Source organism: Streptomyces sp. NPDC002490 (assembly GCF_040296045.1).
Taxonomy (GTDB): Bacteria; Actinomycetota; Actinomycetes; order Streptomycetales; family Streptomycetaceae; genus Streptomyces.
In genome coordinates this window covers 1-53296 of sequence record NZ_JBEOWM010000045.1, presented here as the reverse complement: position 1 = coordinate 53296, position 53296 = coordinate 1, and the positions used below count along the sequence as shown (strand labels likewise).

The 53296-nt window shown below is 73.8% G+C and carries 43 protein-coding genes and 1 pseudogene; 27 read left to right on the top strand and 17 right to left on the bottom strand.

Annotation, left to right across the window (positions count from 1 at the left end):
* Window positions 1-1189 (bottom strand): MFS transporter (locus ABT092_RS24705; protein ID WP_351247450.1); only part of this gene is annotated, 1189 nt, incomplete at its 3' end.
* Between the two features lie 457 nt (window positions 1190-1646).
* On the opposite strand from ABT092_RS24705, the gene ABT092_RS24700 reads away from it, so the two are divergent.
* The 3 genes from ABT092_RS24700 to ABT092_RS24690 are packed head-to-tail and all read left to right on the top strand — an operon-like array spanning window position 1647 to window position 4189.
* Window positions 1647-3224 (top strand): tryptophan halogenase family protein, encoded by a 1578-nt coding sequence (locus tag ABT092_RS24700; RefSeq protein ID WP_351247446.1) that lies wholly within the window; start codon window positions 1647-1649, stop codon window positions 3222-3224.
* 24 nt (window positions 3225-3248) lie between these two features.
* On the top strand, window positions 3249-3659 hold the full coding sequence (locus ABT092_RS24695; RefSeq protein ID WP_351247444.1) for a hypothetical protein: 411 nt from the start codon (window positions 3249-3251) through the stop codon (window positions 3657-3659).
* On the top strand, window positions 3659-4189 hold the full coding sequence (locus tag ABT092_RS24690; protein WP_351247442.1) for a flavin reductase family protein: 531 nt from the start codon (window positions 3659-3661) through the stop codon (window positions 4187-4189). The genes ABT092_RS24695 and ABT092_RS24690 overlap by 1 nt, the downstream gene beginning before the upstream one ends.
* 6 nt (window positions 4190-4195) lie before the next feature.
* Here the strand turns inward: ABT092_RS24690 and ABT092_RS24685 are convergent, their stop codons facing one another.
* A complete protein-coding gene (locus ABT092_RS24685; RefSeq protein WP_351247440.1) occupies window positions 4196-5041 on the bottom strand; it encodes an alpha/beta hydrolase in 846 nt (281 codons plus the stop codon).
* A gap of 338 nt (window positions 5042-5379) precedes the next feature.
* On the opposite strand from ABT092_RS24685, the gene ABT092_RS24680 reads away from it, so the two are divergent.
* The 3 genes from ABT092_RS24680 to ABT092_RS24670 are packed head-to-tail and all read left to right on the top strand — an operon-like array spanning window position 5380 to window position 9931.
* Complete coding sequence (locus ABT092_RS24680; protein WP_351247438.1) at window positions 5380-6927, top strand: flavin monoamine oxidase family protein; 1548 nt, start codon at window positions 5380-5382, stop codon at window positions 6925-6927.
* Entirely contained in the window at window positions 6924-8618 is a 1695-nt protein-coding gene (locus tag ABT092_RS24675) for an FAD-dependent monooxygenase (protein WP_351247436.1), read from the top strand. The genes ABT092_RS24680 and ABT092_RS24675 overlap by 4 nt, the downstream gene beginning before the upstream one ends.
* Entirely contained in the window at window positions 8615-9931 is a 1317-nt protein-coding gene (locus ABT092_RS24670) for a cytochrome P450 (RefSeq protein WP_351247434.1), read from the top strand. Before ABT092_RS24675 ends, ABT092_RS24670 begins: the two co-directional genes overlap by 4 nt.
* On the opposite strand, the gene ABT092_RS24665 is transcribed toward ABT092_RS24670, so the two are convergent.
* The gene (locus tag ABT092_RS24665) at window positions 9870-11534 is read right to left on the bottom strand and encodes an FAD-dependent monooxygenase (RefSeq protein WP_351247432.1); all 1665 of its coding nucleotides are present in this window, start codon (window positions 11532-11534) and stop codon (window positions 9870-9872) included. The two genes, ABT092_RS24670 and ABT092_RS24665, sit on opposite strands and share 62 nt — an antisense overlap.
* A 337-nt stretch (window positions 11535-11871) precedes the next feature.
* On the opposite strand from ABT092_RS24665, the gene ABT092_RS24660 reads away from it, so the two are divergent.
* Genes ABT092_RS24660 through ABT092_RS24650 form a run of 3 tightly spaced genes read left to right on the top strand, consistent with a single transcriptional unit; the run spans window position 11872 to window position 14926 of the window.
* The gene (locus ABT092_RS24660) at window positions 11872-12600 is read left to right on the top strand and encodes a class I SAM-dependent methyltransferase (RefSeq protein WP_351247430.1); all 729 of its coding nucleotides are present in this window, start codon (window positions 11872-11874) and stop codon (window positions 12598-12600) included.
* Window positions 12597-13910, top strand: coding sequence for an FAD-dependent oxidoreductase (locus tag ABT092_RS24655; RefSeq protein WP_351247428.1), 1314 nt, complete (start codon window positions 12597-12599; stop codon window positions 13908-13910). Before ABT092_RS24660 ends, ABT092_RS24655 begins: the two co-directional genes overlap by 4 nt.
* Window positions 13907-14926, top strand: a complete 1020-nt coding sequence (locus tag ABT092_RS24650; RefSeq protein ID WP_351247426.1) for a methyltransferase — start codon at window positions 13907-13909, stop codon at window positions 14924-14926. Before ABT092_RS24655 ends, ABT092_RS24650 begins: the two co-directional genes overlap by 4 nt.
* A gap of 78 nt (window positions 14927-15004) precedes the next feature.
* On the opposite strand, the gene ABT092_RS24645 is transcribed toward ABT092_RS24650, so the two are convergent.
* Window positions 15005-17974, bottom strand: coding sequence for a LuxR C-terminal-related transcriptional regulator (locus tag ABT092_RS24645; RefSeq protein WP_351247424.1), 2970 nt, complete (start codon window positions 17972-17974; stop codon window positions 15005-15007).
* 1282 nt (window positions 17975-19256) lie between these two features.
* Between ABT092_RS24645 and ABT092_RS24640 the strand changes: the two genes are divergently transcribed.
* From ABT092_RS24640 to ABT092_RS24630, 3 genes are read left to right on the top strand one after another with little or no spacing between them, the layout of a single operon-like run.
* A complete protein-coding gene (locus ABT092_RS24640) occupies window positions 19257-26312 on the top strand; it encodes an SDR family NAD(P)-dependent oxidoreductase (protein WP_351247422.1) in 7056 nt (2351 codons plus the stop codon).
* Window positions 26309-27703 carry a cytochrome P450 gene (locus tag ABT092_RS24635; RefSeq protein ID WP_351247420.1) on the top strand — a complete coding sequence of 465 codons (1395 nt, stop codon included), beginning with the start codon at window positions 26309-26311 and terminating at the stop codon, window positions 27701-27703. Before ABT092_RS24640 ends, ABT092_RS24635 begins: the two co-directional genes overlap by 4 nt.
* A gap of 16 nt (window positions 27704-27719) precedes the next feature.
* Complete coding sequence (locus tag ABT092_RS24630) at window positions 27720-27989, top strand: hypothetical protein (protein ID WP_351247418.1); 270 nt, start codon at window positions 27720-27722, stop codon at window positions 27987-27989.
* A 15-nt stretch (window positions 27990-28004) separates the two neighbouring features.
* Here ABT092_RS24630 and ABT092_RS24625 read toward each other — a convergent pair whose 3' ends face one another.
* A complete protein-coding gene (locus ABT092_RS24625) occupies window positions 28005-28772 on the bottom strand; it encodes a FadR/GntR family transcriptional regulator (RefSeq protein WP_351247416.1) in 768 nt (255 codons plus the stop codon).
* 130 nt (window positions 28773-28902) lie between these two features.
* On the opposite strand from ABT092_RS24625, the gene ABT092_RS24620 reads away from it, so the two are divergent.
* On the top strand, window positions 28903-29268 hold the full coding sequence (locus tag ABT092_RS24620; RefSeq protein ID WP_351247414.1) for a hypothetical protein: 366 nt from the start codon (window positions 28903-28905) through the stop codon (window positions 29266-29268).
* A 45-nt stretch (window positions 29269-29313) separates the two neighbouring features.
* On the opposite strand, the gene ABT092_RS24615 is transcribed toward ABT092_RS24620, so the two are convergent.
* Both ABT092_RS24615 and ABT092_RS24610 read right to left on the bottom strand, forming a co-directional pair.
* On the bottom strand, window positions 29314-31251 hold the full coding sequence (locus tag ABT092_RS24615; protein ID WP_351247412.1) for an HtaA domain-containing protein: 1938 nt from the start codon (window positions 31249-31251) through the stop codon (window positions 29314-29316).
* A gap of 188 nt (window positions 31252-31439) precedes the next feature.
* Entirely contained in the window at window positions 31440-32198 is a 759-nt protein-coding gene (locus ABT092_RS24610) for an SMI1/KNR4 family protein (RefSeq protein ID WP_351247410.1), read from the bottom strand.
* Window positions 32199-32349: 151 nt separating this feature from the next.
* On the opposite strand from ABT092_RS24610, the gene ABT092_RS24605 reads away from it, so the two are divergent.
* Entirely contained in the window at window positions 32350-33630 is a 1281-nt protein-coding gene (locus ABT092_RS24605) for an SGNH/GDSL hydrolase family protein (RefSeq protein WP_351247408.1), read from the top strand.
* A gap of 19 nt (window positions 33631-33649) precedes the next feature.
* On the opposite strand, the gene ABT092_RS24600 is transcribed toward ABT092_RS24605, so the two are convergent.
* A complete protein-coding gene (locus ABT092_RS24600) occupies window positions 33650-34042 on the bottom strand; it encodes a DUF5997 family protein (RefSeq protein WP_351247406.1) in 393 nt (130 codons plus the stop codon).
* 57 nt (window positions 34043-34099) lie between these two features.
* Here ABT092_RS24600 and ABT092_RS24595 point away from each other — a divergent pair, with 57 nt between their 5' ends.
* Both ABT092_RS24595 and ABT092_RS24590 read left to right on the top strand, forming a co-directional pair.
* On the top strand, window positions 34100-34888 hold the full coding sequence (locus ABT092_RS24595; RefSeq protein ID WP_351247404.1) for a LysR family substrate-binding domain-containing protein: 789 nt from the start codon (window positions 34100-34102) through the stop codon (window positions 34886-34888).
* 67 nt (window positions 34889-34955) lie between these two features.
* On the top strand, window positions 34956-35624 hold the full coding sequence (locus ABT092_RS24590; protein WP_351247402.1) for an HAD-IA family hydrolase: 669 nt from the start codon (window positions 34956-34958) through the stop codon (window positions 35622-35624).
* A gap of 26 nt (window positions 35625-35650) precedes the next feature.
* On the opposite strand, the gene ABT092_RS24585 is transcribed toward ABT092_RS24590, so the two are convergent.
* From ABT092_RS24585 to ABT092_RS24575, 3 genes are read right to left on the bottom strand one after another with little or no spacing between them, the layout of a single operon-like run.
* Window positions 35651-36253 carry a GNAT family N-acetyltransferase gene (locus ABT092_RS24585; protein WP_351247400.1) on the bottom strand — a complete coding sequence of 201 codons (603 nt, stop codon included), beginning with the start codon at window positions 36251-36253 and terminating at the stop codon, window positions 35651-35653.
* Window positions 36246-36872 (bottom strand): hypothetical protein, encoded by a 627-nt coding sequence (locus tag ABT092_RS24580; protein ID WP_351247398.1) that lies wholly within the window; start codon window positions 36870-36872, stop codon window positions 36246-36248. Before ABT092_RS24580 ends, ABT092_RS24585 begins: the two co-directional genes overlap by 8 nt.
* Complete coding sequence (locus ABT092_RS24575; RefSeq protein ID WP_351247396.1) at window positions 36862-37461, bottom strand: TetR/AcrR family transcriptional regulator; 600 nt, start codon at window positions 37459-37461, stop codon at window positions 36862-36864. Before ABT092_RS24575 ends, ABT092_RS24580 begins: the two co-directional genes overlap by 11 nt.
* Window positions 37462-37691: 230 nt before the next feature.
* Here ABT092_RS24575 and htpG point away from each other — a divergent pair, with 230 nt between their 5' ends.
* Both htpG and ABT092_RS24565 read left to right on the top strand, forming a co-directional pair.
* Window positions 37692-39611: a molecular chaperone HtpG gene (gene htpG / locus ABT092_RS24570; RefSeq protein WP_351247394.1), complete on the top strand. Its 1920-nt coding sequence runs from the start codon at window positions 37692-37694 to the stop codon at window positions 39609-39611.
* A gap of 82 nt (window positions 39612-39693) precedes the next feature.
* Window positions 39694-41115, top strand: coding sequence for an NAD(P)/FAD-dependent oxidoreductase (locus ABT092_RS24565; RefSeq protein WP_351247392.1), 1422 nt, complete (start codon window positions 39694-39696; stop codon window positions 41113-41115).
* 54 nt (window positions 41116-41169) lie between these two features.
* Here the strand turns inward: ABT092_RS24565 and ABT092_RS24560 are convergent, their stop codons facing one another.
* Entirely contained in the window at window positions 41170-41733 is a 564-nt protein-coding gene (locus ABT092_RS24560) for an AMIN-like domain-containing (lipo)protein (protein ID WP_351247390.1), read from the bottom strand.
* Window positions 41734-42029: 296 nt separating this feature from the next.
* Between ABT092_RS24560 and ABT092_RS24555 the strand changes: the two genes are divergently transcribed.
* Together ABT092_RS24555 and ABT092_RS24550 are read left to right on the top strand one after the other, a co-directional pair.
* Window positions 42030-42248, top strand: a complete 219-nt coding sequence (locus ABT092_RS24555) for a hypothetical protein (protein ID WP_351247388.1) — start codon at window positions 42030-42032, stop codon at window positions 42246-42248.
* Between the two features lie 90 nt (window positions 42249-42338).
* A complete protein-coding gene (locus ABT092_RS24550; protein ID WP_351247386.1) occupies window positions 42339-42917 on the top strand; it encodes a hypothetical protein in 579 nt (192 codons plus the stop codon).
* A gap of 6 nt (window positions 42918-42923) precedes the next feature.
* On the opposite strand, the gene ABT092_RS24545 is transcribed toward ABT092_RS24550, so the two are convergent.
* Window positions 42924-43232 (bottom strand): hypothetical protein, encoded by a 309-nt coding sequence (locus tag ABT092_RS24545; protein ID WP_351247384.1) that lies wholly within the window; start codon window positions 43230-43232, stop codon window positions 42924-42926.
* A gap of 234 nt (window positions 43233-43466) precedes the next feature.
* Between ABT092_RS24545 and ABT092_RS24540 the strand changes: the two genes are divergently transcribed.
* Together ABT092_RS24540 and ABT092_RS24535 are read left to right on the top strand one after the other, a co-directional pair.
* On the top strand, window positions 43467-44003 hold the full coding sequence (locus tag ABT092_RS24540; RefSeq protein ID WP_351247382.1) for a hypothetical protein: 537 nt from the start codon (window positions 43467-43469) through the stop codon (window positions 44001-44003).
* Between the two features lie 265 nt (window positions 44004-44268).
* Window positions 44269-45714: an FG-GAP-like repeat-containing protein gene (locus ABT092_RS24535; RefSeq protein WP_351247380.1), complete on the top strand. Its 1446-nt coding sequence runs from the start codon at window positions 44269-44271 to the stop codon at window positions 45712-45714.
* A gap of 120 nt (window positions 45715-45834) precedes the next feature.
* On the opposite strand, the gene ABT092_RS24530 is transcribed toward ABT092_RS24535, so the two are convergent.
* Complete coding sequence (locus ABT092_RS24530) at window positions 45835-46392, bottom strand: SMI1/KNR4 family protein (protein ID WP_351247378.1); 558 nt, start codon at window positions 46390-46392, stop codon at window positions 45835-45837.
* A gap of 372 nt (window positions 46393-46764) precedes the next feature.
* On the opposite strand from ABT092_RS24530, the gene ABT092_RS24525 reads away from it, so the two are divergent.
* From ABT092_RS24525 to tpg, 4 genes are all read left to right on the top strand, one after another.
* Window positions 46765-47910 (top strand): serine hydrolase domain-containing protein, encoded by a 1146-nt coding sequence (locus tag ABT092_RS24525; RefSeq protein WP_351247376.1) that lies wholly within the window; start codon window positions 46765-46767, stop codon window positions 47908-47910.
* Window positions 47911-48251: 341 nt separating this feature from the next.
* A complete protein-coding gene (gene tap / locus ABT092_RS24520; protein ID WP_351247374.1) occupies window positions 48252-50357 on the top strand; it encodes a telomere-associated protein Tap in 2106 nt (701 codons plus the stop codon).
* An 83-nt stretch (window positions 50358-50440) separates the two neighbouring features.
* Window positions 50441-50833, top strand: a complete 393-nt coding sequence (locus ABT092_RS24515; protein WP_351247372.1) for a ubiquitin family protein — start codon at window positions 50441-50443, stop codon at window positions 50831-50833.
* Between the two features lie 3 nt (window positions 50834-50836).
* The gene (gene tpg, locus ABT092_RS24510) at window positions 50837-51391 is read left to right on the top strand and encodes a telomere-protecting terminal protein Tpg (protein ID WP_351247370.1); all 555 of its coding nucleotides are present in this window, start codon (window positions 50837-50839) and stop codon (window positions 51389-51391) included.
* 116 nt (window positions 51392-51507) lie between these two features.
* Here tpg and ABT092_RS24505 read toward each other — a convergent pair whose 3' ends face one another.
* The 3 genes from ABT092_RS24505 to ABT092_RS24495 all read right to left on the bottom strand — a co-directional run bounded on the left by ABT092_RS24505 (window position 51508) and on the right by ABT092_RS24495 (window position 52872).
* Window positions 51508-51912, bottom strand: a complete 405-nt coding sequence (locus ABT092_RS24505) for a transposase family protein (protein ID WP_351247448.1) — start codon at window positions 51910-51912, stop codon at window positions 51508-51510.
* On the bottom strand, window positions 51894-52340 hold the full coding sequence (locus ABT092_RS24500; protein ID WP_351247368.1) for a helix-turn-helix domain-containing protein: 447 nt from the start codon (window positions 52338-52340) through the stop codon (window positions 51894-51896). Before ABT092_RS24500 ends, ABT092_RS24505 begins: the two co-directional genes overlap by 19 nt.
* 205 nt (window positions 52341-52545) lie before the next feature.
* Complete coding sequence (locus ABT092_RS24495) at window positions 52546-52872, bottom strand: hypothetical protein (protein ID WP_351247366.1); 327 nt, start codon at window positions 52870-52872, stop codon at window positions 52546-52548.
* 242 nt (window positions 52873-53114) lie between these two features.
* On the opposite strand from ABT092_RS24495, the pseudogene ABT092_RS24490 reads away from it, so the two are divergent.
* Window positions 53115-53296: pseudogene (locus tag ABT092_RS24490) on the top strand (IS30 family transposase); the annotation flags it as partial.

The window sequence follows — 53296 nt, the reverse complement described above, 5'->3', positions numbered from 1 at the left end:
CGGCCCGCCGCCCCGTCTCGTTCAACTCGCGGAACTGGGGGGTCTCCGCCAAGGAGGAGCGCAACAACAGGCCCCCCGCCGCGAGCACCCCCGCCAGGTTGTACCCGACCGCCGCGCCCGTGCAGCGCACCCGCGGTGCGTACAGCTCGGGGAGATAGGAGGCGATCACCGCGAACACGGTGACGAACGCGATCAGCGCCACCAGGAACCCCAGGAACATCAGGACCGGTTCACCCGTGTCCAACAGGGCGACGAGCGGGAACATCCACACCACCGCGAGCGCGCTGCCCGCCAGGCACATCGGGCGCCGCCCCACCCGGTCGCTGAGCCAGGCCGCCACCGGGGTCAACGCCCCCTTGACGGCGACCGCCACCATCACGCACGCCAGCATCACCGTGGTACTCACCCCGATCCGCTCGGTGCCGTAGGCGAGGGCCCAGGTCGACACCGAGTAGAAGATCGCATAGCCCGCGGTCAGTGCACCCGCGGTGAGCAGCACCAGCCGCCAGTGGTCGCGCAGGACCTCGGCCACCGGCGCCGCGGCCCGCCGCCCCGTCTCGTTCAACTCGCGGAACTGGGGGGTCTCCGCCAAGGAGGAGCGCAACAACAGGCCCCCCGCCGCGAGCAGCCCCGCCGCCCAGAACGGCACCCGCCAGCCCCAGTCGTGGAACTGGGCCTCGGTCAGGGTGGCCGACAGCAGCAGCATCATGCCGTTGGCGAGGAGGAACCCGAGCGGCGGGCCCATCTGGGGGAAGCCGCCCCACAGCCCGCGCCGCCCGGCGGGAGCGTGCTCGGTGGCGAGCAGCACGGCGCCGCCCCACTCGCCGCCCAGGCCGATGCCCTGGAGGAACCGCAGGGCGACCAGCGACAGGGGCGCGGCGGCCCCGATGGCGTCGTACGTCGGCACGCACCCCACCGCGACGGTGGCCGCCCCGGTGAGCACCAGCGACCCGAACAGCACCGGGCGCCGCCCGTACCGGTCGCCGACGTGACCGAACAGCACCGAACCGAGCGGCCGGGCGAAGAAGCCCACGCCGAAGGTGGCGAACGCGGCCAGCGTGCCGGCCAGCGGGGAGAACGAGGGGAAGAACAACGGCCCCAGCACCAGCGCGGCGGCGGTGCCGTAGACGAAGAAGTCGTAGAACTCGATGGCGGTCCCCGCGAGCGAGGCGGTGGCGAGCCGCAGCATCGACGGGGCGCGGCCGGACGGGCGCGGCGCAGGGGTGGCAGGAGGCATACCGCACCAACGGCACGCGCCCCGCGCCGGTTACGCCTGCCGCGCCGTGCGGGCACGGTGCACGACGGGGCGCGGACGGTGCCGCACGCTCCGCCCCGTGCAACCCCCCGCCACCGCGACGGGGCGTGCGGTGCACGAGGGGGCCTGCCCGGTCCGCGACCGTTCCAGCCTGCGCGTGCACGGGGTTCGAGCCGTCCCGCCGGGCACCGGAGCCCCGCGGGGCGACGCCCGGACCTAGCCTTCCGAGCAAGCCGGGCCACCCGGCACCCGACCCACCGGTCCCACGGACCGCGGGCCGTGCCGCGCGGGCTCGGGGCCCACGGACGCCCCCCGCCCGCCCATGCACCTCGCCGTGCCGACCGTCAGCGCCCGCACGGGGCGCGGCCCACGTCCTCTCGGAGGTTTGCCCATGCTGGAGAGCATCGTTGTCGTCGGCGGAGGAACATCGGGGTGGATGACGGCGTCGTACCTCAGCGCCGCCTTCGGCGACCGGATATCCATCACGGTCGTGGAGTCCGACCGGGTCGCGACCATCGGCGTGGGCGAAGCGACCTTCAGCACCGTGCGGCACTTCTTCGCCTACCTGGGGCTGGACGAGCGGGACTGGATGCCGGCCTGCAACGCCACCTACAAACTGGGCATCAGGTTCGAGGACTGGCGAGCCCCCGGACACCACTTCTACCACCCGTTCGAACGGCAGCGGATCGTCGACGGGTTCACCCTCCCCGACTGGTGGCTGTCCCGGGCGGCCCGGACCGACGAGGGGTCCGGCGACCGGCCGGTCGGCCGCTTCGACGAGGAGTGCTTCCTCGTCGGCACCCTGTGCGACAACCACCGGTCCCCCCGCCACCTCGACGGCTCCCTCTTCGAAGGGGACCTCGGACGGCGCACCGACCCCTCGCCCGGCCGCAGCACCCTGGCCGAGCAGAACACCCAGTTCCCCTACGCCTACCACTTCGACGCCGCGCTGCTCGCCGGCTACCTGCGCGACCACGCCGTCGCCCGCGGGGTGCGCCACGTGGTGGACGACGTGCTGCACGTGGCCCAGGACGAGCGCGGCTGGATCACCCATCTGACCACCGGGTCCAGCGGGGACCTCAGCGGGGACCTCTTCGTCGACTGCACCGGCTTCCGGGGGCTGCTGATCAACCAGGCGCTCGGCGAGCCCTTCGAGTCCTACCAGCGCAACCTGCCCAACGACAGCGCCGTCGCACTGCGGGTCCCCGTCGACACCGAACGCCGCGGGCTGCGCCCCTGCACCACCGCCACCGCCCGGGCCGCGGGCTGGATCTGGACCATCCCCCTGTACGACCGGATCGGCACCGGCTACGTGTACGCGCGGGACTACAGCTCGCCCGAGGAGGCCGAACGCACCCTGCGCGCGTTCGTCGGCCCCGCCGCCGACGACCTGGAGGCCAACCACATCCGCATGCGCATCGGCCGCAGCCGCCGCTCCTGGGTCAACAACTGCGTCGCGGTGGGGCTGGCGAGCGGATTCGTCGAACCGCTGGAGTCCACCGGCATCTTCTTCATCCAGCACGGCGTGGAGCAACTGGTCAAGCACTTCCCCGACGCCCGCTGGCGGCCCGGGCTCCGCGACGCCTACAACCGCCTGGTCAACCGGTGCATGGACGGGGTGCGGGAGTTCCTGGTCCTGCACTACTACGCCGCCGCCCGCGCGGACAACGCGTACTGGAAGGACACCAAGACCCGGCCGATCCCCGACTCCCTCGCCGAGCGCGTCGAGCAGTGGCGCACCAAGCTGCCGCACGCGGAGTCCATCTACCCGCACTACCACGGGTTCGAGGCGTACTCGTATGTGTGCATGCTCCTGGGGCTGGGCGGGATACCGCTCTCCCCGTCGCCCGGCCTCGCCCTCCTCGACCCCACCGCGGCCCGACGGGAGTTCCGGCTGCTCGCCGCCCAGGCCGCGGAGCTGAAACGTTCGTTGCCCAGCCAGTACGCCTACTTCAACCAGTTCCACTGACCACGGCGCCGGCAGCCGTGCACCATGACGGAGCTGGTGGTCGCGGGTCTGCACCTGCTCGCCCTGCTGGGCCTCCTCGTCCTCGTCGCGCCGGTCGGACGGCGGGTCGCCGGACGGCTGCGACTGCCCCTGGCGATCGGGGAGATCCTGGTCAGCCTGTTGGTGGGGCCGGCGCTGCTCGCCCTCGCCGGCGGGCGGCGCTTCGGCCTCCTCCTCCCCGAGCACCTCGCCGACCCCCTCGCCACGGTCGGCGAGGTCGGCCCGGTCCTGTTCCGCGTCGGAGTCGTGCACCGTCCGGAGCACGGCTCGGCCGGCCGGTGGAACGCGACCACGGCCCGGGTGACGACCGGCACCGGCCCGACCGGACCGTTGCTCTCCACGATCGATGCGTGCGCGGCTCGCCGCGAGTCGCCCGCGCGCCAAGGCGGTGCGTAGTGAACCTGTCCGACCAGATCACCCCGACCCGGTTCCGGACCCTGATGGCTGGCTTCCCCAGCGGGGTCGCGATCCTCACCGTGGTGGACACCGCCTCCGGACGGCCGTGGGGGATGACCTGCTCCGCGGTGTGCGCGGTGTCGCTGAGTCCGCCGACCCTGTTGGTGTGCGTGCGGGTGGGCAGCCCCACCCTGGACACCATGCTGCGGGAGGGCACGTTCGCGGTGAACCTCCTGCACGACAGGGCCCGGTCGGCCGCCGAACTGTTCGCCTCCGGCGCCCCGCACCGGTTCGAACGGGTGCGCTGGGAGCACGCCGCCGACCGCGGCGGGCCCCACCTGGTCGAGGAGGCGCACACCGTCGCCGACTGCGCGGTCAGCGGTCGCCAGGTCGTCGGCAGCCACACGGTGGTCTTCGGCGAGGTGTACGGCATGCGTCAACACCGTTTCCCTCGACCCCTGTTGTACGGACTGCGCCGTTACGCCTCCTGGCCCCGCGACGCGGAGCCGCCCGGCGGGGGCGCCCCGTAGACGGGCTCACCGCTCGGCCGACCGCCCCGGGTCCGCCCCCAGGAGCCATTCCACCGCCGCCCGCGCCGCGGCGGTGGTCCGGGCCGAGCCCGTCGCCCCGGTCAGGTCCAACAGCCGGCGCGCGACGGAGAGGGCCTCGACGGCGGTCCGCGAGGAACGCAGCGGCACGCAGGAGGCCCCCGTCCCGTGCACCACCAGCGTCGGCGCGGTGATCGCACCGAGCACCCCGCGCGGCTGGAGCCAGAACACCTCGTTGAGCATCGCCCTGCCCAGGGTCAGCCCGGGGGAGTAGCGCACCCGCCCGTCGGCCACCAACTCCCGGCCGGACACCTCGTCCAGGTAGCCGTCGCGCCACGCCCCGGAACCGTCCACGAACCGTTCCTGGTAGTCGATCAGCGGGTCGAACAGCACCAACCGCTCGATCTCCGCGCCGCGCCGCGCCGCGTACCCGGCGGCCACCCCGCCGGTCAGCCCCGCGGCCAGCAGATGGATCCGGGTGGCCCCGATCCGTTCCCTCAGCAGCCGCGAACCCGCGCCGATCACGTTGAGGAGCCCCGACAGGCTCAGCTCGGCCTGACGCCCCTCGCTCACCCCGTGACCGGGCAGGTCGAAGCGCAGGCCCGTCACCCCCGCGGTCGCCAGGGCCTGCGCGACCTGTGCGTAGAGCCCGCCCTGCTCGCGGGTGGCGCCCTCGGCGTGCAGGAACAGCGCGGCGCGGGCGGTGTCGGGCGGGGAGACGACCGCGGGGGTCAGGGTGCCGGCGAGCCAGAGCCCGTCCGGGGTGCGCAGATGGGTGCGCACCCCCGCCGCGGGGGGCGCGTCCGGTCCGACCTGATCTGAGGGCTCCGCCATCGCACACTCCGTGGGGCTGGGGGGAACGGGGGAGTCAGCCTGCCCCGACCCCGTGCCCACCGGGCCCGAGCCCGTGCGAATCCGCTGGCTCGCGGGGTGTGGAGCCCCGCCCCGCACGGACACCGGCGCGCGCGGCTACCACAAACCGTCAAGGCCCGTGCCGGCAGGGGGATGTGGGTGGTGCCCACGCCCTCGCACGATAAACGGCGGGGTCGATGCCCACGACGGCACCCGGCCGGCGGTCCGCCGACCGCCTCCCGAGCGCCCGGGCCGGCCCACCGCGCCGCTCCCCAGGGAGCTCGTCGGCAACCGTCCCCCCTCCCTCCCTAAGGAGCACGGTGCGCAGGACACGCCCGGCGGCCACGGGCCGCGACCCCGCCGTTCCGTCCCCCCCACCCGATCCGTCCGCCCGCCGCCCCAAGCGGATCACCGTGCTCGGAGCCGGCGTCGCCGGACTCGCCGCCGCGCACGAACTCGAACGCCTCGGCCACCGCGTGCAGGTGCTCGAAGCCCGGCTGCGCCCCGGAGGCCGGGTCCGCACCCACGGCTTCGCCACCGGCGGCCCGCTCGTCGAACTGGGAGCCATGCGCATCCCCGCGGCCCACCACCTCACCCTGCAGTGGATCGACCGGCTGCGCCTGAGCGACCGGGTGCGGCAGTTCCGGCCCCTCTTCTCCGACGACGCCAGCTACCTGGAGACCCCCGCCGGCCACGTCCGGGTCCGGGACGCCTCGCCCGTCCTGGTGGAACAGTTCCGCCGCAGCCTGCCCGCCGGTCACCCCTACCGCCCGGAGACCGTGCTCTGCGCGGCCTGGCTCGCCGCGAGCGTCGACGCCGTCGCCCCCGGCACCTTCGGCCGCGCCCTGCTCTCCGGGCTCCACCACGAACTCCTCGACCTCCTCGCCGTCCTCGACGTGCGCCCCTACCTGGTGGACGGCCCCGTCCAACGCATCGACCTCAACCGGTTCTTCGCCCACCACCAGGGGTTCGCCGCGAACGGCCGGTTCCGCTACTTCTTCGACGACGTCGTCACCGAGACCTCCTCGGCGCTGTTCCGCCTCGACGGCGGCATGGACCAGATACCCCGGCGGCTGGCCCGCCGCCTCAAGGGCCCGGTGCGGTGGGGACAGCGGGTGCTGGGCGTGCACGTACGACCCGACGCGGTCCTCGTCGACGTGCGGCACGGACTCTCGACCCGTCGACTGGCCTGCGACCACGTCCTGTGCACCCTGCCGTTCTCGGTGCTGCGCCGGATGCCCCTCACCGGTGTCGAACCCGCCAAGACCGCCGTCGTCAACGACATGCAGTACTGGCCGGCCACCAAGGTCGCGCTGCACTGTCGCGAAGCGTTCTGGGAACGCGACGGGATCAGCGGCGGCGGCTCCTTCACCGGCGGACTGACCCGGCAGACCTACTACCCGCCGGTGGAGAACGATCCCCGGCTCGGCGCCGCCCTCCTCGCCAGCTACACCATCGGACCCGACGCGGACGCCCTGAGCGAGGTCCCCCGGGACAAGCTCGTCGCCACGGTCCTCGGCGAACTGAGCACCATGCACCCCGAACTCGCCCAACCCGGCATGGTCATCGACGCCGAGACCCAGATCTGGGGCGAGGACCCGTCCAGCCGGGGCGCCGCCTCCGTGCGCTGGAGCAAGGAGCCGGCCACCGCGGAGGAGGAACGCGCCCTGGCCGCCCACCCCCAGGGCGCCCTGTTCTTCGCCGGGGAGCACTGCTCGACGACCCCCGCATGGATCGAGGGCGCCCTGGAGTCGGGGCTGGCCGCCGCCCGCCAGATCCACGCCCACACCGCACCCCGCCGGGTGACGGCGCCCGGCCACCGCCCGCCCGCCGAGGCCGCCGCACACGCCACCAGGGAGGACCGTTGAACGCTGCGCCGGACGCAGGAACCCGACCCCCCGGCCGGGTCCGCGACACCGACGTGCTCATCGTCGGAGGAGGCCCCACCGGGCTCGCCACCGCCCTCGAACTGCGCTCGCGCGGCGTCGACTTCGTCCTCGCCGAAGCCGGCGACGGCACCGTCACCCACCCCAAGGTCAGCAGCATCGGCCCGCGCTCCATGGAGTTCTTCCGCCGCTGGGGCGTCGCCGACCGCATCCGCCGCTCGGGATGGCCCGGCGACCACAGCCTGGACGCCGTCTGGGTGACCCGGGTCGGCGGCCACGAACTGTTCCGACTGCCCCGCCACACCATGGACACCCGCCCCCCGTTCCGGCACACCCCCGAACCCGACGCCATCTGCCCCCAGCACTGGCTCGGTCCGCTGCTGCGCGCCGAACTCGGGACCGGCCCGGACGGGCCCGTGCACCTGCGGACCCGGGTGGACCGGGTCGCGGTGGACGGCGACGCGGTGCGCGCCGAACTCACCGACCAGACCACCGGCCGGTCCACCCCGGTGCACGCCCGCTACCTCATCGCCTGCGACGGCACCTCCTCGCCGATCCGCAAGCAGTGCGACATCCCGGCCCCCGCCCGCTACCGCACCCGGGTCTTCCGCAACATCCTCTTCCGCGCCCCCCGGCTGCGCGCCGAACTCGGCGCCCGCAACGCCAACTTCTACTACCTGCTGATGTCCTCCGCCCTGCGCTTCCCGCTCCGCGCCCTCGACGGCGCCGGCCTCTACCGACTCACGGTCGGCCTCCAGGGCCACCCCGACTCGCTCGTCGACGCGGACGTCCTCGTCCGCCGGGCACTCGCCCCCGACACCCCCGTCGAGGTGCTGTCGGACAACACCTGGCACCTGGTGCACCGGGTCGCCGACACCTTCCGCGCCGGACCGGTCTTCCTCGTCGGCGACTCCGCCCACACCCTCTCCCCGTCCGGCGGCTTCGGCATGAACACCGGCATCTGCGGCGCCGCCGACCTGGGCTGGAAACTCGCCGCCGCCCTGGACGGCTGGGCCGGACCCGGGCTGCTGGACAGCTACACCGCCGAGCGGCGGCCCGTCGCCCTCGAAGGACTGGAGGAGGCCAACCGCAACTTCGCCCGGGCGATGGGCCGCGAGGTCCCCGCCGCGCTCAACGACGACACCCCCGAGGGCGAGCGGCTGCGACGGACGATCAGCACGGCACTCGCCCGCGGGGGAGTGGGCCGGGAGTTCGACGCCCCGGAGATCCACCTCGGCTTCCGCTACGCCGACTCCCCGATCGTGGTCCCCGACCCCACCGCCCCCGACGACACCGGCCCCGACCGACGCCCGGGCACCCGGCCCGGCTCCCGCGCCCCGCACGTCTGGCTGGCCCCGGGCAGATCGACCCTGGACCTGTTCGGCAACGGCTTCGTCCTGCTGGCCGGCGGTCCGTCGCCCCGCATCGACGGCTTCGCCCGCGCCTTCGCCGACCGTGGCGCCCCGTTCACCGTCCACCGCTACGAGTCCCCCGACCTCGCCGACAGCTACGAACGGCCCTTCGTCCTGGTCCGCCCGGACGGACACGTGGCCTGGCGCGGCGAGGCACCGCCGGGTGACCCCGCCACCGTGGTCGCCCGGGTCACCGGCGCCCACCACCCGGCCGCACCCGACCGGCCCGGGCCGCCCGGCCACCCCCGAGGACGCCCATGAACCGCACCGGCGCCACGCTCCCCCCGTTCGGCCTCACCGGATGGTCCGCCGACCGGCTCGTCGACCCCTACCCGGTGTACCACCGCTACCGCGCCGCCTCCCCCGTCCACCCGGTGCCCGACCCCACCGCCCCCGACGCGCCCCCCACCCACTACGTGCTCGGCCACGCCGAGGTCGTCAGGGTCCTCGGCGACCCCGCCTACGGGCGCAGCGCCCACCGGGCCCGGGGCACCGACCCGGCCCCGGACGGACGCTCCGCGCTGCGCGACCTCGTGGAGAACTGGCTGGTCTTCCTCGACCCGCCCCGCCACACCCGGCTGCGGTCCGTGGTGAACCGGGAGTTCACCCCCGCCGTCGTCACCGACCTGCGGGAACGCATCCGCACCATCGCCACCGACCTGCTCCGCGACCTGACCGCCACCGCCCGCCGCGAAGGGGTGGTGGACCTCGTCGAGGAGTTCGCCGCCCCCTTCCCGATCCTGGTGATCTCCGCCCTCCTCGGCGTGCCGTCCGAGGACTGGCCCTGGCTGCGGGACCGGGCCGTCGACGTCCAACAGGCCAGCAGCAGCCGGGCGGCGCACGACCCCGCCGCGCCCCGCCGCGCCGACGCCGCCGCCCGTGAACTCACCGCCTACTTCCTCGACCTCGCCGCCCGCCGCCGCACGGACCCCGGCCCGGACCTGGTGTCCCTGCTCGTCACCGCCCGGCCCGCAGGCAGGTCCTTGAACGACACGGAGACCGTCGCGACCTGCGTGCACCTCATGACGGCCGGCCACGAGACCACCACCAACACCCTCGCCAAATCCGTCCTCGCCCTCGCCGCGCGCCCCGAGTCCTGGGCGGCGCTGCGGCGCACCCCCCGCATCCCGCCGTCCGCGGTGGACGAACTCGTCCGCTTCGACCCGCCCGTGCAGGCGGTCACCCGCTGGGCCTACCGGGACCTGACCCTCGGCGGCCATCCGGTGCCGCGCGGCAGCAAGGTCGTCGCCCTGCTCGGCGCCGCCAACCGGGACCCCGCCCGCTTCCCCGAACCGGACGCGCTCCGACTCGACCGGCGGGGCCGCCACGTCAGCTTCGGCCTCGGCATCCACTACTGCCTGGGCGCCGCGCTCGCCCGGACCGAGATCGAGATCGGGCTCGGACTGCTGCTCGCCGCCCTCGACGGCCTCGGCGGACCGCGTCCGTCCGGCACCCTCGCCGTCGACGAGGTCGCCTACCCCTACGACCTCGTCTTCCACGGCCCCTCCCGACTCACCCTGCGTCTGGATCCCGCTGCGACGCCGGGACCAGCACCCGGTCCAGATGGGCGGTGAGCCGCCCCACCGGATCGGCGTCCGGTAGGTCGACCACCACGGCCACGTGCCCGTCCGGCCGCACCACCACCCACCGCGCCCCCCGCACCTGGTACGCCCGCCGGGCTGCCGCCTCCCGCGGCGGCACCTCGTGGACGGTCACCAGCCCGGGATAGCGGTCGTCCAAGGCCTCCGCCACCGCACCGACGCCCGCCGCGGTACCGGACGCCCCCGGGAAGCAGAGCACGTGGTAGCCGGCGCCGTGGGTCAGGTCCAACACGCTGCGCGCGCCCCCCGGGCCTTCGCCGCCGGCGCCCCCCAGCGGGGCGTGCGGGGCCCGGTCCCCGGGCCGCAGCCGGCCCGCGACCCGCGGGCCGCCCGCCACCGCACGGCTGCCCCGGTAGGTGATCCACAGCTGCGAGAAGACGTGGAAGAACAACCGCCGCACCGGCGCCAATCGGCTGACCGCGCCGATGACCCGGGTCACCAGATGGGTCCGCATCCACACCGCCGCCGCACTGTTGCCCGTCTCCGCCCGGAACCCCAGGTCCGTCCGCTTCAGCACGGTGCGCGCGACCGGCCGCCGCTCCGCGTCGTAGGTGTCCACCAACCACGCCGGAGCCCGTCCGTGCGTCACCTCCGCCAGCTTCCAGGCCAGGTTGACCGCGTCCCCGATGCCCAGGTTGAGGCCCTGGCCCCCGGCCGGATTGTGGATGTGCGCCGCGTCCCCGATCAGGAAGCAACTCCCCGAGTCGAACCGCGACGCGATCCGGCTGTGGAACCGGAACATCGACGCCCACACGACCTCCCGCAACTCCGCGTCCACCCGGAAGAAGTCCGCGAACCACCGGTGCAGCACCTCCGGCTCCAGCGGGGCGTACGCCTCGTGCGACACCGCGGCGGGTTCGTCCCCGTGGTGGATCCACGGCGGCACCACGCCGAACAGCCGGCACCTGCCGCTCGCCAGCGGCAGGATGCCGACGAAACCGCCCCGCGTCAGGTTCAACCGCATCCCCCGCACCCCGAGGTCCACGTCCAGGGTGACATCGGCGAGCATGCCGCTCTGCTGGTAGGTGCGCCCCCCGAAGTCCAGCCCCAACAGGTGCCGCACGGTGCTGCTCGCCCCGTCCGCGCCGATCAACCAGCGCGCCGTCACCTCGCCGGCCGCCGCACCCCGCCGCGTCCGCACCCGCACGCCCCGCCCGGAGTCGTCGAGGCCGTCCACCGCCGTGTCCCAGTCGACGGCCACCCCGTGCTCGGCCAGCGCGTCCACCAGCAGCCGCTCCGTCTCGAACTGCTCCAACGCCAGCGCGTACGGGAAGCGGGTCCACGCCGCCGTGCCCTCGCCCGCGAGCGGCATCCGCCCGGCCGGCCGCCCCCGTTCGTGGATCGCCACCTCGGCGATCGGCAGCCCCCGGGCCACCGCCTGCTCCGCCACCCCCAACCGGTCCAGCAGCTCCAACGTCCGAGCGTGCACGATCGCGGCCCGTGCCTCCTCGACCGGACCGGACCCCCGGTCCACGATCCGTACCCGTACCCCCTGCTGCGCCAGGGCCAGGGCGGCGGTCAGCCCGCTCGGTCCCGCCCCGACGACGAGGACGTCGCAGTCGTGTGCGTCGTGCATGTGACCCCTCAGCGTGGACTCGGACATCGGGCCCGGACTGGGCCCACGGGCCCGAGTCTGACCCTCGCCCACCCCCCTCCGCATCGCGCGCCGCGCGCGCGGACTGACGGTTGTTGCGGCGGGGCGGCCCCCCACGGCCCCGCGGTGGAGGGGGTGGCGCGCGCGCCGGGACGCGCCACCCCGCGCGAGTGCGCGGTATCCGGCGTGTCACCTCCCCTTCCGCTTCCGGCCGCCCTGCCCGGCCGGTACGTTCGGGCCCTCCCCCCACACCCCCGCGGCCCCCGACCGGCCGCGCCGGGGGAAGCCGCCGACCCCGCCGCACCCCGAGGACGTGTCGATGACCCCTGCCGCCCAGGAGACCACCGGGCCCAGCCGCCCCGAGCCGTACTTCGACGACCTCGCCGACCTGTACGAACGGTTCACCCAGGTCCGTGACGCGGCCACCAGCCCGGTCCGCTCCTGGCTGGTGGAACGGCTGCCCGAGGGACGGCGGGCCCTGGACGTCGGCTGCGGCAGCGGCAACAACTGCCTGCTGCTCGCCGAACGGTACGACGAGGTGGTCGGCGTCGACATCTCCCGCCGGATGCTCGACCTCGCCGCCGCCAAACCGAGCCGCGTCCCGGTCAGCTACCAGCACCGCAGCGCCCTGGAACTCTCCCCGGCCGTCGACGGCACCTTCGACCTGGTGCTGTCCGTCAACTCCGTCTTCCACCTGGGCCCCGCCGCGACGGTGCTGCCGCGGCTGCGGGACCTGGTCGCCTCCGGCGGACGGCTCGTGGTCATCGACGTCACCCAACCCGAGGAGGCGCACGCCGCCCGCCCCGGCGAGCAGTGCGCCTACGCCTTCGACACCGCCCGCACCCTGTACGAGGTGTCGGGCGACGCGGACGCCGCCGCCGACTCGCTGCGGATGATGCTGCACCCGCGCTGGCTGGAGATGAGCGCGGCCCACACGCCCCTGACCCACACCGGGTTCGAGGACGCCTACCGCGCCCACCTGCCCGGCGTGACCTTCACCCGGGACCTCATCCCCACCATGAGCGCCGCCGTGTGGAACGCCCCGTGAGCCCTGCGCCGACGCCGTCCCCGGACGCCGGGTGCGCGGTCGAGCCCGTGCGCACCACCGTCTGCGTGGTCGGCGGCGGGCCCGCCGGCGCGATGCTCGGCCTGCTGCTCGCCCGCGCCGGAATCGAAACGGTGGTCCTGGAGCGGCACCACGACTTCCACCGCGACTTCCGCGGGGACACCGTGCACCCCGCGACCCTCCAACTCCTGGACGAACTCGACCTCATCGACCGGTTCCACGCCCTGCCGCACCAGAAGGTCACCACCATCGGCGTCGTCCAGGACGGCCGCCGCACCGACATCGCCGACTTCACCCGGCTCCGGGTGGCCTACCCGTACATGGCCTTCGTCCCCCAGTGGGACTTCCTCGACCTGATCACCGCCGAGGGACGCCGCCACCCCGCCCACCGGCTGCTGATGGGCACCGCCGCCCACGGCGTGCTGCGCTCCGCGGACGGCCGGGTACGGGGGGTGCGCGCCCGCGGCCGGGCCGGTGACCTCGAAGTCCACTGCACCCTGGTGGTCGCCGCGGACGGCCGGCACTCCACGCTCCGCGAGGAGGTGGGAGCCCGCCCCCGACTGCTGGGCCGCTCGCTGGACGTCGCCTTCTTCCGGATCTCCCGCCGGCCGACCGACCCCGACGAAGGCATCTGCGTGCGGGTCGGCCCGGGCCGGATCTTCGGGGCCACCGACCGCGGGCACTACTGGCAGATGTCCTACGAGACGACCCGCGGCGGCCTCGACGCCGTGCGGCGCGCCGGGCTGGACGCCTTCCGCGCCGACCTCGCCGCACTGGTGCCCTTCCTCGCCGACCGGGTGCACGAACTGCGCTCCCTGGACGAACTCAGCGTCCTCAAGGCCCGCATCGACCGGCTGGACCGCTGGCACCGGCCCGGCCTGCTGTTCATCGGGGACGCCGCGCACGCGATGTCCCCGGTCGCCGGCTTCGGCGTCAACCTGGCCGTGCAGGACGCCGTCGCCACCGCCAACGCACTCACCGCCCCGCTCCTGCACGCCCAGCGCACCGGTGCCCGGTTCGACGACGCGCTCCTGGCCGCGGTGCGCCGCCGCCGGCTGCTCGCCACGGTCCTGTCCCAGGGCTTGCAACGCGGCACCCAACGCTTCGGCATCGACACCACGGTGAAGAAGGGCCGACAACCCCCCGCCCCCCGACTGTTCGCCCGGTGCGGACCCGCCCAACTGCTGATGAGCCGGATCATCGGCCTCGGGTTCCGCCCCGAGCACGTGCGCACCGCGCCCCCGCGACCGCCCCGCCCCCGCGGGAGCGACCCGGAGAAGGGACGACCATGACCGCACCCGCCCCCCGCCCCTCGGCCGACGAACGCATGATGTCCCTGATCACCGGGTACTGGCGGACCCAGATCGTGCGCACCGTCGCCGAGCTGTCGGTCCCCGACCACCTGGCCCAGGGACCCCTGACCGCCGCCGAGTTGGCCCGGCGGGTCGACGCCGACCCCGACGGACTGGCCCGGCTGCTGCGGGCCTGCGCGGCCCTCGACCTGGTCGAGGTCGACGCGCGCCGCCGCTACCGCTCCACCCCGCTCCTCGACACCCTGCGCGCCGACGCCCCGCGGTCCCTGCGGACGATCGCCCTGGTGCACGGCGCCCCAGGCCACTGGCAGCCCTGGAGCCGCTTCCCCGAGGCGGTGCGGACCGGCACCCCGCAGACGCGGGAGGCACTCGGCCGGGACATCTGGGCGCACTTCCAGGCCCACCCCGAGGAGGGGGAGCGGTTCGCCGCCTCGATGGGCGAACTGACCGCCGGACTGTCCGAGGAGGTCGCCACCCTCCTCGACACCCGCGGGGTGCAGACGGCGGTGGACGTCGGAGGGGCGAACGGGGAACTCCTGCACGCCGTGCTGCGCGCCGACCCACGGGTGCGCGGCACGGTGGTCGAACTCCCCGCGGTGGCGGAGACCGCGCGGGCGGCGGCGCGGGCGGCCGGGTTGGCCGACCGGGTCACCGTGCTCGCCGGGTCCTTCTTCGACCCCCTGCCCCGAGCCGACCTCTTCCTGCTGAAGGCCGTCCTGCACAACTGGGACGACGCCTCCTGCACCACCCTGCTGGGCCGCTGCCGGGAGGCCCTCGCCCCCGGCGGGCGGGTGGTCGTGGTCGAGATGCCGCTGGGTCCGCCCGGGGAGTCCGGGTTCGCCCCTCTGCTGGACCTCGACATGCTCGCGGTGCTGCCGGGGCGCGAACGCGAACTGGGCGAGTACGACGCCCTGTTCGAGGCCGCCGGGCTCCGTCGCACCCGGGTCACCCCGACCCGGTCGCCGCAGAGCCTCATCGAGGCGGTGGCCCGCTAGGACACCCGGTGCCGGGACGGGGCACCCCCGGCACCGGGTTCGGGCGGCGGGCGCCGCGGCCGGCGCCCGCCGCCTCGCTCAGGGCCCGTCGAAGGGCGCCCGGTCCCGCTGGGCGACGGGGGCGCACACGATCCGGGTGAGGTCCACCCGCGACTGGATCGACAGCTTCCGGTAGATCTGCCGCAGGTGGAAGCTCACCGTGTGGGGGGAGATGAACAACTCCCCGGCGACCTGACGGTTCGTCAGTCCACGGGCCACCAGGTGCGCCACCTTCTCCTCGGCCCCGGTGAGGCTGTCCCAACCGGTCTGCGGCCGGGCGACCAGGTTCCAGTGCCGTCGTCGGACCCCGAGCCGGCGGAGCCGTCTGCGCACCCGGGCGGAGTCCCGCTTGGCGCCCAGGGCGTCGTACCGGGCCATCGCCCGGTTGAACGCGCCGATCGCGCCGTCCCGGTCCTCGGGGCCCAGCAGCACGCCCATGTCCTCGGTCGCCGAAGCGGCTCCCCACGGGTCGGCGTAGTGCTCCGCGGCACGGGACAACAACGCCCCGTTCCCGTCCAACAGCGCCCGCCCGTGGTCGGCCGCGGCCGCGACCGCCGGGTGCCCGGGGGCCGCCGCGGCGATCTCCTCGGCGCACTCCACCATGCGGACCGCGAACTCCCGGTCGCCCGCCGCCAGCGCGGTGCGCACGCACCAGGCCGTGGCCGTGGGGTCCTCCACCGTCAACTGCCGTCGCGGACCCACGTGGAGACGGGCCTCCCGCAGCACCTCCAGCGCCTGTTCGGCCCCCCTCCGCGCGGCCGTCACCTGGGCTGTGAGCAGACACCGCAGCGCCCACCACGGACGGGGCGGCGCCTCGGGGTCGACCGGGCCGGCCGACGGGTCCCAGGGTTCGCCCCGGTCCCACTGGGCCTGCCGTTCCAAGGCTTCGGCGAGGTCGCCGCGGCGCAAGGCCACGGCGACCAGCACCGCCCGCAGGTGGGGCTCGCACAGGGGCATCCGGGCCTCGGCCGCCGCCGTGAGCCCCGTCGCGGCGTGGGCCTCCGCGTCGGCGAGTTCGCCCCGGGCGAAGCACATCCAGGCGCGCAGGGCGTGCTGGACCGGGTCCAACACCCCGTTGGACCGGGTGTCGATGCTGCGGCGGATGGTGTCGACGGCTACGGCGGCCTCGTCGAGTCTGCGCATCTTGATCAGGAGCCACGCCCGGTTCCACAGGGCGTTGCCCTGCCAGATGCCACCGCCCGCCTCGGGCGGCACCTCGGTCCGCTCCAGCAGGGCGAGGGACTCGTCCAGACGGCCCCGTGACCACAGGGCCGTGGCCCGGATGGTGCGGGCCGCCGCCCGCTCGTCCTCCTGGTGGTCCTCCTCGGCGCGCAGGACCTCGTCGGCCGCGGCCAGCGCGGCCCGCTCGTCGGTGTGGGACAGCACCGTCAGGCGCAACAGCAGGGGGGAGGGGCCGTCCGGTCCCGGCGCGGCGGTCGGCGGCGGGCCCTGCGGCGCGGGGTTGCGCAGCAGACGGGGAACGGCGGACGCGTCCCCGCGCAGCAGCAGGGCCGTGGCCAACCAGGCCCGCAGCGGCCAGGTGCGGGGGTCCGTGTGCGCGCAGTCCGGCGACGGACCGAGCGGGGCTTCGCCGGCCCGTTGGTGCACGGCCAGCACCCGTTCGGCGACCTCGACGGCCCGGTGGAGCGTGCCGGAGCGCACCAGCGCGGCGGTCGCCGTCGTCGCCAGCGCCAGATAGGCGGGCTGCGCGGGGCGGGTGATGTCGAGTCCGCGCAGCGCCAGGGCGGAGGCGGCCTGCGGGGCAAGGGGCAACAGCCGTTCCGCCGCCGCCTGGATGGTGGCGATGGCCTGGGCGTCGTCGGCGTGCGCGCAGTGCACGAGGTGCACCGCCGCGGCGGTGCCGTCCCCGAGCCGGTCGAGGATCATGTTGGCCGCCTGCCGGTGCAGCAACGAGCGCATCAGCGGGGGGACGGTCCCGAGCACCGCGTACCAGATCGCCTCGCGGTGGAAGGCGAACTCTTCGGGACCGCTGGTGAGGATGCCCGCGGCCAAGGACTCCTGGAGCGGGCCCAGCAGTTGGACGGGACGCTCGTCGGCCATGTCCGCCAGATCGCGGGGCAGGAAGGACGGCCCGAGCACCGCCGCCACCTGGAGCAGCCGCTGGGTCCCCGGTGCGAGCCGGTCCAGGCGGTCCCGCATCAGTCGCTGGAACGTCGCGGGCAGATGGGCGCCCGGATCGGCGGCGACGGCCGAGGTGAACCCGCTCGCCAGGGGTTCGGCCACCAGGCTCACGGTGTCCCCGCCGATCCGCAGGCACCGTTCCTCCGCCAGCCCGCGCACCAACTCCACGACGGCCTGCGGGCTGCCGCCGAGGCTCTCGCCCAAGGCGCGGACGTCGTCGCTGGGCCGGGCGCCGAGCAGATCGCCCATCAGATCGGCGACCGAGACGTCGTCGAGCGGGGCGAGCGGGGTGAGCCACTGCGCACGATGGGTGGTGAGGTTGCGCAGCAACAGCCCGTTCGCCGACCGGGCGTCCTCCGTGCGCATGCTGAGCAGCCACCGCACCGGAACGGTCACGAGTTTGAGGGCGAGCCCGCACAGGGTGCGCAGTTGCACCGGGTCGGCCCACTGGGCGTCGTCCACCACGACCAGCACCGGTCCGCGCCGCAGTCCGGCGTCGATCTGCGCCTGGATCTGCACCGGGCCGGTGGGCCGCACCGGGCGCGGCACCCGGGTGGTCACCGCCCGCCCGGTGGCCAGGAGCGTCGACGGGGTCTCGTCGCCGCGCCACGCGCCGGTGGTGGAGCAGTCGAGCACGGTGTAGCCGAGCGCCTCGGCGAGGGTGCCGGACTCCTGGAGCAGCCTGGTCTTACCGCTGCCGGCGGGTGACTCCAGCAGGGTGATCCCGCCCTGCCGGCCCTCCGCGGTGGTGAGCAGGGCCGCGCGTATCTGCTCCAGGTGGCCGTCGCGCCCCCGGAGCGGCCGGACGACGATCCGGGGGAGCGGAACGGCGGGATCGTCCGGTTTTTCGAGCGTCTTCGCGTTCATGGTCTCTCCTGCGCAGAGGGGTGGTGGTCGCGTGCGGCCCCCTCGGGCCGTCGGACGTCGGGGACCGGCGGCGTTCCGTGGTCCGTGCCGTGCGGGCGTCGGGCGGCGGCGTCGGCGCCGCGCGACGGGGCGGAAGCGGTGTCGGACCGGCGGCCGTTGCTTCCGCCGCTCTCCGTGCCGCTCGGCGCGGCACCGGTATGCGTCGGAAAAGGAGAGCGGGCGGAGGAATGCCTTGAAGGGATTCGTCGGAAAAAGGGGACTGAGTGGAGCGCGTACATTCTTCGCTGGTGGATGCAGTGATCTCAGCATACGCAGGGGGCAAGGTCGTCGGGAAGGGTGACTCCGCCCGCCCCAGTTGCGTCCGGACGACAATGCGGAGGTCGCATCCGAACTGAATGACGGGCATGATCGGGACGTTTCGGCGGGGGAGTCTCACCTGAATGTGCGAGAGGGGCGGGTGGGCTTCACTTCGTGAATGGGTTCTATGGCGCGTTTTGCCCTGGTGTTCCCTGAGGGGCGAGCGGGTTCCACGGGCCCCGCACGCGCCCACGAGGTGCCCGTGCCGCAGTCCCCTCGACGCCCACGGAGGCCCGGCCGCCCCGGGAAGGGGGTGCGCCCCGCGTGAATTCCCAGGCACTTCACCCTCCCCGTGCGTCAACGCTCCGGGGGGCGTCGCCCCCGCGCCCCCTGATGCGCCCCTTTTCCGCCCGCTCCGCGAAATCGTCGCCCCGCATGGAGAGCAAAAATTCATGCGCGGAATTCACCACCCTCCACGGGGAATCGGAAAGGGCGTGTGCGCGTCGTGGCCGATGGAGTTCCGTCCGGAATCGCAGACCTTCCGGGGTGGAGAACACCCCGGAGGAGCACCCGTATCGCCGCGGCGGAACAAGGGCGGAGCGGGCTGCGGAGCGACCGGCGGGGAAGTCGATTCCGTCCCCACCGGGAACGCCCGACGCGCCCCCACCGCCGCGACCGGAACCGAACCGCCCGGACGGCGGCCCCGACCCGCCGAATCGTCCGAACGTCCGGAGGACGTACGGGTGTCGGCCGCTCCGCGCACCGCAGGGGAGGGGCGGCCGACCTTACGGGTGAACGGGTTTTGACGGGGTCCCTCCGTGACCTCAACACTGCACAACGCCGCAGCGCACCAGCGCACCTGACGCCGTTCCCGGGGCCACCGACCGCCCGAAGGCCCCGGCCGCCCCGGGGACTGCGGTGGTGGTCTTCCGTCCACCACCGCAGTGATCGACCCGTCGCGGCGCAACCCACCAGGAGGTGTGGCGTGGGGCCTTCCGCCCAGGAATCCATCGCCGTCATCGGAATGAACTGCCGCTTCCCGGGCGACTGCACGTCCCCCGAAGCGTTCTGGCGATTCCTGTCGGCAGGGCACCACTTCCGCACCGGGCTCCCCCGGGACCGGGGATGGGACCTGAACCGCCTCACCCACCCCGACCCCGTAACGGCCGGGAGCACCCGGGTGCGCCACGGCGGATTCCTCCCCCGGATCGGGGACTTCGACGCCGCGTTCTTCGGAGTGGGCCCCCGCGAAGCCACCGCCATGGACCCCCAACAGCGCCTCCTGCTGGAATGCGCCTGGGGCACCGTCGAGCACGCCCGGATCGCCCCCGCGAGCCTGCGCGGCTCCCGCACCGGTGTCTACGTGGGCATCAGCGAGAGCCGCTACCTGTGCCGCCTCGGCGAACCCGAAGCCGACCTGGAGGCGTACCTGCCCACCGGGCTGTCGGTCAGTGCCGCCGCCGGACGCATCTCCTACGCGCTGGGGCTGCACGGCCCGGCGCTCTCCGTGGACACTGCCTGCTCCTCCTCCCTCGCCGCCGTACACCTCGCCGTCCGCGCCCTGCGCGCCGGGGAGTGCGACAGCGCGCTCGCCGCCGGTGTGTGCGTGATGGCCGAGCCCGACGTCCTCGTCTACTTCTCCCGGCTCGGCGCCGTCACCCCCGACGGACGCTGCAAGTCCTTCGCCGCCGACGCGGACGGCTTCGCCCCCGCCGAAGGGGTCGCCGCCCTGCTGCTGACCCCGCTCTCCCGCGCCCGTGCCACCGGCCAACGCGTCCTCGCCGTCATCCGGGGCAGCGCCCTCAACGAGGACGGCACCGGCGCCGGGCTCACCGTGCCTAACGGAGTCGCCCAACAGGCCGTCATCACCGACGCGTTGCGCGATGCCGACCTGCACCCGCACCAGATCGACCTCATCGAGGCCCACGGCACCGGAACCCCGGTCGGCGACCCCGTCGAAGCCGCCACCCTCCAGAGCGCGTACGCCCACGGCCGCCACCCCGACGCCCCCGTGTGGATCGGCTCGGCGAAGTCCAACATCGGCCACACCCAGGCCGCCGCGGGCCTCGCCGGACTCATCAAGACGGTGCTCGCCCTGCGACACGGCGAGATGCCCGCGACCCTGCACGCCGCCCACCCCACCCCCGCGGTCGACTGGTCACGCGGCACCATGCGCCTGCTGCACGCCGCCCGCCCCTGGCCGCGCGGCGCCGAACCCCGCCGCGCCGGCGTCCTCGCCTACGGCATCAGCGGCACCAACGCCCACGTCCTGCTGGAGGAAGCGCCCTCCGCCCGCCGGGTGGTCCGCCCCCGACGGGGCGAAGCCCCCCTGGTGTGGCCGCTGTACGCCGCCACCCCCGAGGCCCTGCCGCCGCAAGCCGCGGCCCTCGCCCACCGGTTGCGCACCGACCCGACCACCGACCCCGTCGCCCTGGGCCACTCCCTGGCCACCACCCGCGGCCCCCTCGACGAACGGGCCGCCGTGACCGGAACCGACCGGGACGCCCTGCTCGCCGCCCTGGACGCGCTCGCGGCCGACCGCGAGGCCCCGGGCCTGGTCCGCGCCCGGGCCGCCGCCGGCCCCGGTCCGGTGTTCGTCTTCCCCGGCCAGGGCGCCCAATGGCCCGCCATGGGCGCCCGACTGCTCGCCGAGTCCCCGGTCTTCGCCGCGGCGTTCGACCGGTGCGCCCGCGCCCTGCGGCCCTGGACGGAGAGCGACGTCACCGCCGTGGTCCGCGGCACGTCCCCCGCCGCGGAACGGGACCGCGCCGAGGTGGTCCAACCCGCCCTGTTCGCCATGTACGTGGGCCTCGCCGAGCTGTGGCGCGCGCACGGCGTGCACCCCGGCGCGGTCATCGGACACAGCCAGGGCGAGATCGCCGCCGCACACGTCGCCGGCGCCCTCAGCCTCGCCGACGCCGCCCGGGTGGTGGCCCTGCGCAGCCGACTCCTGCGCACCCTCACCACCCGCGGCGCGATGGCCTCACTGGCCGTGCCCGCGTCCCGGGCGGCCGAACTCCTCGCCCCCTGGGCCGGGCGTGTCGAGGTCGCGGTGGAGAACGGACCGGCAGCCACCGTCGTCGCCGGGGACGAGGACGCCGTCACCGCGCTGCTCGACGCCTGCGCCCGGGACGAGGTCTGGGCCCGCCGCCTCCCCGTCGACTACGCCTCCCACAGCCGCCACGTGGAGCCCCTGCGCGACCCCCTGCACTCGGCACTGGCGGACACCACCGCCCGGCCCGCCACCGTCCCGATGTTCTCCGCCACCACCGGGAAGCGCCTCGCGGACGGCGAGGTGGACCCCGCCTACTGGTACCGCAACCTGCGTCGACCCGTCCTCTTCGAGGAGGCGGTGCGCACCGCGCTCGCGGCCGGCTTCACCCAGTTCGTCGAGGTCTCCCCGCACCCGGTGCTCACCGGCCCGCTGCGGGACATCGCCACCGAGGCCCGCACCACCGTCGCCCTCAGCGCCACCCTGCACCGCGACCGCGCCGGCACGGCCGGCTTCGCCGAGGCACTGGCCGCCGCGCACGCCGGCGGCGCCCCCCTCGACTGGTCCACCCTGTACCCGTCCGCCGGCACCGCCGACCTGCCCACCTACCCCTTCCAACGACAGCGCTACTGGCCCGCCGCCCGCCGCACCCCCGAACTCGCCGCGGCCGGACTGCACCAAGGCGAGCACCCCCTGCTCACCGCCGCCGTGGAACTCCCGGACGGTTCGCTGCTGTGCACCGGACGGCTCTCCCTCACCGCCCACCCCTGGCTCGCCGACCACGCCGTCCACGGCACCGTGCTGCTGCCCGCCACCGGGATGCTGGAACTCCTGCTGCACGCCACCCGCCACGCCGGCCTCCCGCTCCGCCTGGACGACGTCGTCCTGCACGCCCCCCTCGTCGTACCGGAAGCCGCCGTCATCGACCTCCAGGTGCACTGCACCCCCGAGGACACCGGTGGACGACTGCTCACCCTCCACTCCCGCAACGGCACCACGACGGGAACCTGGACCCGGCACGCGGAGGCCACCGCACCCGCGCCGACCCCGCCGGAGCCCCCCGCCGCGCCCTCCGCGCAGCCCTGGCCGCCGCCCGGCGCCGTACCCGTCCCCGTCGACGCCTGCTACGACGCCCTGGCCGCCCGCGGCTACGCCTACGGTCCGGCCTTCCGCGGACTGACCGGCGCCTGGCGCACCGACGGCACCCGGTACACCCGGGCCCGCCTGCCCGCACCCGGTGACACCGCCCCGCACGGGTACACCGTCCACCCCGCCCTGCTCGACGCCCTGTTGCACGGCCTGCTCACCGAAGGCGACACCGACCGTACCCTCCTGCCCCACGCCGTCGGCCGCGTCGAACTCCTCGCCGAAGGCGCCACCGATCTGGACGCCACCCTGGTCCGGGCGTCCGACGACCGGGTGTCCCTGACCGCCACCGACCCGGCCGGGCACACCGTGGTGCGGATGACCGACCTCCGGATGCGGCCCACCACCGCGCACCGGATGCGCGCCGCACTGGCCGCGGCCGACCCCACCCTCTTCACCCCGCGCTGGCACCCGGTCGACCTGCCCGACGAGGTCCCGCCCCCCACCGACTGGGTCGACGTGGGGTCCCCGCACCGGCCGTCGGCCCGCCGCTGCCACCCCGACATGGCCGCCCTGGCCCGGTCCGTGACGAACGGCACCCCGGCACCCGGGGCCGCGCTCCTCGACCTCACCCCCGCCTGCGGCGACCCGACGCGCGCGCTCCGCCCCCGACTCGCCCACCTGCTCACCGAGGTGCAGACCTACCTCGCCCACGAGGCACTCGCCCCCACCCGACTGCTGGTGCTGACCCGAGGCGTCCACCCCACCGGCTTCGGGGAGACCGTCCACGACCCGGTCGCCGCCGCCTGCGCAGGACTGCTGCGCTCCGTGCAGAACGAACACCCCGGACGGGTGTTCCTGGTCGACACCGACCCGGACCCCGCCCCGGACGCGGCCACCGCGGACGCCGCCGCGCTGGCCGCCGTGGTGCACGCCGGACACCCCCAGGTCGCCCTGCGCGGGGACCGGGCCCTCGTCCCCCGGCTCGCCCCCGCCCACGACGACGACGGACTCGCCCTCCCCGACGACACCCCGCCCTGGCGACTGGTCCCCGCCCCCAGCCGCACCCTGGAGGACATCGCACCGCGGCACCCCACCACCCCCGACCCCGACCGACCCGCGCCCGACCGGGTCCGGGTGCAGGTCCACAGCTGCGGGGTCAACTTCCGCGACGCGGTCGTCGGCCTGGGCATGGCCGAGGGCGACGCGATCGGCTTCGAGATCGCCGGAACGGTCATCGACACCGGAACCGACGTCACCGCGATCCGCCCCGGCGACCGCGTCGCCGCCTGCCTGCTGTGGCAGGCCGGGGGGTACGCACCCCGGGTCGACGTCGACCACCGCCTCGTCATCCCCGTCCCCGAGGGTTGGACCCTGCCCCAGGCGGCCACCGCCACCGCCGCCTACCTCACCGCCCACCACGCCCTGGTCGACCTCGCCCACCTGCGCCCCGGCGAGCGCGTCCTCGTCCACGCCGCGGCCGGCGGCGTCGGCACCGCCGCCACCCGACTCGCCCGCGTCCTGGGCGCCGAGGTCTACGCCACCGCCAGCACCGGCAAGCACGAACTGCTCACCGCCCGCGGCATCCCCCGTGACCGCATCGCCGACTCCCGCACCCCCGACTTCGAGGACACCCTGCTGCGGGCCACCGCCGGCACCGGATTCGACGTGATCCTCGGCAGCCTCGCCGGCCCCTTCGTCGACGCCTCCCTGCGCCTGCTGCGCCCCGGCGGCCGCTACCTGGAGATGGGCAAGACCGACGTCCGCGACCCGGAGAAGGTGCACGCCGACCACCCCGACGTCCACTACCGCGCCTTCGACGTCCGCGACCACCCCCACCCGGACCGCTCCCTCAGCCACCTTCTCCACCTCTTCCGCTCCGGCGTCCTGCCCCCGCTGCCCCTGCGCACCTGGCCCCTGCGACACGCCCGGGCCGCCCTGCGCTTCCTCAGCCAGGGCCGCAGCACCGGCAAGCTCGCCCTGACGCGGCGCACCGCACTCGACCCGGACGGCACCGTCCTGATCACCGGCGGCACCGGCACCCTCGGCATGCTGACGGCCCGTCACCTCGCGGACGTCCACGGCGTCTGCCACCTGCTGCTCGTCAGCCGCAGCGGCGAACGGGCCCCCGGTGCGCGCGCCCTGGCCCGGGAACTCGCCGACCGCCCCGGCAGCCCGGTCCGGGTGACCTTCGCCGCCTGCGACGCGGCGGACCGTGCCGCCCTCGCCGAGGTGCTCGCCGCCGTCCCCGCCCGCCACCCCCTCACCGCCGTCGTCCACGCCGCCGGCGCCCTCGACGACGGCCTCGTCACCGACCTCACCCCCCAGCGCCTGGACACCGTGGTGCGCACCAAGGCCGAGGCGGCCTGGCACCTGCACGACCTCACCCGGGACCACGACCTCGCCGCCTTCGTCCTCTACTCCAGCATGGCCGGACTGATCGGCACCCCCGGACAGGCCAACTACGCGGCGGCCAACGCCTTCCTCGACGCCCTCGCCCACCACCGGCGCCACCGGGGGCTGCCCGCCACCTCCCTGTCCTGGGGCCTGTGGCAGGAGACCAGCGGACTCACCGCCCACCTGGACGCCACCGACCAGGCCCGACTCTCCCGGCAGGGACTCGCCCCCCTCAGCACCCGACAGGCCCTGGCCGGCCTCGACCTGGCCCTCGACCTGGACGTCCCGCACGCCGCCGTCACCGCCGTGGCCCCCACACCCCCCGGCCAGGCCCCGGCCGACCTGCTCGCCGACCTGGTCCGCCGCCGGCGGACCCCGACCGGCACACCGACCCGCCCCGCTCCGAGCGCCGACGCGCCCGAAGAACGCGAGCGGCTGCTGGCGCTTCCCGCCCACGAACGCCTCACCCACCTGCTCGCCCTGGTCCGCAGCCATGCGGCCACCGTCCTCGGCCACCCCGGTCCCGAAGCCGTCCGCCCCGAACACCGCTTCCGCGAAACGGGCTTCGACTCCCTCGCCTCCGTCGAACTGCGCACCCGGCTCAGCCGGGCCGCCGGCGTCCGACTCTCCGCCACCGCCGTGTTCGACCACCCCACCCCCCTCGCCCTCGCCCACCACCTCGACGGCCTGCTCACCCCCGCGCCGGCCCCCGCCCCGCCGCCCGCCGACGACTTCGTCGGCACCGTCCTGGACACCTGGGCCCGGGGCGACTACCCGGCGGGCCGACGCCACCTGCACGAACGGGCCCGCCACCGCCGCACCACCAACCGCCCCGACGAACTGCCCACCGGAGCCTGGGAACGCCTCGGCCGGGGACCGGCCCGCCCGCTCCTGCTGTGCCTGCCGCCGTTCACCGCCTCCCCGAGCTCCACCCCCTACGCCCGGCTGGCGGCCCTCCTCGACGGACGACGCGACGCCTGGACCATCCGGCTCCCCGGCCTCCACGACGAGGAGTGCCTCCCCGCCGACCTGGCCACCCTCACCCGGGCCTGGGCACGGACCGTCACCCGCCTCGCCCCCGGGCAACCCCGGGTCCTGCTCGGCCACTCCTCGGGCGGGCTGCTCGCCCACGCCCTCGCCCACACCCTCCACCAGCACGGCAACCCCGTCGCCGGACTCGTCCTCCTCGACCCGCCGCTGCTCAGCGCCGTACCGGACCGGCTCGCCGCCCAGGTCACCGAACGGGTGCGCGGAGCCCGGGCGCTCGTCACCCCCGCCATGCTCACCGCCGTCGGCGCCTACTCCCGGCTCTTCGCCGACTGGGCCCCGCCGCCCCTGGACGCCCCCACCCTCCTCGTCCACCCCCACGACAGCGACCTGCCGCAACACTGGCCCCACCCGCACACCCGCCACCCCGTCACCGCGACCCACTTCTCCCTCCTCGAAGAACACGCCCCGGACACCGTCCGGGCCATGGACCCCTGGCTGGACTCCCTGCCCGCCGCACCCCACCCGTCCGACCGGGACGAGCCCGCGACGCCCTCACCCGCCGAAGGAACCCGGTGAACGCCACCCCGCCCCCCACCGTGCCGACCGCCCCCGGGAGCCTCCCGCTCCTCGGCCACGCCCTGCCCCTCGCCCGGGCCCCGCTCGCCTTCCTGACCCGGCTGCCCGCCCTCGGCGACCTGGTCCGGGTGCGCATCGGACCCCGCTCGGTGATCGTGGTGTGCGACCCCGAACTCACCCGCCACGTCCTCCTCAACGACCGGGTCTACGACAAGGGCGGCCCCCTGCGCGAACGGGGCCGCGAACTGCTCGGCAACGGCCTCATCACCTGCTCCCACGCCGACCACCGGCGCCAACGACGCCAGTGCCAACCCTCCTTCCACCCCGCCCGACTCCCCGCCTACGCCCTGCGCTTCACCGACACGGCCCGCACCGCCGTCGACGACTGGCGGCCCGGGCAGGTCCTCGACGTCGTCCCCACGATGATGGCCCTCACCGTGCGCACCGCCCTCACCACCATGTTCGCGACCCCGCCCCCGGCCCGTGTCGCCCGCACCCTCACCGAGGACATCACCACCGTGGTGGAAGGAGTGCTCCGCCGCGCCCTCACCCCCGCCGCCCTCCGGCACCTGCCCGGCCCCGAACGGCGCCGCTACGACCGGGCCCGGACCCGGCTGCGCACCGCGCTCGCCGAACTCGTCACCGCCCGCCGGGCCGACCCCGCCCCCCACGACGACCTGCTGCACGCCCTGCTCCACCCCGGCGGACCGGACGGGGCCCCGGACGTGCCGCCGCCCACCGACCGGGAGGCCGTCGACCAGCTCCTCACCTTCCTGGTGGCCGGCGTGGAGACCACCGCCGGCGCCCTGGCCTGGGCCTGGTACCTGCTCGCCCGGCACCCCCGGATCGAACACCGGGTGCACCGGGAACTGGACACCGTGCTCGCCGGCGCACCCCCCACCCTCGCCGACGTGCCCGCCCTGACCACCACCGGCCACGTGCTCACCGAGGCGCTCAGGCTGTACCCACCCCTGTGGCTGATGACGCGCGAGGTCACCGAGGACACCGTCCTCGGCACCGTCCCGCTGCCCCGGGGCACCGTCCTGGGCATCAGCCCCTACCTCGTCCACCGCCGCCCCGACCGCTACCCCGAGCCCGACCGGTTCGACCCGGACCGCTGGCTCGACGCCCGCCCCGACCGCACGGCCTACCTCCCCTTCGGCTCCGGTGCCCGCAAGTGCATCGGCGACCGCTTCGGCACCGTCCAGGCCACCGTGGTCCTCGCCACCATCGCCACCCGGTGGCGACTGGAGCCGACCGACCCGCGACCGCCCCGGCCCTCGGCCCTGTCCACCCTCACCCCCCGCGGCCTGCACATGCGGATCACCGACCGGACGGCCCCGCGGTCCGCGTGCGCCGACCCCGTGCGGGAGCCCGACTGTCAGTGCTGACGGGGATGCTGTGGGCATGAACGAGGAGATCATGCGCAAGCGGGTCTACGGCGCCGACCACGAGGACCCCGACCCCGGCCCGCGTCCCGGCCGCACCTACGTCGAACTGGTCGGCGGCCCGCTGGACGGGCTGCTTCTGGACGTCACCGACCGGCCGGACCAGCAGCGGCGGACCGCCGTGCCGCTGAGCACCGAGATCGGACGCTACGGCCCCGGGGGACACGCGCTGTACGGGCCGCGGCCGGGCGCTCCGCAACGCTACGACTGGCAGGGCGACACGCCCTGACCGCGCCCCGTCCGACTACGAGCGCAGCGCGAGGTGCTGCGCCATCACCTCGTGGTGGTGCCGCACCGCGTACAGGGCGAGGGCGACGTCCCGCGTGCGCACGGCCCGCAGCAGCGGCTCGTGGACGGCGGTGAGCGCGGCGGCCCGGTCGGGCGCCAACCAACTCGGCACCGTCCCCTCGTCGATCCAGGTCCGGTACTCGTAGTCGATGAGGGCACCGTGCACGCTGGAGAACATCGAGGTCAGATACGCGTTGTGGGAGGCCCCGACCAGGGTGGCGTGGAAGTAGGTGTCCGCGCTCATCCAACTCGCGGTGTCACCCGCGCTCCGCTCCAGCCGCTCCAGCGCCCGCTCGCCCTCGGCGAGTTCCTGCTCGGTGGCCCGTTCGATGGCGCGGATGATCCCGGACGTCTCCAGGGCGAGTCGCAGCTCGGCGAGTTGGTCCACCGAATCCGGTCGGACGTCCAGCATCAGGTGCATCGACGTGGCCAGGGAGGTCTCGGGCCGCAGCCGCACATAGGCGCCGGAACCCCGGCGGGACTCCACCAACCCCTTGACGACGAGGATGCGGATCGCCTGGCTCACCGTGGGGCGACTGGTCGACAGCAGGGCCGCGAGGTCGCGTTCGGAGGGCAACCGGGCGCCGTCCGGCAGGTCACGGGCGAGGATCAGCCGCTGGATGTCGGCGGCGATCTCCTCGGCCGCACCCTCCCGTCCCCGGCCCCCGGCACCGCTGAGGGCCTGCCACGGGCTGTCGTCGGGAACCCCCTTGGTGCGCGCCACTGGACTGCCTCCGCTCCCCGGTCGCCGACGCCGGTCCCGCCGCACCACCGTCCGGCCCGGCGCGGCCCAAGGTATCCCAGCACGTCCGGAGCCGGCAGCAGCGCCGGGAACCGGGCCTACGATCGCCCGCATGACCGACACCCAGGACAGACGCCTCCTGCGACGCATCGGCATAGCCGTCGCAGTGGTGGCCGTGTTGCCGTTCGCCCTCCCGCTCGCCGTGGAGTCCCGCCAGACCGTCAACGGCGAGATCACCGAGTTCAGCTACCTCAACCTCACCGCCCTCGTCGCCGGGGTGGTGGCCCTCGGCTACGCGGTGCGCACCTACTCCGGCCTGCGGTTCGCGTCCGAGGCGACCACCACCCACCGGGTCCTGCTCGCGGTGCTGGTGGTGGTCGCCCTCTTCCAACTGCTGCGGGGCAGCGGGGTGGTTCCCGCGGTGACGGAGTGCACCGCGTCCTTCAGCCTGGACCTGTGCCGGCCCGCACCGGAGTGAGGCCGGGGGCCGGGCGGCCGTCGCCGCCCGGCGCGGTGCGCGGGGTCAGCGCACGTCGACCCGGTCGCTGCTGCTGGTGCTGCCCAGCAGGGCCGCGCCGGTGGTGTAAACGGCCCGCCAGCTGCCGTCCTTCTTGGCGGCGAAGCCCTTGGTGAAGGCGCCGCTGCCGTTGGTGCGGGCGGTGCCCAGCTTGCTCCAGCTGCGCGCGCCGTCGGCCTTGAACCAGATGCTCACGGTCTCGTTGGACGCCTTGCGCCAGGTGCCGTCCAGCTTGGTGAGCGTGCCCTTGACGGTGAGCGTGCGGCCCTTGCGGACCGGCTCGGGGCCGGCGTTGAGTCCGGTGATCGCGGTGCGCAGGCGGACGTCCACGTAGTCGCTGCCGCTGGTCGACGCGGCCCGGTCGGGCGTTGCGGTGTGGCGGGCCCGCCAGTCGCCGTCCTTGGTGGCGGTGACCTTGGCGGAGAAGGCGCCGTTGGTGCCCGTGGTGGCACCGGCGGCACGGCTCCAACTGCGGCTGCCCTTGGCCCGGAACTCGACGACGACTCCGGTCCGCGACACCGGACGCCAGGTCTCGTCGGTCGCACCCACGGCCTGGAGGGTGCCCGTGACGGTCACCTTGCTGCCCTTGGCGACCGGTTCGGGCGCCGCGTTGAGCTTGGTGATCCTGCTCGGCACCGCGGTGACCGACAGGGCGGCGGAACGGGTGGTCGCCTCGCCCGCGGCATTGCCGAACACGGCCCGGTAGAGATGGCCGTTGAGGGCCGCCGTCGCCTTGACGGCCAGGGTCGCCGAGGTGGCGCCCGGCACCGCGGTCCAGGTGGTGCCCCGGTTGGTGCTGCGCTCCCAGCGGACCGCGTCGGCGTTGGTCGCGGCGGCCCGGAACGTGGCCGTGGCACCCGAGCGCACCTTCTGGGCGGCGGGCTGCGTGGTGACCCGGGTGCTGCCGAAGGTGAGGCCCCGTTGGACGTCCTGGGCGCGCGAGGGCATCCAGGTGGTGTCGTCCCGGTCGTGGGAGTTGAAGCTGGTGACGAAGCACTTGGTGGTGCGGCAGTCGACCGCGGTCCCCCCGCTCGGGGTGAAGGTCTCGGTGAGCTTCATGGTGGTGGTGAAGGTGCCGTCCGGGCCGACCTGACGGACCCAGGCGGCGTTCCCGTAGGTGCTGGGGTAGGTGGTGCCGGGCAGGGCGGTCGACTGCGCCAGGTAGACGCCCTTGCCGGGACGGTAGCCGGTGCCCCGGACGGTGACCTCGGTCTCGGCGCCGAGACCGGACACCCGACTGACGGTCAGGGTGGGGGTGCTGACGGTGCCGCCGAGGGTGAGCGGATCGAGCGCGGTACCGGGCGCGTACATGGCGCTGCCCTGGTGAGTGAACGTTTCTGCGCCTTGGGCGGTGAGTGTGGCGGTGATGCCGCTCCAGTCGAGCGTCGACCCGCTGAGCGCGCCCCGGGTCGCGGTGAGGGTGGCGAAGGGCACGGCGGCGGTGCTGGTGGTCGGCCGGCCGTCCAACTCGGAGCGCACGTCCAGGTAGAGCGTGCCCTTGCCGTTCTTGAGGACCACCCGGGGCTTGGCGAAGGTGATGCCGGTGATGCCGTGCGCCGGGACCGCGTAGGTGACCGAGCCGCCGAACCGGACGTCCGCCGAAGCGCCGGCGCGGTCCACCGCACCGTGCAGCACGGGGAAGCCGACGGCGCCGTTCGCCCGCGGGCCGGTGGCGCCGTCGGTCGGGGTGATGCTGCCGCCGAGGCCGGTGACGTAGCGGAACCAGCTCGCCTTGAACCCCCAACCGGCTTCGCCGGTCACCAGGATCGGGGAGGCGGCCCGGGCGGACCCGTCCAGCGGCACCGGCGCGGCGGCCGGGGCGGCGGCACGGACCTGGGGGCCCGCGCCGTGCGCGGTGGTGGCGGTGAGCAGGCCCGCGCTCGTCGTCGACAGGGCGGTGACGACCGCGAGGGCGGCCAGTCGGGTGCTACGGGTGGTGGACATGCGCTGCATGTCTCCTTCGGGTGGGAGGGCACACACGGGTGCCGGGCGGCGTCCGGGACGGAACACCCACGGAACGGGAACGGGCGTGTGGGGGACCGGCAGCACGGAGTGGGGGACCCGGGGCCGACACGAGTCATATTAGGTGAGCCTTACCTAAACTGTCACCCTCGGTGTTGACGCCCTCCCCGTCACCGGGCGGGACGAACCTCCCGCGACAGCCAGCCGAGCAGATCACCCGTCACCCGCTCGCCGACCGTCTCGACGTCCGGCGCCACCCCGTCGAGCGCGCACCGCAGGACGCTGCTGCGGTCCCGACCGTGCCGACGCATGAACAAGCCCGTGCCCGGACCGTCCTCGCCGACCAACACCCAGTGCGGCGCCCGCCGCGCCACCTGGTGTTCCCGGTTGCGCGCCACGAACTGGTGCGGTCCGTACACCAGGAGCCCACCGTCCAACCGCACGCCCGGGGTCGACCGCCACAACCGCGCCAGCGCCGGCTGCGGACCGTCCCCGAGGCCCAGCGCCCGCGCCGTGCGCACGGTGAGGAACCCGGCGAAGGACTCCGCCAGCGGGTGCTCCTCCCCGCTCGTCCCCTCGCGGCACACCACGGGCCACTCGCCCGCCCGCTCCTGGTCGAGGACGAAACCGAACGCGTCCCCGCAGTCCGGCTCGTGGGCGAACCACAGCCGCCGGCCCTCCCGTCGCCAGGGTGCCGTCAGCGCCTCGTACGCGTCGTGCGCCTCCTCGGGCCACACCGTCGCCCATTCCGTCCCGAGCAGCCGCACCCCACCGAACTCGGTGAGCCACCACCGGTACGACGGGGGCAAGGGGCCGAGCCGCGCCTCCGCCGCCCGCACCATCGCCTCCGTCGCCCGGCCCGCCGGGCGCGGTGCGTACCCGGGCACGGCCCGGACCAACTCGCTCAACTGCCCCAGATCAGGTGTCATCCGGGCAGTCTTTCAAGCACGCGATGCCCGGGGGAGCCCCACCCGCACCACGCTCGTCGCCCGTGTCTACCGCCCCACCCCAACCCTTGCTAACTTCAACGGAGTTGAGCCCGCCGGGAAGGCGGGGAGAGCGGAGAGCGGGAGGACCACGATGCGCCCGTGGATCAGACGGACCGCCGCGGCGGCCTTCGGTGCTGCCCTCGCCCTCGCCCCACCGGTCACCGCGCCCTGGGCGGAGGCGACCCGGGGCGACCCGGCCGGTCGCTGGACCGGAGCGTGGGGCGCCTCGCTGCAACGGCCCGCGGACCCCGGGGCGCCCTGGGGCGGATGGTCCCCGCAGGGCTTCGCCGAACAGAGCCTGCGGCAGGTGGCCCGGGTCACCGCGACGGGCCCGCGCATCCGCGTCCGACTCTCCCACCGGTACGGAGCCCAGCCCGTCCGACTGGCCCGGGCCACCGTCGCCGCATCCGCCCGGGGTGCCGCCGTCCGCCCCGACACCCTGCGCGAACTGCGGTTCTCCGGAGAACGCGAGACCGTCCTCCCGATCGGCGCCGAACGGCTCTCCGACCCGGTGCACCTGCCCGTCCGCGCGGGCGAGAAGCTCACGGTCACCTTCTACTTCGCCACCGCGACCGGCCCCGTCAGCTACCACATGGACGCCCTCACGACCTCCTACCGGGCCGAGGGCGACCGGACCGGGCACGCCTCCGCCGACGTCTTCGAGACGGCCACCAGCCCTTCCCTGTACCTCCTGGCCGGCATCGAGGTGGCGGCACGACACGGCCGCGGCACGGTGGTCGCGTTCGGCGACTCGATCACCGACGGCTACGGCTCCACCCCCGGCACCGACCGCCGCTACCCGGACCGGCTCGCCGACCAGCTGCACGCCGGCGGTCGAGCGTACGGCGTCGTCAACGCCGGTCTCAGCGGAAACCGCCTCCTCACCGACTCCGGGTGCTTCGGCGAACGGGGCCTCGCCCGGTTCCGCCACGAGGTGCTCGACCGCCCGGGCGTCCGCTCCGTGGTCGTCCTGCTCGGCATCAACGACATCGGCGCCGGCGGGCAGCCGGACTTCGGCTGCGGGACGGCGCCCGAGGTCACCGCCGACCGGCTCATCGAGGGACACCGCGCGCTGATCCGGGCGGCGAAGCGCCGTGGCGTCACCACGGTCGGGGCCACCCTCACCCCGTTCGAGGGCTACGCCTCCTACCACACCCCGGAGAAGGAACGCGTCCGTGACCAGGTGAACCGCTGGCTGCGCACCAGCGGCGCCTACGACACGGTCGTCGACCTCGACCGGCTGCTCGCCGACCCCCGGCCCGGGCGGGGTGACGCGTTGGCCCCCGGCTACGACTCGGGAGACGGGATCCACCCCAACGACGCCGGCATGGACGCCGTCGCCGAAGCCGTCGCGGACGCACTGCCCGGCTGAGCCGGGCGACTGCGCCCCGTCACCGTGCGGCGGAGGACCGCTCCCGCTGCCGCTCCTTCAGCCGCGCGGACTCCTTGCGGACCCCGGCCTGGGTGGCGCGCTCCGCGCGGAGCCACTCCGGCTGCTCCTGCTTGAGCGCGTCGATCTGCTCGGTGGTGAGGGGTTCGGTGATCCCGCCGCGCGCGAGTCCGGAGATCGACACCCCGAGCTTGGCCGCGACCACGGGGCGCGGGTGGGGCCCGTCGCGACGCAGGTCCCGCAGCCACTGCGGCGGGTCGGCCTGGAGCGCGTGGAACTCGGCGCGCGAAACGGAGCCCGCACGGAATTCGGCGGGCGCGGCTTCGAGGTAGATCCCGAGCTTCTTCGCCGCGGTCGCGGGCTTCATGGCCTGGGTGGTCTGGTCCGACGTCATGCCTCCAGGGTAACCAGCGGGTGCGGCGCCCCTGACCACGGCCGATACCCTGGTCCCGTGACAGACGTGCAGCCCCCCGCCCCCTTCCGGCTCGCCTACGTACCGGGGGTGACCCCCGCGAAGTGGGTGCGGGTGTGGACCGAACGCCTGCCCGAGGTGCCGCTGAGCCTGGTGCCGGTGCCCGCGGCGGAGGCGCTCGCCCTGCTGCGCGAGGGCGGTGCGGACGCGGGGCTCGTCCGTCTTCCCGTCGACGGCGAGGACCTGAGCGCGATCCCCCTGTACACGGAGACGACGGTGGTGGTGGCGCCCAAGGACCACCTGGTCACCGCGGTCGACGAGGTGGCACCGCAGGACCTGGCCGAGGAACTGGTGCTGCACCCCGTCGACGACGTCCTCGACTGGGAACGCCCCCCGGGGGTTGCCGCGAAGGAGCGTCCGGCCACCACGGCGGACGCGATCGAGTTGGTGGCCGCGGGCGTGGGGCTGCTGGCCGTTCCCCAGTCGCTCGCCCGACTGCACCACCGCAGGGACCTCACCTACCGCCCCCTGAAGGACGCCCCCGAGTCGCGCGTGGCCCTGTCCTGGCCGAAGGAGGCGACGACCGACCTGGTCGAGGAGTTCATCGGGATCGTCCGCGGGCGCACCGTCAACAGTTGGCGGGGCCGGGGCGCCGCCCAGCCCGCGCCGGAACGGAAGCCCGCTGCCGCCCGGGGCTCCCGGAAGGGGGCCTCCACCGGCAAGGCGTCGGGCGGTCAGCGAGGTGCCGGATCCGGACGCGGCGGCGCCGGCAAGAACACCGGGGGCGCCCGCGGCGGCCGCTCGGGCCGGCCCCGCCGCCGCGGCTGACCCGACCCCTCGGCCGGTGGCCCGAACCGCCCTGTGCAGCGCGCGGGTCGGGTGCTAGACAGGGGGCATGCAGACCCCGTCGGCGCCCTCGGACGGCCGCCCCTTCGACGCCGTGCTGTGCGATCTGGACGGGGTGATCCGTTTCTTCGACGCATCCGTGGTCGCCCGGCTGGAACGGGAGGCCGGGCTCCCCGAGGGCACCACGGCCGCCGTCGGCTTCGCACCGGAGAACGACCAGCCGCTGCTGGAGGGGCGGATCACCCGACGGCAGTGGGCCGAGTCCATCGTCCGGGGCCTGCCCGCCGCCCTGCCCCGGCCCCGCGCCGAGGCCCTGGCCGCCGCGTTCACCCGGGCCGACTTCCGCGCGGACCCGCAGGTGGTGGCCCTTCTGCGTCGACTCCGGCGGCTGTGTCCGCTGGTGCTGGTCACCAATGCGACGGCCTGGCTCGACGACGACCTGCGGAAGATGGGGATCACGGACCTCGCGACCTCCGTCGTGAACAGCAGCGAGCTCGGCATCGTCAAACCGGATCCGCGCATCTACCGCATCGCCGCCGCCCGGGCGGGCGTGCCCCTGGACCGGTGCCTCTTCGTCGACGACCGGTCCGAGAACGTGACCGCTGCCGTCGCACTGGGGGCGACGGGCGTGGTCTACCGGGCGCGCGCCGACCTCGAACGCGCCCTCGCCCCGCTCCTCGGCGAGGACGAGGCGAGGGCGCCCGCAGCTGACCGCTGACGGGCACCCTCCACCGTCCTCCGTCCTCAGGCCGTCGCCCCCGGGCGCCACATGGCGGCGGTGGTGAGCGGACCGAGGACGAGGTGCTGCCGGGTCGTGAATCCGAAGCGCCGGTACAACCGCTCGTTCTCCGGATCCGCGGTGGTGAGGAAGATGCCGCCGGGCGCGGGCAACTCGGACACGACGTGGTCGAGGAGCCGGCGCGCCGCGCCCAGGCCCCGGTGCTCCGGGACGACACCGAGGAACTCCAGCGTCCACGCCCCCTGCGGGGTGGCCGTCTCGGCGCCGTGCGCGTAGCGCAGGGTCCGCACCAGCGCGCCCGGGCCGCAGCCGAGTCCGGTGCCCGCGACCCAGCGCGCCTTCGCCCGGGCCGGGGGCGTACCGCCCGGGGGAGTGAGCACCATCGCGGCGATCGGTACCCCGCCGCGGTCGAGGGTCAGCCGCCGCGCGCCCGGCAGCGTGTCGTGCGCGGCGAGGGTCGCGGCGAACCACCTCTCCCTGCGCACCGCCGCGTCGCCGCAGATCCACCGCAGCCCCGGTTCCCGTGCGAAGGCCGCGCTCAGGACGGTGCCGCACCCCCGGACGGAGGCGGAACGGTTCAGGACCGTCGGCCCGATCGCCTCAGCCATCGCCACGGCTCCGCAGGGGCGCCTCGGGGACCAGGTGGCACACCAGGAGCTTGAGGAAGAAGAGCGGGGCGAACCACATCAGGGCCAGCGGCACCGTCAGCCAGAACAGGTTGACGAGCACGGCCGCCGTCCACAGTCCCACTGCGACCGGCCGCTTGAGGTGCACCGGGGCGAACTCCACGGCCGCCGCGCCGCCGAGCAGCAGTCCGGCGTTGCCCAGCACCCACGCGGCGTCGCCCTCCAGGACGACCGTGCCGACCACGGCCAGGTGCAGCAGGTGCGCCCCGACGAAGACCAGCCGGCTCCGGCGGGCGTGCGCCGCCTGCCGGTGGTACCAGCGCTTGGCCGCGTTGGTCGCGTTGGTCAGGATGCCGCCGATGAGGTCGAGCCCGGCGAGGGCCACCACGACGAGTTGCACGGTGGACCAGGACTCCCGGACGCCGTCGGCGGCCGGGGACCAGAGGCCGGCGGCCAGCAGTCCGGCACAGAGCACGCCGCCGCCGATCTCCACCGCCGATTCGGCGCGGGACTTGCCGGGACCCATGAACCGTTCCAGTCGACCGGCCGGGCCGCTCGGGGTGGGCGGCACTTCCCAGTCCACGGTGAGGTCAGTGCGCACGGTCGGCCCCCTTCGTTCCCCACAGTCCGGCCAGCAGGGTCCACACCTGGGCGCGGTCGGGCTGACGGCCGGCCGCCAGGGCGCTCAGCGCCCACAGGTCGGCGGCCCCGACGACGGCGGTCGTGGCCCCGACGAGCAGTTCCCGGTCCAGGTCGGTACGGATGACGCCGAGCCGCTGCCCTTCGTCGACCAGCGCGGTGAACCAGCCCCGCCAGGCGGCGCCGCCCTCGTGGGCGGCGGCGACCTCCGCCAGGGCCAGGTCGTCGGGGTGACCCAGCAGATGCGCGGTGAGCGCGTCCGTGCCGCTCTCCAGCCCGGCCCAGAAGGTGTCGGGGTCCGAGGCGGACGGGTCGGGCCCGAGCGCGTCGAGGAGGCGGGCCAGGACGTCGTCCAGCACGGTCGAGAGGAGGTCCTCCCGCCCGTCGAAGTAGTGGTAGGCGGCGGTCTTGGAGATTCCCGCGGCCTCGATGATCTTGTTGTACGAAGCGTGCTGCGGACCGTGCTCGGCGAAGTGCTGCCGGGCGACGGCGAGGATCTCGGTCCGCCGTTCGGGGGGCAGACGATGGAAGCGGGGAAGGGGTGGAGTCACTTGTCCAACAGTACACACCTCCGGGGTGCACTGCCAGTACACCTCGGAGGTCCTCTTTCGAGTGTGTGTGCGTCTCGCCGAGGGGCCGCGGATGCCGACACCGATGGGTGTCGGTCGGACACGGGGCGTGATCCAGCCACTTCGGGCGCGCGTGGTCGCCGTCCTGACGTGGTGTTTTACAGTGGCTCCTTTCAGATCCAGCGATGAGGGCCTGAGAGGTAATCGCACCTATGTCGACCGAAGCGTTTGAGTTTCAGGTAGAAGCCCGTCAGCTGCTCCAGCTGATGATCCACTCGGTCTACTCGGACAAAGATGTCTTCCTGCGGGAACTCGTGTCCAACGCCTCCGACGCGCTGGACAAGTTGCGCCTGGAGAAGCTCTGGGACGACTCGCTCGACGCCGACGTGTCCGACCTGCACATCGACCTCGCCGTCGACCCGGACGCCCGCACGTTGACCGTGCGCGACAACGGCATCGGCATGTCGTACGACGAGGTCGGCCGGCTCATCGGCACCATCGCCAACTCCGGCACCGCGAAGTTCCTCCAGGAACTGCGGGAGGCCAAGGACGCCGCCGGCGCCGAAGGGCTCATCGGCCAGTTCGGGGTCGGGTTCTACGCCAGCTTCATGGTGGCCGACGAGGTCACCCTGCTGACCCGTCGCGCGGGGGAGGACGAGGGCACCCGGTGGACCTCGCGCGGTGAGGGCACCTACACCCTGACCAAGGTCGACGACGCGCCGCAGGGCACCTCGGTCACGCTCCACCTCAAGCCGGCCGACCCGGAGAACCAGCTCCACGACTACGTCTCCCGATGGAAGATCAAGGAGATCGTCAAACGGTACTCGGACTTCATCACCTGGCCCGTCCGGATGGCGCCCGAAGCCGCGGCCACCCCGCCGGAGGAGGGCGAGGAGACCGCTCCGACCGCCCCCGAGACGCTCAACTCCATGAAGGCCCTCTGGGCCCGCCCCCGCGCCGAGGTCACCGACGACGAGTACCACGAGCTGTACAAGCACATCGGCCGCGACTGGCAGGACCCCCTGGAGACCATCCGCCTCCAGGCCGAAGGCACCTTCGAGTACCAGGCCCTGCTCTTCCTCCCGGCACGGGCCCCGCACGACCTGTTCACCCGGGACTTCACCCGCGGTGTACAGCTCTACGTCAAGCGCGTCTTCATCATGGACGACTGCGAAGCCCTGCTGCCGCCCTACCTCCGCTTCGTCAAGGGCGTCGTCGACGCCGCCGACCTCTCGCTCAACGTGTCCCGCGAGATCCTCCAGCAGGACCGGCACATCGAGATGATGCGGCGCAGGCTCACCAAGAAGGTCCTCTCCACGGTCAAGGACATGGCCGCCAAGGACCAGGAACGCTACGCCACCTTCTGGCGTGAGTTCGGCACCGCGCTGAAGGAGGGCCTGGTCACCGACGCGGAGAACCGGGACGCCATCCTGGCCGTCGCCTCCTTCGCCAGCACCCACCACGACACCGAACTCACCACGCTCCAGCAGTACGTCGAGCGGATGAAGGACGGCCAGGAGGACGTCTACTACCTCACCGGGGAGTCCCGGCAGGCCATCGAGAACTCCCCGCACATGGAGGCGTTCCGGGACCGGGGCATCGAGGTGCTGCTGCTCACCGACGCCGTCGACGAGGTGTGGGCCGACGCCGTCGGCGAGTACCAGGGCAAGAAGCTGCGGTCCGTCGCCAAGGGCCAGATCGACCTGGACGCCGAGGACGACGGGGCGTCCGGGGACGAACGGGAGAAGCGGGCCGAGGAGTACGCCGGACTGCTCGGCTGGATGAAGGAGCAACTGGACGAGGACATCAAGGAGGTGCGCCTGTCCTCCCGGCTCACCGTCTCCCCGGCCTGCGTCGTGTCCGACGCGCACGACCTGACCCCGGCGCTGGAGAGCATGTACCGGGCGATGGGGCAGGAGACGCCCCGGGCCCAACGCATCCTGGAGCTCAACCCCGACCACCCGCTGGTCCAGGGTCTCAACCGGGCCCACCGGGAACGCGAGGACCACACCGGCCTCGCCGAGAGCGCCGAACTCCTCTACGGCCTCGCCGTCCTCGCCGAAGGCGGACAACCCAAGGAGCCGGCCCGCTTCGTCAAGCTGATGACGGACCGCCTGGAACGCGCACTGTAAGGCGGCGCGAAGGTCGGCGGCCGCCCCTCGCGGTCGGCCGCCGACCCCCTGTCACCCCGGCCCCCACAGAAACGTGACCGCCGTGCCCGACGGAGCCGCCCCCCGCAGGCCCACGGCCCTGGTGATCGGAGCCAGCGCCGCAGGGCTGCTCGCTACCGCCGCACTCGCCGAGTTCGCCGAGGTGACGCTCGTCGAACGGGACGCCCTGCCCGCTGGCGACGAGCCCCGGCGCGGCGTCCCCCAGGCCCGACACGCCCACCTGGTCTGGAGCGGTGGGGTCACGGCGCTCGGGGAACTGCTCCCCGGATTCGTCGACACCGCGGTCGCCCGCGGCGGACGCCTCGTCCACGTCATGGGGGACATGGTCTCGCGCGCCCCCAATGAGGTGTGGTTCCGACGCTTCACGGCGACCCGCCACCGCAATCTCGTCTGCTCCCGCACCCTCTTCGACGCCGTCCTGCGCGAACGGGTCCTGCCCCACCGCAACGTGACCCTCCAGCAGCGCACCACGGCGGTGCAGCTGCTCGGCGGCCCCCGACGGGTGACCGGCGTACGCGTCCACCAGGGCGACGGCACGCACGAGCTGACCGCCGACCTCGTCGTCGACGGCTCCGGCCGCGGTTCCGCCGCCCCCCGCTGGCTCGGTGACCTGGGCCTCCCCGACGCCGCGGTGCGCGAGGTCACCGCGGGCGTCGCCTACGCCACCCGGCTGTACCGGGCCCCGGGCAGCACCGGGTCGACGGCCTTCCCCGTCGTCAACGTGCAGGCCAACCCCGCCAAACCCCCCGGCCGGGGCGGCATCATCCTGCCCGTCGAGCGGGGGAGGTGGCTCGTTACCCTCTCCGGGACCCGCGGCGGCGAACCCACCGGCGACCCGGACTCCTTCCTCGCCTTCGCCCACGGACTCGGCGATCCGGTCATCGGCGAACTCCTCCGGCACGCCGTCCCCCTGAGCGCAGTGCACACCACCCGCGCCACCACCAACCGGCGCCGCTACTTCGAGCGGGCGGGCCGCTGGCCGGACGGCTTCCTCGTACTCGGCGACGCGGTGGCCGGCTTCAACCCCGTCTACGGCCACGGTCTCACCGTCGCCGCACAGAGCGCCCTCGCGGTGCGGGACGTGCTCGCCACCAGGGCCCTGACCGCCGTGGGCACCGCCCGGCGCCTCCAGCGCGCCGTGGCCCGGCCGGTCTCCGCCGCCTGGGACCTCGCCGTCGGCCAGGACGTCTTCTACCCCGGCGCCACCGACACGCCCCCCACCCTCCTGGACCGGCTGAACGCCCGCTTCGTGGACCGGGCCGTCACCACCGGGGCCCGCAACCCCCGAGCACTCGGTGCCCTGCTGGACGTGATGGGCCTGGAGCGGCCCCCGATCCGTCTGCTCGCCCCCGACATGCTCCTGCCCATGCTGATCGGCCCCCGCACGCCTCGCCTGTCGGCCCCTCCGCTCACCGAGGCGGAACGTGCCGCCGCCCGGCCCGTGACGGCACCTCCGCACGGCTGAACGCCCTGTCGCCCGTCCTGCGCGGCCACCGGGCCGCGCAGGACGAGAAGCCTCCTACCAGGTGTGCGCCACGTCCACGATCAGCCGGTCACCCGACTGGAGGACCCGGAAGGGCAGCCTCGCGCGCACCCCCACTCCCACCTGGGTGCGCCCCTCGAAGCTCGCACCGAACTTGGTGTCCTTGAAGGTGCGGTACCCGGTGACGTCCACCCCGGGCAGCGACCGCCCGGCCCGACCGGGATAGACCACCGTGCCGGTGGCCGGGTCGTACGCCGGCGCGTTCACGTAGACCTGGAGGATGGCGCCCCCCTGCACCGGTATCTGCGTGCCGGTGCCGTCCTGGTGGAACGCGTCCACGTAGCCGACGTGGTAACCGACGGTGCCGGACGTGCCGGTGATGTCGAAGACCATGCGGTCATAGCACGCGTGCTGACCGGTTCTGATGTTCTGCAACGGTTCCACGACCGATGCGGCGGACGAGGTGGTGCCGCTCCCCCAGGGAGTGGAACACACCGTCGCGGCGGCCCGACCGGGCACGGCGTGCGCCGCGCCCGCCGTGCCCACCAGGGTGGCACCCGTCAGTGCCAGAGCGCCGACAACCATTCCTAAACGTCGCATGACCTACCTCCAGTGAGCGGAAACACGGATGGTGCGCGGTGGGGACGGTACTCCCCTGCGCCTCTCCACCCTCCCGCCCCGGCACCCACCGCCGACATCCGCGCACACCCCCAACCCCGCAGGGGAAATCACCTAGGTACGTGCGCACCCGCGCACCAAGGGAATTCACCCGGGAGGAACGCCCACCGCTCGACCGGCGGCACCGCCGACCGGACACCGCCCCGGGAACTCTCCGGCGCCGTGCTTCGTCCTCCCGTACGGGCCATCCGGTCCGAGCGAGGGAAGAGGGGGCGGCCGTGGAAGCACACGGAACGGAGAAGCTGGAGACCACCCTGAGCAGCGGTCGACGGGTGACGCTGTCGCTGCCGCCCACGGACGCGCCGTGGGCCGAAGGCGGCGTCGGGGCCCTGCGCCCCGTCCCGCCCACGCACACGGGCCGCGGCGAGGAGCCCCCGCTGCTGCCCGAGCCGCCCGCACTGCCCGTCTCGGTGGCGCTGCTGGGGCTGGGAACCTGACGTCGGCCCCGTCCCCCTGCGCATTTTGCCCCGACCGGCCGATGCCACATGCTGTCGTCACACGGGACGGCCAGTGAATCGGAGAGGGACATGAACCACGCCCAGCGCACTGCGCTGGGCCGGGCGCTGCGCGTGTTGGGCGAACACGGCGACCGGCTCACCACGGAGACCACCGACGCGGAGCTGCACGAGGTCCGGGACGACGTGCGCAGGGCCCTGAGCCTGCTCGAAGAGGCCTTCAGCACGACCAAGCCGACCACCCGCTGCCCCGAGCACCCCAACGGTCCGGTGGACGAGGACGCCAGGGACCTGTGCCTCCTGTGCGAGACCCGCCGCCGCGCCTCGCGCCACCAGGGTCCCGTGAACGGCGCTCGGGAACGCTCCGGCGAGCACGAGCCGACGCCACGGGTGCCGTCCCGCTACGGCCTGCGCGAGGACCGACCGCAGCCGCACGAACGCTGGCTGCCCGAGCTGTGGAACGGGCAGAACTGGCAGCTGTGCGGGACGCCGCGCCGGAGCCGCCGCGACGCCGAGGCGTACATCGCCGCCCAGCGGGACGCGCCCCGAGCGGCCTCCGCGTACCGGCTCGTCCAGGCGTTCACCGACCATGAGGTCGTCCGGGTCTGGGGCACCCCGGTCCTGCGCCCCACGCGCCTCACGGACGGCTGAAGGCCGTCACCCTCCCCCGGAGGGCGGCCGCCCCGCACCCCCGGGCCGGCGGACGCGAACGGTGCCGGCGTCCAGGTCGACCTGGACGGGCGGAGCTTCCGCAGGTCTCACGTTCTTGCGTACGCGTTCCTGCTCCAGCGCCCGCTTGGACGCCTGGGCGGCGGGCGAACCCTCCTGGAGGAGATCGGCCCCGATGGACGAGAGTCCCTTGGTCTTGCGCCAGTAGACCCAGCCCCTGCGCTCCCAGGCCAGGAGGACCCGGTCCGCGAGGAACACCGAGGCGGCCGACCCGGCGGCCCAGGCCGCGATCACCATGCCGTCCACGATCAGTCACCGCCTCCCGCCCGGCCGACCCGCCGGCCGGGGCGTCGAACCGAGCAGGGTGCCCGGCGGGGGGAGAGGACCGGTAAGGAGACATCCATGGACCGAGCCTAATGGGCCGCCCCTCCTCGGGGACCACATGGTGCGATTCGTCGGACCCGCACCCCCGCGGCGGCTACTGTGTGAACACGCTGCGCTGCGTACCGTGTCCGCGCGAGGAGGAATACCGTGTCATCGCCCTGTGACCCCCGACATGCCGCCCCCGGTGACGTGGGCGGAGCACTCATGATGATCGACTCTCAGCTCAAGGCCGTTTACGACGGCAAGAGCGAGATCGACCCCGAACAGCGCGCACTCATCGACCAGTTCACCGCGTCCATGGACTCCAGCGGGCTCGACGACCTGCTGGACGGCGCGTGCACCCTCATTTACATGTTCATGAAGTGGTTGCGGATGGCCTATGAGGAGCACGACAAGGACGTCATCGAGTGCGTCGTGCCCGACGTGGTGGCGACCCTGCGCATGATGCCCAAGAGCGTGCGCCCCGAAGTCATCCCCACCATGGCCGGCCTGCTCGTCGCCGCGGGCACCGGCCTGAGCCCCAACCTGTGGCGCAAGCAGTACGGCTACTGGAAGAAGGAGGAGATGAACTCCCTGGAAGCCACGGTCTCCCTGCTCGCCGAGCACATCAACCGACTCACGGACGACCGCAACTTCGCCACCCGCATGATCATCGAAGCCCTGGCCAGTCTGCAGGACGACTGAAACGCCCTCGCCCGGCGGGGGCCGCACACGCCGACCACCCGGGGACCCGACGTCCCCGCCGCTCCCTCGGGTTCCCCTGATCTTCGTCCGTACCGCCTACAACCTTCGCCTCCTGTCGATCGTCCTTCATGCATCGACCATCCGTGCGCTCGCGGGGTGCTCCGTGCGCCCGCGGGTGCAACGGTCACGTCGACGACGGGCTACCCGCCCGTACCGAACGACACAGGACACCCGCTAGGGCCCGTCCCCATCGCAGGAGACCCGTATGCATCCACGTCTCAGACTCGCCCTCGCCACCGCCACCACGGTCGCGTTGACCGGCGGGCTCCTCACGGCCGTGGCCGGCCCCGCGGCCGCCGCACCCCTCGCCGCCTCGGACGCGGACTTCAACGACGACGGCTACGCGGACGTGGCCGTCTCGGCCAGTGCCGCCACCGTCGCGGGCCACGCCGCCGCCGGCCAGATCGTCGTCATCTACGGGGGTCGCTCGACCACCCGGAAGGTCGCGATCAGCCAGAACACCGCCGGCGTCCCCGGCAGCGCCGAGAAGGAAGACCGGTTCGGCGGTGACACCGCTTACGGCGACTTCGACAAGGACGGCTACGACGACCTCGCCGTCGGCGCGTTGGGCGAGGACCTGGGCAGCGACAAGGACGGTGGCACCGTCATCATCCTGTGGGGCTCGGCCTCGGGCCTGAAGGGCGGCTCGACCGTCGTCGACCCGCGCCCCACCAAGCACGACCGGTTCGGTAGGGCCCTGGAAGCGGCCGACTTCGACAAGGACGGCAGGGTGGACCTGGCGATCGCCTCCCGCGACTCCGCCACCGTCGACGTACTGCGCGGCGGCTTCAACCGCTCGGCCAAGCCCGCCGGGCGGTACACCGTCACTCCGGCGATCTTCGACGGCGCGGGCGACGGAGTGCAGAACCTCCACTCGGGCGACGCCAACGGTGACGGCCGCGAGGACCTGATCGTCAACGGGTACTCCAAGAGCGACGGGTACAACGCCAACTACTGGTTGCCCGGCTCGTCCCGCGGTGCCACGACCTCCGGAGCCCAGAAGCTCCCGGCGGGCATCATCACCGACATCGGTGACACGAACCACGACGGCTTCCAGGACATCGTGTTCGGCATCAACTGGGACAGCGGCATATCCGGCTCCGCCCTGGGAGGCCGTGTGATGATCGCCAAGGGCACGCGCTCGGGCCCGGCGCACGGCCAGCGCCAGTCGTTCACCCAGAACACCCCCGGGGTGCCCGGCGGCAGCGAGAAGGCGGACAGCTTCGGCACGGAGCTGGACCTCGGCGACGTCAACGGGGACAAGCGGCTCGACCTGGTCATCGGGGCCCCCGGCGAGGACCTGTCGGGCGGCAAGGACCAGGGCACGGTCACCGTCCTGTACGGCGCCGCCAACGGATCCGGCATCAGCACGGTCGGCGCCCGGTCGTTCAGCCAGAACACGCCTGGTGTCCCCAACAGCGACGAGACCGGGGACTTCTTCGGCTCGGACGTCCACGTGGACGATCTGGACGGGGACGGCCGCGGTGACGTGCTCGTGGGCGCGGTGGGCGAGGACGGCGGCAACGGCGCGGTGTACGCACTGCGTTCCCAGACCAACGGCACGTTCACCTCTCCCGCCGGCATCTACGTCACCAGCGTCGGGGTGTCGACGGCCGGTTCGCCGCGTCTGGGCAACAACTTCTCCGACTGACCGACCGAGACCCCGCGGCCTTCCGCCACGTTCTCCGGCCGATCACGCCCGCACCCCTCGGTGCGGCGCGTGGTCGGCCGGCGGCGTGCACAGGCCCGATGGGGAGCGCCGGCGTGTCGGCTACGCGCTGCTGGACAGCCGGTTCGCGGCCTGTGCCCACGGCAGGGGACCGACCACGTCGTCCCCGCTGAAGGAGTCCTCCTCGTACCAGCCCGTTCCGGCCAGCCAGGTCTCCCACCAGGCCACGAGGCTTGAGGAGTCCTGGAACCAGCACTCCTCCCACGATCCGCCGCTGTACGGATTCGGTTCGAAGAGCAGGACCTGGCCGTCCGCGCTGAGACAGTCGACGCCCGCGTACATGGCACAGCCCCAGGTCAGGATCGGTACGACGCCTTCGGGCCACTCAGGGTGCTCCGCTCCGACGGACGCCTCGCGCCGCGCCAGGTACTCGCCGGTGACGCTGGAGCCCGGCCCGAGCAGCGGCAACAGCTGGTGGTCGGGGCCGAAGCCCCCGTCGGCGACCTCGCGGTACAGGCGCGCGAGCAGGGGGTGCAGGGGGAAACCGAGCCGTCCCTCGGCCTCCGTGATCTGGTCGTCGCCGACCGGACGGGGAAGGCGTTCGCCGTCCGAGGCGGCCCGAACGGCAACGCGGTGCACGAGGTCATCGGTGTCGGTCATGAGCCCGATGCTGTCAGAGCGCACTGACAGGTCGACGGCCGAGGTTCCGGGTCGCGTTCGTCCGCCGCCACTCGCCGCTGGGCGAGGTCCCCCTCCGCCCCCCGATGCCGAAGCGCGGGGGCTTCCCCGGTCCCGCTGATCGCCGTGCTGTCAGGTCGCCCGGCCCGCAGACCACCGACGATCCGCTCCCCGGCGCGTGCCGTCGGGACGGCATTCCCGGACCCGGGACGGCCCGGCTCGGGAACCGCCCGCGCTTCCGCGTGAACCGCCCGCGCGAAATGACCGATAGGGGCCCAACTCCGTTGTGACGGGCAACACGACGCCCCTCGGGGGCGTCCCCTTCACCAACGGCGCCAACCGAGGGAGCGGAAGATGTCAGCAGGTACGGGCCGCACGACATGGGTCATCGCGGTGGCGGCACTCGTCACCGGCGCGTTGGTGGCACCCGCCGCCGCGGTTGAAGGGGGCGGGGGCGGTCACGGAGCAACCCAGCGGGCGCTCGAACAGGCGGTGCGGGACGGGGTCCCCGGCGCCGTCGCCCAGGCGCGGGACCGGGCCGGGAGCTGGAACGGCACCGCGGGCGTCGGCGAACTGGGCACGGGGAAGGAGCGCACGACCCAGGACCGGTACCGCATCGGATCCATCACCAAGACCTTCGTCGCCACCGTCCTGCTCCAACTGGAGGCCGAGGGGCGTCTCGACCTCGATGACAGCGTGGAACGGTGGCTCCCGGGCACCGTCCGGGGCAACGGTCACGACGGCCGGCACATCACCCTGCGCCAGCTCCTCAACCACACCAGCGGCGTCTACAACTACACCTCCGACCCCGGCTACCAGGCCAAGATCTTCGGAGAGGGCTTCCTCCAGCACCGCTACGACACCTGGGCCCCCGAACAACTGGTCGACATCGCGATGCGGCACAGGCCCTACTTCGCTCCCGGAGCCGGCTGGCGGTACTCCAACACCAACTACACCCTCGCCGGAATGGTCATCGAGAAGGTGACCAACCGGAGCTACGAGTCCGAGGTCGAACGCCGGATCCTGCGCCCGCTCCGGCTCCGCGCCACCTCCGTCCCCAGCACCGATCCCAAGATGCCGTCCCCCGCGAGCCGCGCCTACTCCCCGCTCACCGCGGACCCGGGTGCGGAGATCCGCGACGTGACCGAGCTGAACCCCTCGCTGGCCGGCGCCGGCGGCGGCATGATCTCCGACTCCAAGGACCTGCAGAAGTTCCTCCGTGCCCTGCTGAAGGGCGGACTGCTCCCGCCCGAGCAACAGAAGGCCCTGACCACGACGGTGCCGATCGACCCCCAACAGCCGGAACACCGCTACGGCCTCGGCATCCAGTCCACCCGGCTCAGCTGCGGCAAGGAGGTCTGGGGCCACGGCGGAGGCATCCACGGCTCGCAGTCCGAGGTGTTCGCCACCCGGAACGCGAGCCATTCGCTGGCGCTGAACTTCAACGGCGACTGGGCGGGGAACACCGGGGCGGTGATCGAGGCGGAGTTCTGTGGGTAGTCGCCAGACCCTCACGGCGTGACTCCCGGCGTCCTCGTGGCCGGCCGCCGCCTCGGCAAGGGCTCGGCCGGGGCGGCGGCGCTGGCTGGTGTGGATCAGCGTGTGGCGCAGCAACGACCAACTCGGCACGGCCGGGCACCAGCGTCCGGGAAGGCGAGGAGACCCTCCGCGCGGCGCCGTCAACGGGGGTCGGGCTCCGCTCACTTCCACCGGCCGCGGTGCACGCTGCGAGCACCATCCCCCCGCTCGGTTCCACCCCGGACGCAATCATCCGGGCGGGTTAAAAAATGAGTTAAATATGGGGGGTGTGCTGCTAGCCTTCGGCGCGGAGGTGAAGCCGTATGGCGACCGAGGAAGAGTTGTTCGCGAACATCGACGCCTTGCTGGAGGAGGAGCCGCAGCTCCCGTCCCCGGCGGAGCGCGCCCGGCTGCGAGAGGCCGCCGGCATCACCCAGGCCCGCCTCGCGGCCGCGTTGAAGACGTCGACGCAGACCGTGAAGAACTACGAGAACGGCAGGAGCGAGCCGAAGGAGCCGCGTCTTTCGGCGTACCAGCGGCTGCTGAACGGCTGGGCGGCGAAGTACCCCGTGCACGGCGCCGGCCCCGCAACCGCGCCCGCCCCGGCCGTCGCCCGCCGGTCGGCTCCCGCGACGTTCGCCCGCCCGATTGCCTCCGCGCCGGAGACAGCGGCTCCGGCAACGCCTCCCACTCCTCCGGCCACGCCTCGGGCCCGGGCCCCGCGCCCCGCGGTGTCGTCGTGGAAGGCTGTGAAGCCCACGATCGATCCGCGGTTCCCGCACGGGCCGCTTGCCGTGCTGGACGGCGACGGTTCCGCGTACGGTGTCGACGGGATCGTGCTGGACTGTCCGGCCACCACCGTGGCGGAGCTGGTGGAGTGGACGCTGCGCGAGTCCGGCCTCGGTGCGCCGAAGCTCAACCGCTACGGCAAGGACTCCGACCCCTTGATCGTGCTCACGGCGGCAGCCGCGGTGATGCTCGGGCTGCCCGAGCACCTGGAGGGCCACGAGCAGCGCCGCTCCCTGCGCCTTTCGGCAGACCACCCGGTCGTCCAGCAGGTGGCGAGAGCGAAGTGGCAGCTCACCCAGCGCGGCTTCGGCCCGTGGGTGCGGATCTATCGCAAGGCCCAGGGCCGCGACCGGCAGTGCGTCCAACTCGCGGTCCTGTCGTGGGGCGCCCTCGACGAGCGGTCCTGGCCCGGCGTCGCCGAGATGGAGCCGGCCGACATCGCCCGCGTCCTCGGCGTCTACGCCCAGCGCGTCATCACCCCGCGCGGTTCCACCGCCGTCTCCGGACTGGAACTGATGACCGCGCTGCGCCCGCCCACGCGCGCCGTGTGGGACGAAGCGACCGGGAACTGGGTGCCCGGCCACAACCCGGGCTCGCTGGGGACGGAACCGATGGACCCGGCGCCGCCGGAGTCCACTCCGGAGCACCCCGTCGTGGTGAACTCCGGCTGGACCGGTGGCTTCCTCAACGAAGAGGCCTACCAGTGGGTGCGCCCGGTGAACCTGCTCACCGACGAGGAGTGCACGCTGCCGTACGCGGTCGGCCTGGACCTCAACACCGCGTTCCTCGCCGCCGCCGGCCGCCTGGTCGTCGGCCTCAGCGCCCCGGACCACTTCCACGCCCCGAAGTTCAACCCGAAGATCCCCGGGTCCTGGCTGGTCGACCTGTCCCACATCGAGCTGGACCCGCGCCTGCCCAGCCCGTTCACTCCGGACGGCACCCGCCCCACCGGCCCTGCCTGGTACCAGACGCACACCGTCGCCTACGCCCAGGAGCTCGGCCACAACGTCCACCCGATCGAGGCGTACCTGCGCCGCGAGACCGGCGCCTACCTGGACCCGTGGCACGGCCGCCTCAAGACGGCCTACGCCGACACCCTCGCCGACCTCGGCGTCACCAAGGACCTCACCGACACGGAGTTCCTCGCCGCGATGGAGCGGCACAAGCACGTCGACCCGGCCCTGACCGCGGTGCTGGCCGCCATCAAGGCCACGGTCAAGGGAGGCGTCGGCAAGCTGCGTGAGCGCCCACAGGGCAAGAACTACCAGGACGGCGACCGCTGGCCGGCCCTGGAACGCCCGACCTGGCGCCCCGACATCCGCGCCGCCGTCATCAGCAAGGCCCGGGTCAACATGCACCGCAAGCTGGGCAACATGGCCAAGATGACGGGCCTGTTCCCGCTCGCCGTACTGTCCGACTGCGTCGTCTACCCGAGCCCCGGCGACAGCCCGCTCGCCTTCCTGCCGTACGCGGCCTCGGGCAAGCCGCAACCCGGCGGCTTCCGCCTCGGCCCCACCCCGGGCCTGGCGAAGCTGGAGGGCGCCCAGTCGATGCTGTGGGCGGTCGACCTGATGGAGCAGGGCCTCAACCCGGCCCGCCACATCAAGGGCGGCGACGCCGTCTTCGACGACGGCGAGTGAGGCCGCGGACCACCGCCCGTCGGCGGGGCGCCGTGCCACCGGGGCCGGCGTGGACGCCGAACCGCACCGAAGGAGCCGTACCGATGAACGCCCCCGACGCCCCGTCCCCGCAGTGGCCCGTTCCCGCTGCCGCGCCCACCCATGACCCGGCGCTGTTCGCACGGGCGATGCGGGACATGCGCCTGACCTGGCGCGCCCGCGGCGTCCTGGCCGAACTTGCCACCGGTTATCTCCCCGGACAGGAGCCCAAGGTCAGCGAACTGGCCTCCCTCACCCGTGGCGAGCGCCTGGCCGCCGAGGGCCGCGAGGCCTTCCGCAAAGCGATCGGCGAGCTGCGCAGCCTCGGTTACCTCTCACTCGACGCCACCACCGTCTCCGGTGTGGGCGAGCGCCTGGTCGTGGACCTCGCCCCGGCTGCCGGCGCCCGCATGATCCCCCGGCGGTACGGCCACGGCCCCCTGACGGACGGGAGCTGACCGGTGGGGGAGATCGAGGACGCCATCGAGCGAGCCGACCAGGAGACGTTCACCCGTCAGCCGCCCAAGGGCCTCAAAGCCCGCATCAACTTCCTGCTGGGGCAGATGAAGACCACCAAGGCCGTCGCAGCGGAGATCGGGGTCAGCCAGCGCTCGGTGGAGCGCTACCGCGCCGGCGAGCGCAAACACCCGCCCAAGGACATCGCCGACCGGATCGAGGCGGCCGTCCGTGCCCGCTGGCAGCCGAAGGTCCGAGGACGCCGCCGAAAGCAGGCCGCCACCAGGACGGGCATCACCGTCGAGACCCGCGCCCGCTTCGGCTACACCGCACCGATCGGCACCACCGACGACGGCCGCATGCGCCGCCTCACCGTCCACCTTCCACCGGCCTACGCCCGCCGCCTCTTCGACGCCCGGCAAGAGGGCGCCACCGACCAGCAGATGCGCGACATCGTCGCCGAAGGGCTGCAGGAGGTGTACTTCAGGGACGGCGGACAACGCGCCTTGGCCCTCGAGGTCGCCTTCACCGACATCGACTACTTCGACGTGTCCTTCTGAGAAGGACGTGCACTGAGCCTCCGCCAACTTGAAGTCCCAGGTCAAAAGGCTGGTGTGATCCGTTCTCGGGGTGCTCGTGCTGGTCGTGGGCGGGAGTCCGCGGAGAAGATCATTCGTCAGCGGTTGACTTCGAGGTTTGTCAGGACGAGCAGAGCGCGCAGGAGTTGGGTGGCGTGGGCGGGATCGGTGCGGAGCTTGGTGAGGATCCGCCAGTTCTTGAGGTGGGCGAAGCCGTGCTCGACCGGTGCGCGTCCGACGGCGAGGACTCGGTTGGCGTCCTTCTGGCCTGGCGTGAGCTTGTGGGTGCGGCTGGCGGTGTAGCCGGTGACGATCACGGGGTCGCGGATGTCGTTGTCCAGGCCGCGGAAGCCGAGATCCGCCAGCGCCCCGAGGCCGGCGGCACGCAGGTGGGCCAGGATGTGATCGTGGCGGGCGGCGGTGTTGTCGTGGGTGCGGCCGGGCCGGGCGGCGGATATCCAGATCAGGCGCCCCTTCTCGTCGGTCAGAGCGAGGAAATGCAGGCCATGGCTGCGGTGCTTGCCGGAATAGTTCCGCCGGTCGCCCGTTCGGTGCGGCGCCTCGTGCGGATGAGGGTGCCGTCGATCAGGACCACCTCCCCGCCCTGCTTGGCGATCTTCTTCAGGGCGCGGTCCAGGCGCGGCGCCTGGGCGGCGAGCAGTCCGATCAGCTCGTCCCGCCACCGGCCGACCGTGGACTCGGACACGTTGTTGCCGCTGGCCATGTCGGCCAAGCGCTGGTCGTGGCGCAGTACGGCCAGGACGATCACTGCGATCTTCCCCGGCGGCAGGATCCGCCACCTGGACCTGATCGCCTTCAGATGGCGCCTGAGCAGATCGGCGAGGTGGTTGACGGTGCGCGTGGACAGAGGCAGACGGCACTGGTAGACAAGTGGGCAGGTATCCTCGGCGCGCTTCTTGGTATTCGTCACACAATTCCAACGGCCGTCGGGGGCAACCTGGTTACGGCCGGGCCGCGCCACTCCGGGCCGCGGTGCCCCTGGTCACAGGCGTGTGGTCAACCGGCCGTCGGGAAGTTTCCGCAGCCAGCCGTGATCGACGAGTCTGACCAGCTTCCCGCGTAGCGGTTCCAGCTTGGCCCGCACGCTGACGTCCACCCCCAGCACCTCCCCGGCCTCACGAGGCCATGACCGGTCCTGCGGCCTGCCGCACGGCGGTGATGATGCGCTGGTAGTCCCACGGAAGCGAGCCCTCCTCCACACCTGGTTCGCGGTGCGGAATCAGCATCACCGCTCGTCCGGCCACCTGCCTGGGCATGGGCGCGGCCGAGGCGCGTTCCTCAGCGAGCTGCCCGGACATCCGTTCAAGGACCCGTTCGGCGACAGCGAACTCATCCCGCTCAGCCCGCGCCGCGGCCAACTCCTTTGCCAGCCGTTCTTCGAGTTCGTCCAGTTCCGCGCGCCGCGCGGTGATCCGTTCCAGCAGCTCGGATCCAGCATGCACAGACCGTAGAGGCCAGTTGATGAGGATTTCCGGACAAGGGTGTGATCGAGTGGCTTTGTTCACGAGCCGACGGCACACACGAGTTTGGGCAGGACTCGAAGCTCTGTAGACGTCGAGCAATTCATGGCCCCGCGCAGCACGGGCCCCTGCCAAGACTCCTTGGGTTCTATCGGTCCTCGCAACACCCGCGATCTGTGGGAGTTGCGAGGACCGTGGGCGTTGGGCGGGATGATCTTGCGGGGTTGGGGGAGCGTTTCCTCGCGCGGCTGGATGCCGTGGGGAATGTGACCGTGGTGGCGGGTGAGCTGGGGGTGAACCGGAACACTGCTTTCGGATGGGCCCGGAAGGTCGGGCGGTGCTCGGTGCGCCTGCCGCGGCGGCATCCCGGGCGCGACGAGTACGAGCGGCTTCGGGCCGCCGGTGT

Bases quoted from the DNA above. Each gene is read 5' to 3' on its own strand.
- htpG (WP_351247394.1), top strand. From the start codon at position 37,692: ATGTCGACCGAAGCGTTTGAGTTTCAGGTAGAAGCCCGTCAGCTGCTC.
- ABT092_RS24545 (WP_351247384.1), bottom strand. From the start codon at position 43,232: ATGGTGATCGCGGCCTGGGCCGCCGGGTCGGCCGCCTCGGTGTTCCTC.
- ABT092_RS24700 (WP_351247446.1), top strand. From the start codon at position 1,647: ATGCTGGAGAGCATCGTTGTCGTCGGCGGAGGAACATCGGGGTGGATG.
- ABT092_RS24535 (WP_351247380.1), top strand. From the start codon at position 44,269: ATGCATCCACGTCTCAGACTCGCCCTCGCCACCGCCACCACGGTCGCG.
- tap (WP_351247374.1), top strand. From the start codon at position 48,252: ATGGCGACCGAGGAAGAGTTGTTCGCGAACATCGACGCCTTGCTGGAG.
- ABT092_RS24600 (WP_351247406.1), bottom strand. From the start codon at position 34,042: ATGACGTCGGACCAGACCACCCAGGCCATGAAGCCCGCGACCGCGGCG.
- ABT092_RS24515 (WP_351247372.1), top strand. From the start codon at position 50,441: ATGAACGCCCCCGACGCCCCGTCCCCGCAGTGGCCCGTTCCCGCTGCC.
- ABT092_RS24620 (WP_351247414.1), top strand. From the start codon at position 28,903: ATGACCGACACCCAGGACAGACGCCTCCTGCGACGCATCGGCATAGCC.
- ABT092_RS24685 (WP_351247440.1), bottom strand. From the start codon at position 5,041: ATGGCGGAGCCCTCAGATCAGGTCGGACCGGACGCGCCCCCCGCGGCG.
- ABT092_RS24530 (WP_351247378.1), bottom strand. From the start codon at position 46,392: ATGACCGACACCGATGACCTCGTGCACCGCGTTGCCGTTCGGGCCGCC.
- ABT092_RS24605 (WP_351247408.1), top strand. From the start codon at position 32,350: ATGCGCCCGTGGATCAGACGGACCGCCGCGGCGGCCTTCGGTGCTGCC.
- ABT092_RS24650 (WP_351247426.1), top strand. From the start codon at position 13,907: ATGACCGCACCCGCCCCCCGCCCCTCGGCCGACGAACGCATGATGTCC.
- ABT092_RS24670 (WP_351247434.1), top strand. From the start codon at position 8,615: ATGAACCGCACCGGCGCCACGCTCCCCCCGTTCGGCCTCACCGGATGG.
- ABT092_RS24665 (WP_351247432.1), bottom strand. From the start codon at position 11,534: ATGCACGACGCACACGACTGCGACGTCCTCGTCGTCGGGGCGGGACCG.
- ABT092_RS24645 (WP_351247424.1), bottom strand. From the start codon at position 17,974: ATGAACGCGAAGACGCTCGAAAAACCGGACGATCCCGCCGTTCCGCTC.
- ABT092_RS24560 (WP_351247390.1), bottom strand. From the start codon at position 41,733: ATGCGACGTTTAGGAATGGTTGTCGGCGCTCTGGCACTGACGGGTGCC.
- ABT092_RS24610 (WP_351247410.1), bottom strand. From the start codon at position 32,198: ATGACACCTGATCTGGGGCAGTTGAGCGAGTTGGTCCGGGCCGTGCCC.
- ABT092_RS24615 (WP_351247412.1), bottom strand. From the start codon at position 31,251: ATGTCCACCACCCGTAGCACCCGACTGGCCGCCCTCGCGGTCGTCACC.
- ABT092_RS24695 (WP_351247444.1), top strand. From the start codon at position 3,249: ATGACGGAGCTGGTGGTCGCGGGTCTGCACCTGCTCGCCCTGCTGGGC.
- ABT092_RS24550 (WP_351247386.1), top strand. From the start codon at position 42,339: ATGAACCACGCCCAGCGCACTGCGCTGGGCCGGGCGCTGCGCGTGTTG.
- ABT092_RS24630 (WP_351247418.1), top strand. From the start codon at position 27,720: ATGAACGAGGAGATCATGCGCAAGCGGGTCTACGGCGCCGACCACGAG.
- ABT092_RS24660 (WP_351247430.1), top strand. From the start codon at position 11,872: ATGACCCCTGCCGCCCAGGAGACCACCGGGCCCAGCCGCCCCGAGCCG.
- ABT092_RS24525 (WP_351247376.1), top strand. From the start codon at position 46,765: ATGTCAGCAGGTACGGGCCGCACGACATGGGTCATCGCGGTGGCGGCA.
- ABT092_RS24590 (WP_351247402.1), top strand. From the start codon at position 34,956: ATGCAGACCCCGTCGGCGCCCTCGGACGGCCGCCCCTTCGACGCCGTG.
- ABT092_RS24585 (WP_351247400.1), bottom strand. From the start codon at position 36,253: ATGGCTGAGGCGATCGGGCCGACGGTCCTGAACCGTTCCGCCTCCGTC.